Here is a 54,579-nt window from a genome sequence, read left to right as displayed (position 1 = left end):
TCGGGGATCATGAGGCTGCTGCACACGTCCGACTGGCACCTGGGCCGCTCGTTCCACCGCGTGAACATGCTCGACGCCCAGGCCGCGTTCATCGCGCACCTGGTGGCGACCGTGCGCGAGCGCGAGGTCGACGCCGTCCTGGTGGCCGGTGACGTCTACGACAGGGCGGTGCCGCCGCTCGCCGCGGTCGAACTCTTCGACGACGCCCTGCACCGGCTCGCGGACCTCGGCGTGCCCACGGTGATGATCTCCGGCAACCACGACTCGGCGCGCCGCCTCGGCGTCGGCGCGGGCCTCATCGACCGCGCCGGCATCCACCTGCGCACCGCCCCCGCCGCCTGCGCGGACCCCGTCATCCTCGCCGACGACCACGGGGACGTGGCGTTCTACGGCCTGCCCTACCTCGAACCCGCCCTGGTCAAGGACGAGTTCGGGGTGGACAAGGCGGGCCACGAGGCCGTCGTCGCGGCCGCCATGGACCGCGTACGGGCCGACCTCGCCACCCGCGCGCCGGGCACCCGCTCCGTCGTGCTCGCCCACGCCTTCGTCAGCGGTGGCCAGGCCAGCGACAGCGAGCGGGACATCACCGTCGGCGGGGTCGCGTCGGTGCCCGCCGCGCTCTTCGACGGCGTCGACTACGCCGCGCTCGGTCACCTGCACGGCAGCCAGACGCTCGGCCCGCGCGTGCGCTACTCCGGCTCGCCGCTGCCGTACTCCTTCTCCGAAGCGGACCACCGCAAGAGCATGTGGCTGATCGACCTCGGCCCCGGAGGGGAGATCGGGGCCGAGCGCCTCGACTGCCCGGTGCCGCGCGCACTGGCCCGCATCCGGGGCACCCTGGACGAGCTGCTCGACGACCCCGCCCTCACCCGGCACGAGGAGGCGTGGATCGAGGCCACCCTCACCGACGCCGTGCGCCCCGACGACCCCATGGCCCGGCTCTGCGCGCGCTTCCCGCACACCCTCAGCCTCCTCTTCGACCCGGACCGGGCCCCCGACGACCCGGACCTCTCCTACGCCCGGCGCCTCGAGGGCCGCAGCGACCAGCAGATCGCCGAGGACTTCGTGGCCCATGTGCGCGGCGCCGGGCCCGACCCGCACGAGCGGGCGGTCCTGCGGTCCGCCTTCGACGACGTCCGCACGGACGACACCGTGCACGAGGTCGCCCGATGAGACTCCACCGGCTGCGCCTCACCGCGTTCGGGCCCTTCGGCACTGCCCAGGACATCGACTTCGACAAGCTCTCCGCCGCCGGCCTCTTCCTGCTGCACGGGCCGACCGGCGCCGGCAAGACCTCCGTCCTGGACGCCGTGTGCTACGCCCTGTACGGCTCGGTGCCGGGCCCCCGCCAGGGCGGCGGACAGGGCATGACACTGCGCAGCGACCACGCCCGGCAGGACACCCGCACCGAGGTGTGCCTGGAGCTCAGCGTCGCCGGGCGCCGCCTGGAGATCACCCGCATGCCGCCCTGGGCGCGGCCCAAGAAACGCGGCACCGGCACCACCACCGACAAAGCCCAGAGCTGGCTGCGCGAGCGCGCTCCCGAGGGCGGCTGGAAGGACCTGAGCCGCTCCCACCAGGAGATAGGCGAGGAGATCACCCAGCTGCTCGGCATGAGCAAGGAGCAGTTCTGCCAGGTCGTGCTGCTGCCCCAGGGCGACTTCGCCCGCTTCCTGCGCGCGGACGCGGAAGCGCGCGGCAAGCTGCTCGGCCGCCTCTTCGACACCCGCAGGTTCGCCGCCGTCGAGCAGCGGCTCGCCGAGCAGCGGCGCACCACGGAGACCGAGGTCAAGGACGGCGACGCGGCGCTCCTCGCCGACGCGCACCGCATGCAGCAGGCCGCCGCCGACGACGGCGGGGAAGCCGAGCTGCCCCTGCCCGGCCTCGCGCCCGGCGACCCGGGCCTGGCCGCCGAGGTCCTCTCCTGGGCCGCTGTGGCCCGCGCGAGCGCCCGCGAACGCCTCACCATCGCGCGGTGCGCCCTCACCGCCGCCGAATCCGCGCAGGCCGCCGCCGAACGCCGACTCGGTGACGTACGCGAACTCGACCGGCTGCAGAACCGCTTCGCCGAGGCACGGGAGCGCGCGGCGCGGCTCCAGGCCCGCGAGGAGGAGCGGCGCGAGCACGAGCGGCGCCTGGAGCGGGCGCGCAAGGCCGAGACCGTGGCCCCCGCGCTCGCCCTGCGCGACGCCGCCGAGGCGGAACACCGCCGGGCCGCCCAAGAGGAGGCACACGCGCGTGGCCGCCTCCCCGAGACGTTCGCGGACTCCGGCGCGTCGGGGCTGGCCGCCGCCGCGCGCAAGGCGGCCGAGGAGCTGGGGGGCCTCGGAGCCGCCCGGCGCGCGGAGCAGCGGCTCGCCGACATCGCCGCCGAACGCGCGGCGCTGGAGCGGCAGGAGCGCGCCGACGACGACCTGCTGCGGGACGCGTCCGGCTGGCTCGACGGCTGGGAGGGGGCCCGGGCCGCCCTCCAGGAACGCGTCGAATCCGCGCGGGAGGCCGCGACGCACGCCGAGCGGCTGGCGGGCCGCCTCGAACCGGCCCAGGACCGCCTGGACGCCGCCCACCGCCGCGACCGCCTCGCCCGGGAAGCGGCGGCGGCCCACGAGCGCGCCCTGACCGCGCGCGAACACGCCGGGGCCACCCATGAGCACTGGCTCGCTCTCAAGGAACAGCGCCTGACGGGCATCGCCGCCGAGCTCGCCGCGCGTCTGACGGACGGCGAGCCGTGCGCCGTGTGCGGGGCCACGGAGCACCCCGCCCCGGCCGGCAAGAGCGCCGGACACGTGGACCGGCGCACCGAGGAGGAGGCGCTCACCGCCCACCGTGCCGCGCTGGAGGCCCGCACGGCCGCAGAGCGCGCGCTCGGCGACGTCCAGGCCTCCCTGACCGCGGCCACGGAGGCGGCACGCGGTGGCGTGGGACGCCGGACCACCGGCGAACCCGGGGAGGCGGAACCGACCGTCGAGGAACTCGACGGGATCGTGGGGGAGTTGCGGCGGGCGCACGCCGAGGCCCGCGACCGCGCTTCAGGGCTGCACGCCGCGCGGGAGGCGCTCGCGCGGGCCGAGCGCGAGTACGACCGCAGGACCGCCGAGCAGCAGGAGGCCGCCCGCCGCGCCGCGTCCCGCGCCACCCTGCGCGAAGCACTCGACCGCGAACAGGACGTGCTGGCAGCCGAGTTGACCCGGGTGCGCGGCGCCACCGGCAGCGTCGCCGACCGTGCCGCCCAGCTCGAACGGCAGACCGCGCTGCTCACCGAGGCGGCCGACGCCGCGCGCGTCGCCGCCGACACCGCCGAGCGCCTCAAGGCGGCGGACGCACGCCTGGCCGACGCCGCCTTCCGTGCCAAGTTCGACACCCCGCGGGCGGCGGCCGAGGCCCTCCTCGACGACGCCCGCCACCGCGAGCTGCAACACCGCATCGACGCCTGGCGCGACGAAGAGGCCGCAGTGCGCTCCGTCCTCGCCGAACCGGACACGGCCGCCGCCGACCGGCAGCCGCCCGCCGATCTGCCGGCGGCGCGGGCCGAGGCCGAGGCCGCGGGGCGGCGGCTGCGGACGGCGGCCTCCGCGCGCGACGCCGCGGCACGCCGCTGCGCCGAACTGGACCGGCTCTCCGCCCGCACGGCCGCGGCGACGCGCGCACTGGCGCCCCTGCGCGCCGCCCACGACCGCGTGGCCCGGCTGGCCGGCCTCGCCGCGGGCACCTCGGCGGACAACGAACGCCGGATGCGCCTGGAGTCGTACGTGCTGGCCGCCCGCCTGGAGCAGGTGGCCGCCGCCGCGACGGTCCGGCTGCGCCGGATGTCGTCCGGGCGCTACACCCTGGTGCACTCCGACGACCGTACGGGGCGCGGCCGTTCGGGCCTCGGCCTGCACGTGGTCGACGCGTGGACGGGCCGGGAGCGCGACACGGCGACCCTCTCGGGCGGCGAGACGTTCTTCGCCTCGCTGGCGCTGGCGCTGGGCCTCGCGGACGTCGTCACCGACGAGGCGGGCGGCGTACGCCTGGACACGCTCTTCATCGACGAGGGCTTCGGCAGCCTGGACGACCAGACCCTGGACGAGGTCCTGGACGTCCTGGACTCACTGCGCGAGCGGGACCGCAGCGTGGGCATCGTCAGCCACGTCGCCGACCTGCGCCGCCGGGTGCACGCGCAGCTGGAGGTGGTGAAGGGACGGGGCGGGTCGGTGGTGCGGCAGCGAGGGGTGGGATAGGCGAGCGGGCGGGCGGCCCCGCCGAGGGCGCGGTACGGGCAGGCGTTATCCTGACCCCGGTCGCCGACATACCCCGCAAGCAGCGGATTTTCGGGTCGAAACGGCCACCTCCGTACAGGCAGAAAGCGCAGGTTGTGGACTACCAGGCCGTTCTCGAGGAAGTCGCCGCCTTCGCCCGGCCGCTGGTGGGCCGCGGTCAGGTGGCCCGGTACATCCCGGCGCTCGCCGGCGTGGATGCCGAGCGGTTCGGCATCGCGGTCGCCGACGTCGACGGCGAGGTGCACGGGGTGGGGGACTGGCAGGAGCCGTTCTCCGTCCAGTCCATCTCCAAGGCCTTCAGCCTCGCGCTCGTCCTCGCGGAGGGCGGCGAGCGGATCTGGGACCGGGTCGGCACGGAACCGTCCGGCAACCCCTTCAACTCGCTGGTCCAGCTCGAGTACGAGAACGGCATCCCGCGCAATCCCTTCATCAACGCCGGCGCGCTGGTCGTCACGGACCGGCTGCAGAGCCTCACCGGGGACGCCGGCGCGACGATGCTGGAGTTCCTGCGCGCCGAGAGCGGCAACCCGGACGTCGCCTTCGATCCGGTGGTGGCCGCCTCCGAGGCCGAGCACGGCGACCGCAACGCGGCTCTGGCCCACTTCATGGCGAGCTACGGCAACCTCGACAATCCCGTCGGCATGGTGCTCGACCACTACTTCCGGCAGTGCGCGATCCGCATGAGCTGCCGCGACCTCGCCCTCGCGGCGGCCTTCCTCGCCCGGCACGGCCTGCGCAACGACGGCACGCGTCTGCTGCCCGCCCGCGAGGCGAAGCAGGTCAACGCGGTCATGCTCACCTGCGGCACCTACGACGCGGCGGGCAGTTTCGCCTACCGCGTCGGGCTGCCGGGCAAGAGCGGCGTCGGCGGCGGCATCGTCGCGGTGATCCCCGGACGCTGCACCCTGTGCGTCTGGAGCCCGGGCCTGGACTCGTACGGCAACTCGGTGGCGGGCGTGGCGGCGCTCGACCACTTCACCACCGTGACGGGCTGGTCGGTGTTCTAGCCGGCGTACCCGGCGCAGTCGCCGCACACCCGGCCTGCCCCGAGGTGACGGCGCCGTCAGCGTCCCAGCGGGCGCCTCGGCAGGGGAGAGGAGTAGACGACGCTCGTCGTCACCGAACCCAGGGCGCCGATCCGGCCCGAGACCTCTTCGAGGTGGTTCATCGACCGCGCGGCGACCTTGATGACGAAGCAGTCGTCGCCGGTGACGTGATGCGCCTCGAGGATCTCCGGGGTGGCCTCGACCAGGTCGTGGAAAGGCTTGTAATTCCCCGTCGGGTAGCGCAGCCGCACGAACGCGAGAATCGGCAGCCCCAGCCGCTCCGGGTCGACCACGGCCGCGTAGCCCTGGATGACGCCCGCCTCCTCCAGGCGCCGCACGCGCTCGGTGACGGCGCTCGCGGACATCGAGACGGCGCGCGCCAGCTCGGCGTAGCTGGCGCGGCCCTCGCGCTGGAGGACGTCGAGGATGCGCCAGTCGGTGGCGTCCGTGGAATAACCGGTCATGCCCGAGAGGAAACAGGGAAATCCCCGGCCGATCAAGGGGGGTGCCGGGGATCGCCGCTTCAGACTTCCGGTTGCGGCACCTAGATTTCTGCCATGGACACCACGAACGTGCAGGTCAGCTCCCCTTCCGCCGACTCGGCCGCCGCACTTCCCGCCGCCGTGAATTCCGTTCTGCGGATCCCGCCCGCCTCCCCGGCCGCGGCCGCCGCGTACTTCGGGGCGAGCCTCGCCTTCCACGCCGATGTCTCCGACGTGGCCGCCGCCCTCGCGGACGGCGGCGACCCCGGCTTCGTCGTGATCGACACCCGCAGCACCGCGTCGTGGGACCAGGGGCACATCCCGGGCGCACTCCACCTGCCCACCGCGCTCATCCCCGAGCAGGCCGAGGCGCTCCTCGACAAGTCGGTGCCGGTGATCACCTACTGCTGGGGCCCGGGCTGCAACGGCGCCACCCGGGCGGCCCTCGCCCTCGCCCGGCTCGGCTTCCCGGTCAAGGAGATGCTCGGCGGCTTCGAGTACTGGGCGCGGGAAGGCTTCGCGTACGAGACGTGGGAGGGCCGGGAGCGACGCGCCCCGGACGGCCTCACGGCGCCGCTCGACGCCGCCGACTGCGGCTGCTGACCCCAGAGGGGCGGTGGACGGGCCGCAGCCACGGCCGCCCACCGCCCCCTTGCTCACAGCCGGGACAGCTCGTCCACCAGGTCGTCCAGACCCAGCGAGCCCTGGGAGAGCGCCGCCATGTGCCATGCCTTCGCGTCGAACGCGTCGCCGTGGCGCCGGCGCGCGTTCTCGCGGCCGAGCAGCCACGCCCGCTCGCCCAGCTTGTAGCCGATGGCCTGGCCCGGGATCGTGAGGTAGCGCGTCAGCTCGCTCGCCACGTACTCCGCCGGGCGGCTGGAGTGCGCGTCGCAGAACTCCTGGGCCAGGTCCGGTGTCCAGCGCTCGCCCGGGTGGAAGGGGGAGTCCGCCGGGATCTCCAGCTCCAGGTGCATGCCGATGTCGACGATGACCCGCAGCGCGCGCATCATCTGGGCGTCCAGATAACCGAGCCTGCGCTCGGGGTCGGTGAGGAAGCCCAGCTCGTCCATGAGCCGCTCGGCGTAGAGCGCCCAGCCCTCCGCGTTCGCGCTGACGAGGCCGACGGTCGCCTGGTAGCGGGAGAGGTCCTGCGCCACGTGGGCCCACTGGGCGATCTGGAGGTGGTGGCCCGGCACGCCCTCGTGGTACCAGGTGGAGACGAGGTCGTAGACGGGGAAGCGGGTCTCACCCATGGTCGGCAGCCAGGTGCGGCCGGGGCGCGAGAAGTCCTCGGACGGGCCCGTGTAGTAGGGGGCCGCCGCGCCGCCGGGCGGGGCGATGTGGGACTCCACCGTGCGGACGCGCTCGGCGAGTTCGAAGTGCGTGCCGTCCAGCGCCTCGATCGCCTCGTCCATCAGCTCCTGGAGCCACACCCGCACCTCCTCGACGCCCTCGATGTGCGTGCCGTGCTCGTCCAGGTGCGCCAGCGCCACCCAGGGCGTGGCGGCCCCCGGCAGGACCTTCTCCGCCTCGGCGCGCATCTCCCCGAGCAGCCGGTGGAACTCCGACCAGCCGTACGCGTACGCCTCGTCGAGATTCAGATCCGTGCCGTTGAAGTAGCGGGACAGCAGGGCGTAGCGCTCGCGGCCCACGGTGTCGGGGGAGCCCTCGATCGTGGGCGCGTAGACGTCCCGCATCCAGTCCCGCAGCGAGACCACGGAGGCGGTGGCGGCCCGCGCCGCGTCGTCCAGCTCGGAGCGCAGCGCGTCCGGCCCCGCGGCGGCGAACTCCTCGAACCAGCCGCCCTTGCCCGCTCCGCCCGCCCACTCGGTGAGCTGCCCGATGAACGTGGCCGTGGGGCGCGGCGCCCCGAACAGCTTGCGGTCCAGGCCGAGTTCGAGCGAGGCGCGATAGCCCTCCAGCGCGGTCGGTACGGCCCGCAGCCGCTCGGCGATGACCGCCCAGTCCTCCCGCGTCTCCATGGGCGTCACGGTGAAGATCTCCCGCACCTGGTGCGGCATCGTGTCGAGATTGCCGACCCGGCGCAGGCCCTCCCCGGCGTCGTGCACGGCCAGCTCCGCGGTGAGCCGCTCGCGCAGCAGCCTGCCGCAGCGGCGCTCGATCTCCCGGTCCGCCCCGGGCCGGGTTTCCGCCTCGTCCAGCCGGACGAGGGTCGTCCGCGCCAGCCGGGCGAGCGCCTCCTGACCGGCGGGCGAGGTGTCGGGGAGCCTGCTGTCGCTCTCCCGTACGCCGAGGTAGGTGCCGGTGATGGGGTCGAGGGCGATGAGCTCGTCGACGTACGCGTCGGCGACCTCGCGGGGCAGGGGGCCGGCGTTCGGATGTGGGTTCTTCGTCACTGACATGCGGACATCCTCGTACGAGGGGACGGTGCGCGTCATCATGGTTCGGCGGGAATCTCGCGTGGTCCGGCGCCGGCGTCCTCGGCCGGCAGCAGGGGGCCGCACTCCCACTGCTGGAAGATCAACCTCGTCTCCACGCGGGCCACTTCGCGCCGCGCCGTGAACTCGTCGAGCACCAGCCGCTGGAGATCCGCCGGGCCGGCCACCGCCACATGCACCAGGAAGTCCTCCGGGCCCGTGAGATGGAACAGCGACAACGACTCGGGCAGGGCCCGGATCCGTTCCACGAAGGGCACCACGAGGTCGCGGCGGTGCGGCCGCACCTGCACCGAGAGCAGGGCCTGGAGGCCGCGCCCGAGTTTCGCCGGATCCAGGCGCAGCTGGTGGCCGAGGATCACCCCCGAGCGCCGCAGCCGCGCCACCCGGTCGAGGCAGGTGGACGGCGCCACACCGACCTGCGCCGCGAGGTCGCGGTAGGTGGTCCGGGCGTCGTTCTGCAACAGCCGCAGAATGTGGAGGTCCACCGGGTCCAGTGCGACAGAGTCGGCCATCGGGCGAACGTAGCACGGGATGTGCCGCCGTCGGCCCGGGTCCTGTTCAGTCTGTGGGGCATGGAAGCGAACACGGAGAAAGCCATGCGGGAGGCGCCGCGTGCACTGGCCACCGAGGCCGTGCACGCCGGGCGGGACGATCTGGCCGAACTGGGCCTGCACGCCCCGCCCATCGACCTCTCCACGACCTACCCCTCCCGCGACAGCCGCGGCGAGGCCGCCCGCATCGACGCCTTCGCCGCCGAGGGGGTCCTCGACGACGGGCCGCCCGTCTACGCCCGGCTCGGCAATCCGACGGTCGCCCGTTTCGAGACCGCGCTGGCCCGCCTCGAAGGCACCGAGAGCGCCGTCGCGTTCGCCAGCGGCATGGCCGCCCTCACCGCGGTCCTGCTGGTGCGCGCCGCCGCCGGCCTGCGGCACGTCGTGGCGGTGCGGCCGCTGTACGGCTGCAGCGACCACCTGCTCACTGCGGGGCTGCTCGGCACCGAGGTGACGTGGGTGGACCCGGCCGGCATCGCGGACGCCGTCCGTCCCGACACCGGTCTGGTGATGGTCGAGTCACCGGCCAACCCGACGCTCGCCGAACTAGACCTGGCCGCCGTGGCCCACTCCTGCGGCGAGGTGCCGCTGCTCGCCGACAACACCTTCGCCACTCCCGTCCTCCAGCGGCCCGTGGAGAGCGGCGCCCGCCTGGTGCTGCACAGCGCCACGAAGTACTTGGGCGGCCACGGTGACGTCCTCGCCGGAGTCGTCGCGTGCGACGAGGAGTTCGCGCGCCGGCTGCGCCAGGTGCGGTTCGCCACCGGAGGGGTGCTGCATCCGCTCGCCGGGTACCTGCTGCTGCGCGGCCTCGCCACGCTGCCGGTCCGGGTGCGGGCGGCGTCGGCGAACGCGGCGGAGCTGGCGCGGCGCCTCGCCGGGGACCCGCGTGTGGCGCGCGTCCACTACCCCCGGCTCGGCGGCGCCATGGTCGCCTTCGAGGTGTGCGGCGACCCGCACGAGGTGATCGCCGGGGTCCGGCTGATCACCCCGGCGGTCAGCCTCGGCAGCGTCGACTCGCTCATCCAGCACCCGGCGTCCATCAGCCACCGCGTGGTGGACGCCGCGGACCGGCACTCGTCCGGCGTGAGCGACCGCCTGCTGCGCATGTCGTGCGGTCTGGAGGACGTCGAGGACCTGTGGCGCGACCTGGACCAGGCCCTCGGCCCGGTCAGCGCTCCGCCCGCTGATGCCGCTCGACGCGACCGTCGTGCGACCGTGCCCCCTCGTGCGGGCGAGCCTCGCCGTGCGGCTGCCGCGCGCTGACGGACGGCGCGTCGAGGCGGGCGGTGATCACCAGCGTGCCCTCCTCGATCTGGTAGTCGAGCGGCAGGCCGAGACCCCGCATCGCGGCGACCATGCCCGTGTTGGAGGCCTGGGTCACCGCGTACACGCTCTCGCAGCCCGCCTCGGCCGCCATCGCCACGAGCCGGCCGAGCAGCTGACCGCCGATGCCGCGCCGCTGCCACTCGTCCTCCACGAGCAGCGCGATCTCGGTCTCGTCGCCGTCCCAGAGCAGATGGCCGACGCCGACGATGCGGCCGGAGGCCGTCTGCACCGCGAGGGTGCGGCCGAACCGCGGGCTGAGCAGGTGGCCCAGATAGCGGTCGGCGTCCCGCACCGGGCCGTGGTAGCGCATGCTCAGGGTGCGTTGCGAGCAGCGGTCGTGCATGGCTTTGGCGGCCTGGATGTCGGCCGTGTCGGCCCGGCGCACGGTGATGGAGTTGCCCTCGGGCAGGGTCAGCACGTCCTGGCTGCGCGGGACCCGCGGACCGAGCCGTGTGTCCAGTTCCACCAGGGCACGCGCGCGGGCGAACTCCGTGGGGGTGAACGGCAGATGGGGCCGCTCCACGGTGATCACCTCGCCGTCCGGGCCGTTCAGGCGCAGCACGGTCCCTTCGAGCGCGCCGTCCACCGGTGCCGCGGGCGGCGTCGGGGCCTGGCGGCCCACGGCTCGGGAGGCGGCGGGCAGCGAGCGGATGGTGCAGCGGCCGAGGAGCTGTCGCAGGGCGAGCGGCAGCTCGGCGGCGTCGAGCGCGGTGCGGGTGGCAAGGCCCAGGATGCGGGTGGGGGCGTCCACCAGGTCGTGGGTGTCGGCGCGTTCGATCCAGGTGCCCGCGCCGCCCGCGCGGGCGATCGACCGGGTGATCTCGGCGCCGGCCAGGGCTTCCGGGGCGCGCAGCAGGAACTCGTCGACCGTGCCCTCGGCCAGGGGATGTGCCTGCAGGCTCAGGATGTCCACCCCCAGCTCGGCGAGCGCCCCGCAGAGCGCGGCCAGGGAGCCCGGCTCGTCCCGTACGGTCGTACGCATCCGCCACAGCGTCGTCGCTCCGGGCGTGGCCGGGTGGCCGCTCCGTGCGGTGGTGGCGGGCCCGGCCTGCTCCGCCTCGGCGGGTGGCCGGGCGCCGATATCGGGTGCCGGCGGGGCATGGTTGTGGCGTCGTGCCCACCAGAGGTGGAACCCGGTCGTGGCGAGGAGCACCACGGCCGAGATCACGAGCAGGGCAGGCCCGTCGGGGCCGTGCCCGATCATGTTGGCCACGGCGTCCGCCACCGCGACGGCCGTGAAGAGAGCGGCCAGCTCGACCACGTCGCGCCGCCAGTGATGAACGGGGCGGCCGTGCTTGGCGCGGGTCACATCGGTCGGTTCAGTTCGCATGCGACCACTGTGGGCGAGCGGTGTTGCGTGATCACGAACGTCGTGTGACTGATGGGTTAAGAGGCCATCTGTCCTTTTCGTGCCCTTCGCCGGACTGTATCGCCGGGCCGGATCACTGCCCCACCCGGCCCGGCCGCAGCACCTTCGTGAACAGGACGCCACCGCCCTCCTGCCGCAGCCGGACGGTCAGGTCCCCGCTGCCCCCGTCGATGTCGACCTCGCCGAAGTACTGCGGTGTCTCGGCCGGCGAGGTGTTCGCGCGGCTCGGCGCCTTGACGAACTTCTGCTCGGGGCCGAACGTCGCGTCGAGCTTCGTCGCGGGGAAACCGCCGGCGGCCAGCGGCCCGGACACGAACTCCCAGAACGGCGCGAAGTCCTTGAACGCCGCCCGCGAGGGGTCGTAGTGCTGCGCCGAGGTGTAGTGCACGTCGGCGGTCAGCCACACCGTCCCGGTGATCCGCCGGTGCTTGATGTGCCGCAGCAGCTCGGCGATCTGCAGTTCGCGGCCGAGCGGTGCGCCGGGATCGCCCTGCGCGACGGCCTCGAAGTTCGCCCTGCCGTCCGGCACGACGAGCCCGAGGGGCATGTCGGAGGCGATGACCTTCCACACCGCCCGGGACCGCGACAGCTCCCGCTTCAGCCAGGCCAGCTGCCGGGCGCCGAGGATGCCGGTGGCGTCGTCGATCTGCCTGTTCGGCGAGTTGGCGTTGCGGTACGAGCGCATGTCCAGGACGAACACGTCCAGGAGCGGCCCGTGCCGCAGTACGCGGTACACCCGCCCCTCCTCGTCGCCCGGCGGCAGCGTCGAGACGGGGAAGTACTCGCTGAACGCCCGCAGGGAGCGGCCCGCCAGCACGTTCACGTCCTTCTCCGTGTAGCGGGCGTCGTCCAGGATCTGGCCCGGGTACCAGTTGTTGCGCACCTCGTGGTCGTCCCACTGCACGAGGGAGGGCACCTGCGCGTTGAACCGGCGCAGGTTCTCGTCGAGGAGGTTGTAGCGGAACGCGCCGCGGAACTCGTCGAGGGACTCGGCGACCTTCGACTTCTCCTCCGTCGTGACGTTCCGCCACACGGAGCCGTCGGGGAGGGTGACGCTCGGCTGGATCGGCCCGTCGGCGTAGATGTTGTCACCGCTGCACAGGAAGAAGTCGGGGTCGCGGCGGCGCATCTCCTCGAAGACGCGGTAGCCGCCCCGGTCCGGGTTGATGCCCCAGCCCTGGCCCGCGATATCGCCCGACCACAGGAAGCGCACCCCTTCCTTGCGGCTCTTGGGCGTCGTGCGGAAGGTGCCGGTGACCGGCCGCCCGGTGCGGCGCGGGTCGTCGGGGTCCGCGAGCAGCACCCGGTAGTGGATCTGCTCGCCGGCCGGCAGCCCCCGCAGCCGGGTCGTCCCCGTGAAGTCGGTGTCCGGCCCGAGCAGCGGGCCGTGCCGGCGCCGCGCGTCGCGGAACGACTCCGTGGCCGCCGTCTCCACGATCATCCGGGCCGGGCGGTCGGACCGGACCCAGACGAGCCCCGCGTGCGCGGTCACGTCCCCCGCCCGCACGCCCCACCCGGCCTCCGGGCGGCCGGACCGGGCGAACGCGGGAGCGGCCCCGGCGAGCCCCGGCACGGCGAGCGCCGCCGGTGCGGCCAGCGATCCGAGCAGCAGGCTGCGGCGGCGGGGGGACGGGCTCGGCTGACGTCGTGACATGAATGCGCCTCCAGTTGACGGGGTGCGACCAGTGTGCGCGCCGCTGACCAGGGGCGCGCCACAGCGCCCGCACGAACCACAAGTGAACAACTCCCCGCCCGCCCGGGGGAACCGGCGCGCACGCAACACCTGGGCCCGGCCTGTGGGTCGCGGGTCTTCGTGCGGACGCGGTCCCACCGAGGAGGACCTGCTCCGCGTCTGCCCCGGCCCCCGTACACCCGCTCGCGGCGGCGGGCCCCGAGCCCGTCAGCGGCAGGTGTCGCGGATGACCCGGGCGACCAGGGCCGGGTCGTCGTTCATCGGGACGTGCCCGCAGCCGGGCAGCCGGACGAGCCGCGCATCGGGGATGACCTGCTTGGCCCGTATCCCCTGGCGGCGCAGGAGCACCCGGTCCCGGGTGCCCCAGGCGACGGTGACCGGCAGCCCCCGCACGTCGTCGCGGAAGAGGACGTCCCGGCCGGCCGTGAGCGTCGCCTCGAAGCCCGGGGCATGGCGCAGGGCGAGCGTCTCGGCGACGACCGCCTCCGGTGAACGGCGCCCCGGACGGGCGTAGATGGCACCGGTGAGCACCGCGCGACCGGCCGCGCTGCCGGACAGCCTCTCGACCACCGAAAGCGGCAGCAGCCGCGCGCCCCGCCGCAGTGCGAGCAGGGTGCTGAAGGCGTACCGGCGTTCGGCCGCCGACCAGAAGCCGCCGGGCGACAGGGCGGTGACGGAGCGCACGAGCCGCTCCCGGCCCAGCTCCAGGGCGAGCAGCCCGCCCAGGGAGTTGCCCGCCACATGGGGACGCTCGATCTTCAGGGCCGCACACAGCGCGCCGAGCGCCGAGACGACCGTGGGGAGGCCGTACGTCAGCCCGTCCGGCAGCGCGGGCGACTCCCCGAAGCCCGGCAGGTCCACCGCGATCACGTCGTACTCGGCGGCCAGGATCCGCGTCACCGGTTCCCAGGCCTGGCGGTGGTGGCCTATGCCGTGCAGCAGGAGCAACGGTTCACCCGCGCCCGACCGTTCGTAGGCGATCGTCATGGTGCGGGGGCCGCCGGGCGACGCGACCTCGAAGGACACCTCTGCGGACATGGCTGCTCCTGTTCCCGTCGCGGGACGACGGCTCCTCAACTGCGTTAGACACGTTGTCAGCAACAATTACCGCCCAGTAGGCACCACTTCAAGAGGCAGCCCCACTTCAAGAGGCAGCCCACTTCAAAAGGTGGCCCACGCCTCACGGGGCCGCCCCGATTCCTCCTGGACAGCGGATCTTCAGTGAGCTGGGATGGAGAGGTGGCTACCGACAGCGCGACCGACCTCTTCGAACAGCACCGCCCCGTCCTGATGGGTGTCGCCTACCGCATGCTCGGCCGGGTGGCCGACGCGGAGGACGTCGTCCAGGAGGCCTGGCTCCGCTGGTCCGCCGCCGACCACGGCCAAGTCCGCGACCCGCGCGCCTACTTGGTGCGTGTCACCACCCGCCTCGCCATCGACCGGCTGCGCCACGTCCAGTCCCGGCGCGAGGCGTACGTGGGACCGTGGCTCCCCGAGCCCTACGTCACCGACTTCGGCCCCACCGTCCCCGACACCGCCGAGCGGGCCGTCCTCGCCGAGTCCGTCTCCCTGGCGGTCCTCGTCGTCATGGAGTCCCTCTCGCCCCTGGAGCGCGCCGTCTTCGTGCTGCGGGAGGCCTTCGGATTCCCCTACGCCGAGATCGCGCACACGCTGGACCGCGGCGAGGCCGCGGTGCGCCAGCTCGCGGGGCGCGCCCGCAAGCACGTCGAGGCGGGCCGCCCCCGCTACGAGGTGGACCCGGCCGAGCGCCGCGACCTCACCGAGCGGTTCCTGGCGGCGGCCGCCGAGGGCGACCTGGAGGGCCTGATGGCGCTGCTCGCCCCGGACGTCCGACTCGTCGGTGACAGCGGCGGCAAGGCCAAGGCGCCGCTGCGCGTCGTCGAGACCGCCGAAAAGGTGGGCCGCTTCCTGCACGGCGTCGCCGCCAAGGGCCTCGCTCCCGGGTCCGAGCTGGAATTGCGGTTCCTCGAACTCAATGGAGCCGAATCGGTGCTCCTTCTGGCCGACGGGAAGCCGGACAGTGTCCTCCAGGTGGACACCGCCGACGGCCGCATTCAACGCGTCTACATCATCCGCAATCCGGACAAGCTCCTGCTGCTCGCCCACCACGGGCACGGCGAATAACCGCCCGGGACGGCCCACGACCCCCCGGAACCAAGCCCCCACCCGGCGGTGGGGGCTTCTTTCCGAGGAATCCGCGCGCCCCTCTCCACGGGCATGGCCGATTACGCCCGCTTGGCCCCGTGCGAACTCCGCATGAATGCTCTGTGGCATCAACCCTGTGCGGGCTGTAACGGATCCAGGATTGGTCTTGACCAAGGGTGGGCGCAGGCCTATGGTCGCAGGGATAGTGCAGGAACCTTTAATAAACAAGGGCGCTAAAAAGCCGCCGGTCAACGGCGATTGCGGAGGACAGGGTGGGGACCACGCAGCTCGAATCGGTGCCGGAGCCGAAGTACTGGCACCTGAAGACCGTGCTCAGTGAGGCGCTCGACTCCGAGTTCGCGGTGGGGGAGATCCTGCCGAACGAGCGTGAGCTGGCCGCCCGCTTCGGCGTCGCCCGCGCCACGCTCCGCCAGGCACTCGAACAGCTCGAACTGGAAGGGCGGCTGCAGCGCCGCCGCGGGGTCGGCACGACCGTGGCCCCGCCCCGGATGGGTGTGGCCGTCGGGTCCGCGCAGGGCACCTGGCCCGGCGCGGTCGGCGACGCCTGGCAGCCCGCCGACTGCGCTCCGGGCCTCCCGCCCGCGGCCGTCGCCCGCATGCTGGAGACCCTCCCCGACGAGCAGGTCCACATCGTGCGCCGCACCCGCGTCTCCCAGGGACAGCCCGTCGCCGCCGAACTGCTGTACGTCCCGATGTCCTCGGTCGCCGAACTGACCGGCATGGACGCGCCGTCCGGCGCCGCCCGCGCGCGCGTCGTCCTGCGCGAGCTGGCCCGGCTCGCCCTCGAAGGACAGGACAGGGCCGTCGAACTGGGCTCGGCCCGCGCGGACGACGCCAAGGCGCTCGACCGGCTGCCGGGCGCGCCGGTCCTCCTGGTGACGACCCGCTTCCTCGCCGAGGGCCGCACGGCCGCGGTCTCCGTGGCGACCTACCGCGCGGACACCTGCCGGCTCACCTTCGGCGACGCCGGCGGCGTCGAGATCCACCACGGCCCGGAGCGGCGCGCTTCCTGACCGCCGCCCGGCACCGCCCGCGCCTCACCGGCGGGCGGTGACCGTGCCCTCCACGGCGAACAGCTGCTCCTCGACGTGGTCGAGCGCCAGCCGCAGCGCGCCCGTCGCCACCGCCGCCTCGCCGAGCGCTGACAGCGCGACGCGGGGCGGCCGCAGGCAGTAGCGCGCCAGCTCCCGGCGCAGCGGCTCCAGTACGCCGTCCAGCCCCGCCGCCCAGCCGCCCACCACGACCAGTTCGGGGTCGAGGGCGAGCACGAGGGCCGCGACGTCGTGCACCAGGCGCTGGATGAAGCGGTCCACCGCCGCCCGCGCACGTTCGTCGCCCTCCTTGGCATGGGCGAAGACCTCGGCGACCGCCTGCTCGTCCAGCGGGTGCAGCGGCTCGTCCGTGGTGGAGAGCAGCGTCTCCGGGGTGACCTCGCGGCCCAGCAGATGCAGCGCGCCGATCTCGCCCGCCGCGCCGCCGTAACCGCGGTGCAGCCGGCCACCGATCAGCGAACCGGCCCCCGGGCTCAGCCCCGCGAGGACGAACACCACGTCGTCGGTGTCGGTCGCCGCGCCCTTCCAGTGCTCGGCCACGGCCGCCGCGTTGGCGTCGTTCTCCACCAGGACCGGGCACTTGAAGGAACGGCGCAGCCGCTCACCGAGCTGAAGCCCCGTCCACTCGGGCAGCGCCGTGCTCAGCCGTACCGTGCCGTCCGCCTCCAGGATGCCGGGACTGCCCACCCCGACCGCGCGCAGCGAGCTGCGGGCTATCCCCGCGCGGCGCAGCAGCTCGGCCACCGTGGTGCGCAGCCGTTCGAGCCGCTCGTCCGCGGGAGCCTCCTCGGAGACGTCCTTGGAGGCCGTGCCGAGGACCTTGCCGTGCAGGTCCGAAAGGACGGCCGCGACCCGGTGCGGGCCGATCTCCAGGCCCAGCAGATGGCCCGCCTCGGCCCGGAAGCGGAACTTCCGGGCGGGCCGCCCCTGGCGCCGGGCACCGCTGTCCTCGGCCGCGGACTCCACCACGAGCCCGGCCTCGATGAGCCCCTCGACGACCCCCTCGACGGTGGGCCGGGAGAGCCCGGTCACTCGGGTGATCTCCGTGAGCGTCGCCAGGTCCGCGGCGCGCAGCGCGTGCAGCACCACCGCGGAGTTGATCCGCCGCAACAGAGAGGGATCCCCGCCGGTCAGCTGCCCCAACGTACGTCCTCCCAGCTCGTGCGCGTGATGGCCGGATCGTACTCGGAACGGGGGACAGCGGCGAGCGCAGGGCCCGCTGACCCGTTGTCAGTGGTGCCCGCTTTACTGGGCGCCATGAGCACCGCACAGCATCTCGCCGCGATCGACCTGCTGCGCTCACGGGAGTTTCCCGAGGAGCACGGCAGGTCGGAGTGCGGCTGCGAGGGCCCCGGGTACCACGTGGCGGAGTTACTGACGAGCGACTCCTTCTGGGAGGACGACGGCACGCGTCGCCACCTCGCCGAGGAGCAGTACGAGGCCGAGCGGGACGGGCTGACGGTCCTGCTCACCGACCGCTGGGGCCCGCCCCAGTGGTTCAGCCTGGCCAGTGTCTTCGAGCGGACCCTGGACACGGCTGCGCCGGCCGGGGGCGACGCCGGGGCCGAGGAGATACCGGAGCCGTGGGCCGGGCTCAGCTCGTCCGTGCCGGACCTGCGCCTGTGGCATGTGGACGGCCGCTGGATCGCCCTCGGCGTCGCCCAGTGGGACAAGGAGCTGCCCTTCCAACTCCTCGCCGTCGTCACCGAGATCGACCCGCCCTGAGCTGCGGGGCCGCCGTGTCGACGTCCTCGAAGAAGCGGGCCACGTCCGCCGGCGTCACCTGGTCGAGTCCGGCGGGCGACCAGCGCGGCCTGCGGCTCTTGTCGATGACCTGGGCCCTGATGCCCTCTTGCAGGTCGGGCAGGGCGAGCGCCGCACAGGACACGCGGTACTCCTGGTCCAGTACGGCCTCCAGGGTGGGCAGTTCGCGGGCCCGGCGCAGCGAGGCCAGGGTGACCTTCAGCGCGGTCGGCGACCTCGTCAGGATCGTCTCGGCCGCCTCCTTCGCCTGCCGCTCACCACATGCGTACAGCCGTTCGATGATCTCCTCGACGGTGTCCGCCGCGTAGCAGTGGTCGATCCACTCCCGGCACGCGGCGAGTTCGCCCGCCGGAGCCGGCCGCCCGAAGCGCCGCAGGGCCTCGGACACCTCGGTGTCGCCGAGGGCCGTGGTGAACTCCGTCAGGAGCCGCGAGGGCACAAAGTGGTCGGCCAGCCCGCACAGCAGCGCGTCACCCGCGCCCACGGCCGTGCCGGTCAGCGCGAGATGCGTGCCCAGCTCGCCGGGGGTGCGCGTGAGCAGGTAGGTGCCGCCCACGTCGGGCACGAACCCGATGCCGGTCTCCGGCATGGCCACCCGCGAGCGCTCGGTGACCACCCGCACGTCGCCGTGGGCCGAGACGCCCACGCCGCCGCCCATCACGATCCCGTCCATGACGGCGACGTACGGCTTCGGGTAGCGGGCGATCCGGGCGTTCAGGCGGTACTCGTCCCGCCAGAACGCGGCCGACGCGCTCCCGTCGCCCGCCTTCACGTCGTCGTGGATGGAGCGGATGTCACCGCCCGCGCACAGCCCCCGCTCCCCGGCGCCGGTGAGGACCACCGTCGCCACCGACGCGTCGTCCTCCCAGGCGGTGAGGGCGTCGGCCAGCAGCCGCACCATGGCGTGGTCGAGGGCGTTGATGGCCCGCGGCCGGTTCAGGACGAGATGCCCGGCGCGGCCCGCACGGCGGACCAGGACGGGGGAGTCGGCGCGGGGGTCGTTCATGGTGCGGGTGGCTCCGATCGGTGGGGGGAGGGCGGCGGACCCCGTTCAGTCCGGCGGCGCCGGACGGCCGCCGCCCTGGAACGCGTCGAGGATCCGCTCGGCGGCCGACGTGGCCGTCAACGTACCCTCCCGCACGCGCTGCTCGAGCTCGGGGGCCACCCGGCGCACCTCCGCGTGCGCCAGGAGCCGGCCGAGCAGCTCGTCCCGCACCGTCGACCACGTCCAGTCGACCTGCTGGTCACGGCGCTTGGCCGCCAGCCTGCCGGTCGAGTCCAGGAGCGTGCGGTGCTGCTCGACGCGCTCCCACAGCGTGTCCAGGCCGCTGGACTCCCGGGCACTGCACGTGAGGACCGGAGGCGTCCACGCGGCGTCGGCCGGGTGCATCAGCCGCAGCGCGCCCGCCAGTTCCCGGGCCGCCGAGCGCGCGTCCCGCTCGTGCGGGCCGTCCGCCTTGTTCACGGCGATCACGTCCGCGAGTTCGAGGACGCCCTTCTTGATGCCCTGCAGCTGATCGCCCGTACGGGCCAGGGTCAGCAGCAGGAACGTGTCGACCATGTTCGCGACCGTCGTCTCCGACTGTCCGACACCCACGGTCTCCACCAGGACCACGTCGTAGCCCGCCGCCTCCATCACCACGATCGACTCCCGCGTCGCCTTGGCGACCCCGCCGAGCGTCCCGGCGGAGGGGGAGGGACGCACGAACGCGGCGGGATCCAGCGAGAGCCGCTCCATCCGCGTCTTGTCACCCAGGATGGAACCGCCCGTGCGCGTGGACGACGGGTCGACGGCGAGCACCGCGACCCGGTGGCCGAGCGAGGTGAGCATCGTGCCGAGCGCGTCGATGAACGTGGACTTGCCGACGCCCGGCACCCCGCTGATGCCGACCCGCCGGGCCCGCCCGCTGTGCGGCAGCAGCGCGGTCAGCAACTGCTGGGCCAGCGCGCGGTGCTGCGGCCGGGTCGACTCGACGAGGGTGATGGCACGCGCGACATACGCGCGCTTCCCGTCGAGGACGCCCTTCACGTACGCGTCGATGTCGATCGTCACAGGCATGGGTCGGCGCTCACCGGCTCACAGGTCGTGGCCGAGATCGGCCGCCAGTCGGTTCACCAGGTCGTACGCCGCGTCCGGGATCACCGTGCCGGGCGGGAACACCGCGGTGGCACCCGCCGCGTGCAGCGCCTCGACGTCCTGCGGGGGGATCACCCCGCCCACCACGATCATGATGTCCTCGCGGCCCTCGGCGGCCAGTTCCTCGCGCAGCGCCGGTACGAGAGTAAGGTGCCCGGCGGCCAGCGACGAGACGCCCACGATGTGCACGTCCGCCTCGACCGCCTGCCGGGCGACCTCGGCCGGGGTCTGGAAGAGCGGGCCGACGTCCACGTCGAAGCCGAGGTCGGCGAAGGCGCTGGCGATCACCTTCTGGCCGCGGTCGTGGCCGTCCTGGCCCATCTTGGCGACCAGGATGCGCGGCCGGCGCCCCTCGGCCTCGTCGAAGGCGTCCACCAGCGCGCGGGTGCGCTCGACGGAGGGGGACTGGCCTGCTTCGGTGCGGTACACACCGGAGATCGTACGGATCTGGCCCGCGTGCCGCCCGTACACGCTCTCCAACGCGTCGGAGATCTCACCGACCGTCGCCTTCGCGCGGGCCGCGTCGACCGCGAGCGCCAGCAGGTTGCCCTCCAGGCCGGCGCCGGCTCCCGGGCCGCGCTCGGCCGCCGCGGTGAGCGCCCGCAGCGCGTCCTGGCAGGCCGCCTCGTCGCGCTCCGCGCGCAGGCGCCGCAGCTTGTCGATCTGCTGGGCACGCACCGAGGAGTTGTCGACCGCCCGGACGTCGATCCGCTCGTCGGTCTCCACCCGGTACTTGTTGACGCCGATGACGGGCTGGCGCCCCGAGTCGATGCGGGCCTGGGTGCGCGCGGCGGCCTCCTCGACGCGCAGCTTCGGGATGCCGGCGTCGATGGCCTGCGCCATGCCGCCCGCCGCCTCCACCTCCTCGATGTGCTGCCAGGCACGGCGGGCCAGGTCGTACGTCAGCTTCTCCACGTACGCGCTGCCGCCCCACGGGTCGATCGTCCGCGTCGTCCCCGACTCCTGCTGGATCAGCAGCTGGGTGTTGCGGGCGATCCGCGCGGAGAAGTCGGTCGGCAGGGCGAGCGCCTCGTCGAGGGCGTTCGTGTGCAGGGACTGGGTGTGCCCCTGCGTCGCCGCCATCGCCTCGACACAGGTGCGGGTGACGTTGTTGAACACGTCCTGCGCGGTCAGCGACCAGCCCGACGTCTGCGAATGGGTGCGCAGCGAGAGGGACTTGGCGTTCTTCGGGTCGAACTGCCTGACCAGCTTCGCCCACAGCAGGCGCGCCGCGCGGAGCTTGGCGACCTCCATGAAGAAGTTCATGCCGATCGCCCAGAAGAAGGAGAGCCGGGGCGCGAACGCGTCGACGTCGAGGCCCGCCTCCTGCCCGGCCCGCAGGTACTCCACGCCGTCGGCGAGCGTGTACGCCAGCTCCAGATCGGCCGTCGCACCCGCTTCCTGGATGTGGTAGCCGGAGATGGAGATGGAGTTGTAGCGCGGCATCTTCTGCGAGGTGTACGCGAAGATGTCGGAGATGATCCGCATCGAGGGCTTCGGCGGATAGATGTAGGTGTTGCGGACCATGAACTCCTTGAGGATGTCGTTCTGGATGGTCCCGGCCAGCTTCTCCGGCGGCACACCCTGTTCCTCGGCCGCCACGATGTACAGCGCGAGCACGGGCAGCACGGCGCCGTTCATCGTCATCGACACGGTCATCTTGTCCAGCGGAATGCCGTCGAAGAGCTGACGCATGTCATAGATGGAGTCGATCGCCACGCCGGCCATGCCCACGTCACCGGTGACGCGCGGGTGATCGCTGTCGTACCCCCGGTGCGTCGGCAGGTCGAAGGCGACCGACAGGCCCTTCTGCCCCGCCGCGAGATTGCGGCGGTAGAAGGCGTTGGACTCCTCGGCGGTGGAGAACCCCGCGTACTGCCGGATCGTCCAGGGCTGGTTCACGTACATCGTCGGATAGGGCCCGCGCAGATACGGGGCGACACCGGGATAGGTGTCCAGGAAGTCCAGGCCCTCCAGGTCGGCGCCCGTGTACAGCGGCTTGACCGCGATGCCCTCGGGCGTCTCCCACAAGAGGTCGCTCTCGGACCTGCCCGTGAACTCCTTCACGGCGGAGCGCCACTGGTCGTCGGAGCCCTTCGCGCCCGAACCGGGCCCGAGGTCGACGGAGGAGAAGTCGGGGATGCGCATTACGCCACTCCCATGCGGTCGAGGGTGGAGGAGAGCACGGCCACGGCGTCACAGCCGGCGAAGACCTGCGTGTCGACGCCTGCGTGGTCACCGCGTCCCGCGAGGAACACCTGGTCCGCGCCCGCTTCCCGGAGCTCCAGGGCGACGGCCTCGGCCTGTTCGGCGTAGAGCGCGTCGCTGGAACACAGGCACGCCACGGAAGCGCCGCTCGACTTGAAGGCTTCGGCGGCCGTCGCCGCGTCCACGGTGGCCGGTTCGTGCACGGCCTCGATGCCGCCCGCCTGGAAGAGATTGGCGGCGAACGTGGCCCGCGCGGTATGCGCGGCGGCCGGGCCGAGCGCGGCGAGGAAGACCCTCGGGCGCGCGCCGGTCGCCGCCAGGTGCGCGTCCGAGCGGGCACGCAGCTCCTCGAACGCCTCGTCACGGCGCACCCGCGGCAGACCGCCGGCCGGCGCGGCCGGGGCGGCCTCGCGCTCCACGGGCCGCTCCGCGAGGTGCGGGAACTCGCTGACACCGGTGATCGGTTCACGGCGCCGGGCGAGCTTCGCGCGGCGCTCGGCCCAGGTGGCGGCCAGACGCTCACCGATCATCCCGGAGCGCAGGGCCGCCGGCTGCCCGCCCGCGCGCTCGATCTCCTGGAAGAACTCCCAGGCGCTGTGCGCGAGTTCGTCGGTGAGCCGCTCCACGTACCAGGAGCCGCCCGCCGGGTCGATCACCCGGGCCAGATGCGACTCCTCGATCAGGATCGTGGACGTGTTGCGCGCGATGCGGCGCGCGAACGCGTCGGGCAGACCCAGCGAGTGGTCGAACGGCAGCACGGTGACGGCGTCCGCGCCACCGACGCCCGCGCCCAGACACGCCACCGTGGTGCGCAGCATGTTCACCCACGGGTCGCGGCGCGTCATCATCACCGGGGAGGTCACGGCGTGCTGCCGCTGCGCCCCGGCGGAGGGCGCCCCGCACACCTCGGCGACCCGCGCCCAAAGGCGCCTGGCCGCCCGGAACTTGGCGATGGTCAGGAACTGGTCGGCGGTGGCCGCGTAGCGGAACTCCAGCTGCCCGCAGGCCTCGTCGACCGACAGGCCGGCGCCGGTCAGCTCCCGCAGGTAGGCGACACCCGTGGCGAGGGAGGCGGCCAGCTCCTGCGCGGCCGAACCGCCCGCCTCATGGTACGGCAGCGCGTCCACGGTCAGGGCGCGCAGACCCGGGTACTCCCGCCCGCACAGCCGCGCCAGCTCGATGGCCTCGGCCGGCTCCACCGCCTCGCCGGTACGGGCCTCGTGGCCGAGCACGTCCGCCCCGAGCGTGCCGCGCGTCGACTCCTTGGGGACGCCCGCCGCCTCGTACAGGCGCAGCAGCTCGCGCGCGGCGGGCCCGAACGCGGCGCCGGCGTCGAGCGCGATCGGCGCCAGGTCGAGATAGACGCCGTCCAGCGCCCGGGCCAGCCCGGACACCGGCACGCCGCCGGCGCCCACGCCGAGCCACAGCGAGGTGACGCCGTTCTCCAGGTCGCCGAGCACGGCTTCGTTCATCCGGACGGGATCGGCGCTCGCGTGCCGCTGGCGCACGTCCCAGCCCGTGGCGGCGTTGCCGCCGGGGGTGCCGCCCCGTACGAAGGGGGCGAAACCGGGATGGCCGGCGGCGGGCGCGGCGTCGCGGGAGGTGTACAGGGGGCGGGTGGTGAGCCCGTCCTCCAGGGAGGTGGACAGCGCTTCCTCGGCCGCCGCTCCCGATGCTTCCTTACCCGACTTGCGCAGCACGCCCTCCACCAGGCGCTGCCACTGCTCATGGGTCGCATCAGGGAACTCGGCGGCCAGGGAAAGCCCGTCGTCAGGCAGGACCGTCATGCCCTGATGCTAGGGCGCAATCCATGGCACGCGGTGCCACCACGGGCTGTGACCTTGCCCTCTTCTGATCGCTCTTGATCTCGAACGAGCGGACGGCTATTACCGGCCATCTGTGCGGCGGGCGTGGATCCGTGCGGCGGGCAGGGACACGTTGGGGCACCCCTCACGCGGAAGCGCGCGGCGAGGACTGCGGCCGGGCGGCGGGTTCTCCCGTCACGTACCGGACGTACTCGTGGTGCAGTCGGAAACCCGCGGTCCAGGCCAGCAGCCGGCTCGGCCGGTCGTGGCGCCCGCACGACCAGCTCGCGAGGCGGCCGCGCTCGGCGATGTCCGCGCACAGAGCGGTGACACAGGCCAGCGCCAGATGCTCGCGGCGCCGCTCGGGGGCGGTGAGCACGGCCACGTCCTCGTACGCCTCGCCCACGAAGTACCCGCAGGCGACGGCGGCGAGCCGGCCGCCCCGGTCGAACGCGGCCCACCCGTGCCCGGAGGCGGCAAGACCGGCCGGACCGCCCCAACTGGCGTGGATCCAGGCGGCGTCGGGGGAGAGGCCGGCGAGCGCGGGGGCGTCGTCGGGCACCAGCCGGCGGACGCCCAGACCGCGTGGCGGACGGGGCGCGGCCACCGGTTCCCGGTGCACGTACACCATGCGCTCGGCCGGCAGGACCCGGTCGAAGGCGGCGCCGAGCACCGGCAGGAAGCGGACGGGCGCCTCGACATGGCTGTGCGCGAACGGGGCCAGGAACGCGGGGTCGACGCTCCCCGGGTCGCCGTCCAGCAGGACGTGGCCCGCGCACGAGACGGCCATGGCGCGCGGTCTCGGCGCGCGGTCGCCCCACCAGGCGCCCACCCCGGTCGCGGCGACGTGCTCGGGCAGACACGCGGGCCCGGGAGCCCCGGCGGGGAACCAGCGGGGCGCGGTGGTCAGGCGGTGCGAGGGAAGCCGAATCATGAGCCGCTCCTCCGTAGTGAGACGTTCGAGCTGACCTTCGGGTGACTTTGCGCGAGACCTTCGGGTGACCTTTGAGCAAGACCTCCGGGTGAGGCCTTCGGGTGAAAAATTCGAGCGGGCGGAGCGAGCGCCGCAGGTCCGCGCCGCTAACCCCTGGGATCAAGCCCCTCCACGTGGCTGCCCCCTCCAGCGCCGGGTTCCCACCCCGGCGGCTCCGCAACGGAACCGGTGCGCGCGCTGCACGGCCGGGCCGCGCACCGCACCCTCGCCATCCAACTGGCTCGTGTAAGCGCGTTCAAGAGGGCCTGGTCACGGTTGACACGTCCCTGATGCGGGTGGTGCCCGCGGTGCCGGTGGTGTTGGCGCGCCAGGATCGCGTCAGCGCGCGGCACCGCCGCGTCAACGACGCGTTATCGACGGTCGGTTGGCACTCAGTGCCGGGCATAACGTCTCCGTACGCCTTCTCTCTCCACCTTGCTTCTCTCTCCACTGGAGGAACCCATGGCAGAGCTTCTGTGCGGCGAGGACCCCGAGCCCTGTGAAACCGGCCCGGCCGGGCCGCTGTACGTCCCCGCCTGGCCGGGGCCCGCGGGCCGCGTGGCCCGTCTGTTCCGCACGCCCGTCGGCGAGCGCACCGCCGTCGCCTTCACCAGCGTGGTGCGCCTGAGCGAGGCCCTCGGTCCCCGGCAGGCGTGGATCAGGCTCTCCGAACCCGCGCTGCGTGCCCTGGTCGTGCCCTTGGGCGTGCGCGGCATCCTCATCGACCCGCCCCTGGCCGCGCAGCCCGTCGGACCGGCGCCCGCGGTGCGGACCCATGCGGCGGGCACGGCGGCACCGGCCGGTGCGCGACCCCTCCGGATCGGCTGAGACAAGGTGAAAGGGACCCCTGCCATGAAGACCCTCCCCGGACTGCCGTCCCCGCCGCTGACGGCCACCCTGCCTCAGGCCCCCGAAACCCAGGCCCCCGAAGCCCCGCCCGACAGGGGCCAGGCCGACGGGGACCTGGCCGTATGGCCCACGACCAGCGCACCGCTCGCGCACGGCGACGTCGCCGTCGGCGGAGTCGCGCTCACCGACGTCGCCGAGCGCTTCGGCACCCCCGTCTACCTCCTCGACGAGGCCGACGTACGGGCCCGCTGCCGCCGCTATCTGCGGGCCTTCGAGGGCGCCGAAGTGCTCTACGCCGCCAAGGCGTTCCTGTGCCGTGCCATGGCGCACTGGATCGACGAGGAGGGCCTCGGCCTCGACGTCTGCTCGGCGGGGGAGCTGGAGCTGGCCGTCACCACGGGCTTCCCACCGGAGCGCATCGTGCTGCACGGCAACGCCAAGAGCCCGCACGACCTGCGGGCCGCGCTGCGGCTGGGCGTCGGCCGTATCGTCATCGACAGCGCGTCAGAGATCGCACGCCTGGCCGCCGCCGTGCCGCCGGACGGTCGCCAGAAGGTGATGGTGCGGGTGGTGCCGGGCATCGCGGCCGGCGGGCACGTGAAGATCCGGACGGGGACGGACGATCAGAAGTTCGGCCTGTCCCTCACCGACGGCTCGGCGCAGCACGCCATCGCCCGCATAGTCGGCCAGCCCACGCTGGACCTGGTCGGCCTGCACTGCCATCTCGGCTCGCAGATCACCACGGAGAAGCCCTACCTGTGCGCGGTCCGCCGGCTGGTCGGGCTGATGGCGCGGATCAAGGACCAGCACGGCCTGACCCTCCCCGAACTGGACCTCGGCGGCGGCCACGGCATCGCCTACCGCCCGGGGGAGGAGTCGCTCGACATCGCCTCCCTCGCCCGCAAGGTCCGCGCCGAGCTGGTGGAGAGCTGCGCGGCGGCGGGCCTGCCCGTGCCGCGGCTCGTCGTGGAACCGGGGCGGGCGATCGCCGGGCCCGCCGGGGTGGTGCTCTACCGGGTGCTCGCGGTCAAGCGGACCGGCGGGCAGACCTTCGTCGCCGTCGACGGCGGCATGAGCGACAACCCGCGGCCCGCGCTGTACGGGGTGCGGTACGCGCCCCGCCTGGTCGGCCGGCGCGCCGCGGCCGGGCCGGAGGCGATGACGGTGGTCGGGCGGCACTGCGAGGCGGGCGACATCCTCGCCTCGGGCGTACCGCTCCCGGGTGACACGCGGCCCGGGGACCTGCTCGCCCTGCCGGTGGCCGGGGCGTACCACCTGTCGATGGCGTCCGGCTACAACCTCGTCGGCCGGCCGCCCGTGGTCGCGGTGGCCGACGGCCACGCCCGGCTGCTCGTCCGCCGCGAATCACTGGAGGATTTCCGCAGGAGGGACGTGGGGCTGTAGCTCCCGCGAACGCGGGCGGCCCCGGGGCAGCACACCCCGGGGCCGCCCGCGACGGTACGAGCCTCAGAGAATCGCGCCCGGCGTGTACGCCGCCGCCTCCGGGTGCTCCTTGAGCAGCGCCTCGATCTGCGCGAGGACCGCGGCGACCTGGTCGCTCGCCGCCCCCGTGAAGGACAGCTTGTCGGCCATCAGCTCGTCGAGCCGCGCGCGGTCCAGCGGGATGCGGGAGTCCGCGGCGAGCTTGTCGAGCAGTTCGTTGCGCTCGGCGCCCTGCTCGCGCATGGCGAGCGCGGCGGCGACCGCGTTCTCCTTGATGGCCTCGTGGGCCTCCTCGCGGCCGACGCCGGCGCGCACCGAGGCCATCAGGACCTTGGTGGTGGCGAGGAAGGGGAGGTAGCGGTCCAGCTCACGCGCGACGACCGCCGGGAAGGCACCGAACTCGTCGAGCACGGTCAGGAAGGTCTCCAGGAGGCCGTCGAGCGCGAAGAACGCGTCGGGCAGCGCGACCCGGCGCACGACGGAACAGGAGACGTCGCCCTCGTTCCACTGGTCGCCCGCCAGCTCGCCGGTCATCGAGGCGTAGCCGCGCAGGATGACGGTGAGGCCGTTGACGCGCTCGCAGGAGCGGGTGTTCATCTTGTGCGGCATCGCGGACGAGCCGACCTGGCCCGGCTTGAAGCCCTCGGTGACCAGCTCGTGCCCGGCCATCAGCCGGATCGTCTTGGCGAGCGAGGACGGCGCCGAGGCGACCTGCACCAGGGCGGTGACGACCTCGTAGTCCAGGGACCGCGGGTAGACCTGGCCCACCGAGGTGAACGCGCGCTCGAAGCCGAGGTGCCCGGCGATGCGGTCCTCCAGCTCGGTCAGCTTGCCCGCGTCGCCGCCGAGCAGGTCCAGCATGTCCTGGGCGGTGCCGACCGGGCCCTTGATGCCGCGCAGCGGGTAGCGGCCGAGCAGGTCGTCGAGGCGGCGGTAGGCGACGAGCAGTTCGTCGGCGCCGGTCGCGAAGCGCTTGCCCAGCGTGGTCGCCTGCGCGGCGACATTGTGGGAGCGGCCGGCCATGACCAGCTCGGCGTACTCGCCGGCGAGCTTGCCGAGCCGCGCGAGGACGGCGACGGTGCGCGAGCGGATCAGCTCCAGGGAGAGCCGGATCTGGAGCTGCTCGACGTTCTCTGTGAGGTCGCGCGAGGTCATGCCCTTGTGCACGTGCTCGTGCCCGGCGAGGGCGTTGAACTCCTCGATGCGGGCCTTCACGTCGTGGCGCGTGACCTTCTCGCGCTCGGCGATGGAGGCCAGGTCGACCTGGTCGAGGACGCGCTCGTAGTCGGCGATGGCGGCGTCCGGGACGTCGATCCCGAGGTCCTTCTGCGCCCGCAGCACGGCGAGCCAGAGCTGACGCTCCAGCCTCACCTTCTGCTCGGGCGACCAGAGGATGGCGAGCTCGGCGGAGGCATAACGTCCCGCGAGGACGTTCGGGATACGGGGCTTTGCAGGCGCGGCAGTCACGTGTACGGATTCTACTGGGCGTTCGTGCAGGCCAGCGCCACGCCCCCGTTCGTCGGAAGCTACGAGAGCCGACGGGGGAGGGCCGAGATGCGACGGGATGCGCTAGAAGAGCGGGCCGTCGTAGGGGAGCAGCTCGGGACGCTTGGGCGGGCGGCCGTCGCCGGAGGAGCGGCCGGTGAGGCGGCGGCCGATCCACGGCACGAGGTGCTGCTTGGCGAACCGCGCGTCGGCGATGCGGCGCCTGGCCCAGGTGAGCGGCACGGCGGCCGCCAGCGGCGTACGCCAGTCCTCCTCGGGCGGGTGGCCGAGCGCCTGCCACACGGCCTCGGCGACCCTGCGGTGCCCCTCCGCCGTCAGGTGCAGCCGGTCCACGTCCCACATGCGCTGGTCGCCGAGGGCCGGGGCGCCGTAGAGATCGACGACCAGCGCGTCGTGGCGGGAGGCCAGGTCGTCGATGTGGGCGAACAGCTCCTCCATGCGCGGACGGAACCGCTCCATCACGGGGCCGTTCCGGCCGGGGCTGCGCATCAGGACGAGCTGCTTGCACGACGGGGCGAGGCGTTCGACGGCCTCCTCCAGGAGGTCGCGCACGCGGTGCATGTCGCACTTGGGGCGCAGCGTGTCGTTGAGCCCGCCCACCAGGGTCACCACGTCGGCCCGCATCGCGGCCGCCACGTCCACCTGCTCGGCGACGATCTGGCCGATCAGCTTGCCGCGCACCGCGAGGTTCGCGTACCGGAAGCCGGGGCTGTGCGCCGCCATCCGGCCGGCGAGGAGATCGGCCCAGCCGCGGTAGGTGCCGTCGGGCTGCAGGTCCGACATGCCCTCGGTGAAGGAGTCGCCGACCGCGACAAGACTGGTGTAGTTGGCATTCATCTGCATGGCGAGAGAGATCGTATCCCGCCTCCGCGGGCCGGGGCCCCGGAGGCGGGAGCGGATCAGACGGGCTGGCCGAACAGCTCCCGCAGGACGTCCTCCATGGTGACCATCCCGGCGAGCCTGCCGTCCGAGCCGAGCACCGCGGCGACATGCGTACGGCTGCCCCGCATCGCGGTCAGCACGTCGTCGAGCGGCGTCGTCTCACGGACCTGGGCGATCTTCCGCATGTCGGGCACCCGGAACGGCAGATCCCGCGGCGCCCGGTCCAGGGCGTCCTTGACGTGCAGATAGCCGACGATGCGCCGGCCCTCGTCGACGACCGGGAAGCGGGAGAAGCCGGACTCGGCCGACAGGCTCTCCAGCTTCTCCGGAGTGACGCCCACGCGCGCGTAGACGACGTCCTCCAGCGGCAGGACCACGTCCTTGACCGGGCGGCGGCCCAGCTCCAGCGCGTCGTGCAGGCGCTCCTGCGCGCGGCCGTCGATCAGACCCGCGTCACCGGAGTCCTTGACCATGCGGGCCAGGTCGTCGTCCGAGAAGCTCGCCGAGACCTCGTCCTTCGCCTCGACCCGCAACAGCTTCAGCAGACCGTTGGCGAACGCGTTGATCGCGAAGATCACCGGGCGCAGCGCCCGGGCGAGCGCCACGAGCGGCGGACCGAGCAGCAGCGCGGTGCGCACCGGCTCGGCGAGCGCGATGTTCTTCGGGATCATCTCGCCGAGCAGCATGTGCAGGTACGTCGCCAGTGCCAGCGCGATGACGAACGAGATGGGGTGCACCAGGCCGTGCGGCACGCCGACCGCGTTGAACACGGGCTCCAGGAGGTGGGCGATCGCCGGCTCCGCGACGACGCCGAGGACGAGCGTGCACAGCGTGATGCCCAGCTGGGCCGCGGCCAGCAGCGCCGAGACGTGCTGAAGGCCCCACATCACGCTCTTGGCGCGCCGGTCGCCCTCCTCGGCGTGCGGTTCGATCTGACTGCGGCGTACGGAGATCAGGGCGAACTCGGCGCCCACGAAGAAGGCGTTGACGACGAGTGTCGCGAAGCCGATCAGCAGTTGGATGACGGTCATCGGGCGTCCTCCGCCTCGTCCTCGGTCAGCGGGGCGTGCAGCAGCACGCGGGCGGCGCGGTGTCCGGCGGCGTCCGTGACGTCGAGCCGCCAGCCGCCGACCTCCACGCTGTCGCCGACGGCCGGGATGCGGCCCAGCTCCGTCGCGACGAGTCCGGCGAGCGTCTCGTAGGGCCCGTCGGGCGCCCGCAGGCCGACGCGCGCGAGCTGGTCGGTGCGGGCGGCGCCGTCCGCGGAGTAGAGCGTCCTGCCGTCCTCGTCGGCTCCCGCGGTGGCGATGTCGGGCGTCTCGTGCGGATCGTGCTCGTCCCGCACCTCGCCGACGACCTCCTCGACGATGTCCTCCAGGGTGGCGACGCCGGCGGTGCCGCCGTACTCGTCGATGACCACGGCCATCGTCCGCTTGCCCGAGAGCCGGTCGAGGAGCCGGTCCACGGTCAGCGACTCCGGCACCAGCAGGGGCTCGCGCATCAGTTCGGCGACCGATACCCGCGGCCTGCGTTCGGCGGGCACGGCGAGCACGTCCTTGATGTGCGCGACGCCCACGACCGAGTCGAGGTTGCCGCGGTAGACGGGGAAGCGGGACAGGCCGGTCGCCCGGGTGGCGTTCGCGACGTCCTCGCAGGTGGCGTGGACGTCGAGGGCCATGACCTGCACGCGCGGCGTCATCACGTTCTCCGCGCTGAGGTCGGCGAGGTTCAGCGTGCGCACGAACAGCTCGGCGGTGTCCGCCTCCAGCGCGCCCTCCCGCGCCGAGTGCCGGGCCAGGGCCACCAGCTCCTTGGGGCCGCGCGCGGAGGCCAGCTCCTCGGCGGGCTCGATGCCGAAGCGGCGTACGGAACGGTTCGCCGTGTTGTTCAGATGCGCGATGAACGGCCGGAAGGCGGCGCTGAACAGCCGCTGCGGCGTCGCCACGCGCTTGGCGACGGCGAGCGGCGAGGAGATCGCCCAGTTCTTGGGGACCAGCTCGCCGATGACCATCAAGAAGACCGTCGACAGCGCCGTACCGATGACGAGGGCCACCGAGGACGCGGCCGAGGCGGGCAGGCCGAGATCGCGCAGCGGGCCCGCGATCAGCTTGGCGATCGAGGGCTCGGAGAGCATGCCGACCACGAGATTGGTGACGGTGATGCCGAGCTGGGCGCCGGAGAGCTGGAACGTCAGGTTCTTGACGGCCTTGAGCGCGCCGGCGGCGCCGCGCTCACCACGCTCGGCGGCCCGTTCGAGTTCGCTGCGCTCGACCGTGGTGAGGGAGAACTCCGCCGCGACGAAGACACCGCATGCCACACAGAGCAGCACCGCCACGAGGAGCAGGAGCACTTCGGTCATCGGGTCACCTCCGTCCCATGATCGGGCAGGGGCGGGAGGAATGCGCGATGTCGGGTACTGGGAGGCTCGCCCATGGGCGGACGCTCACACCTTTCAGTGGGATACGAGTGATGCGCCCATGGTAAAGGATCAGCAAAGGCGCTTGCGAACGCCGGGAGAGGCGCCGGGGGTGCCGCATGGCGGTGCTCAGTCCGTGAGGGGCTTCACCCAGCGGCTCCACTGCGGCTCGGGGGCGTAGCCGGCCGCGCGCCAGGTGTGGTGGGCGAGTGCGTTGCCGTCCAGGACCATCGCGTCGCCGCGCCGCCCACCGAGGCGCACGAACCGCTCCTCGGCGGCGGCCAGCAGCGCCGAGCCCACGCCTTGGCGGCGGTGCTCCGGGTGCACGGCGAGGCGATAGAGGTGGCAGCGCCAGCCGTCGAAGCCCGCGATGACCGTGCCCGCGAGCTCCCCGCCGCGTTCGGCCAGGATCAGTGCCTCGGGGTCACGGGCCACGAGGCGCTCCACTCCGGTGCTGTCGTCACTGATGCTCGTGCCCTCGGCGGCCACCTTCCAGAAGGCGAGCACCGCGTCCAGGTCCTCGGGCGCGGCAGCCCGTGTGCGCAGATCGTTCATGGCTCCATCTCATCATCGGCCCCGGGACGGCGGGCACGGCTTTTCAGGATGCGGACCGAGGCGTGCTCGGTGGCGTCCTGGTACCCCCTCGACCCCGGAACTCACGCGAGACAGACCCGCGCCCGCCCCCTCGCCCCTCACTCGTGCGCGATGGCCGCCAGCACGTTCATGCGGGAGGCCCGCAGCGCGGGCAGCAGCGCCGCCACCAGGCCCACGACCACGGAGCCGACCACCACCGCGACGATCGTCGTCCACGGGAAGGCGAGTTCCGCCATGCCCTGGAGGGCGAGCACCTGCTGCGCGGCGACGCCCCAGACGAGGCCCAGCGCGAGACCGAGCAGGGCGCCGAACACCGCGATCACCACCGACTCCAGGCGGATCATCCGGCGCAGCTGGCGCCGCCCGAGCCCGATGGCGCGCAGCAGCCCGATCTCGCGGGTGCGCTCCACGACCGACAGCGCGAGGGTGTTGACCACGCCCAGCACCGCGATGACGATCGCGAGGCCCAGCAGCGCGTAGACGAGGTAGAGCATGACGGCGATCTGCTGGCGGACCAGCTCCTTGTAGTCGGCCTGGTCACGCACCTGGACCTGCGGATACGGGTCGAGGGTCTTCTGCAGGCGTGCGCGCAGGGTGCCGGCGTCCGTGCCGGCGGACGCGTTGACGTACACCGCGGAGTCCTGCCCGTCGGGCACGTACTTCTCGAGCGTGCCGAGCCCGAGGAACAGTCCTCCCTCCACGCCGAACCCCTCGGGCGAGCCCTGGTCGGTGAACGCCCCCACGGTCAGCTTCGCCTCGCGCCCGCCGGGGAACGTCGCCGTCAGCACGTCACCGACGCGCACCCGGTGTTTGTGCGCGAATTCCCTGTCCATGCCGAGGTGTCCGGACGCCAGCGCGGCCCGCGAGTTCCCCGTCGTGTAGGTGACGTGGGCGATGTCGTCGAGCCGTCGGTCGTAGCCCGCCGCGGTCGACTCGACGTGCCTGCCGTCGGGCAGCGCCAGTTCCAGGGGGCTGAAGCGCTGGCGTACGACGAGGCCCGCGCCGTCGGTGTCCTCGATCTTCCCCGTGACCTCCGGCGAGAACGGCATGAAGTTGCTGTTCTGCACCACGAAGTCCGCGCCGAGCGTCTCGTCGATCCGCCGGTCGAACGACGCGGTCATCGACGCGCTCGCCACCGAGAGGCCGCCGACCAGCGCCAGCCCCACCATCAGGGCGGCCGCCGTGGCCCCCGTTCGCCGCGGATTGCGCAGCGCGTTGCGCTGGCTCATCCGGCCGACCGAACCGAACACGGCGGGGAAGGCGCCGCCCAGCACCCGGATCACCGGGCGCACCAGGAGAGGGCCCGCGACGACGGTCGCGACCAGGGTCAAGACGATGCCGAGCCCGAGGAAGGACGCCGCCGAGGACGTCTCGTCGGCGGCCGCGCAGCCGGCCAGCGCGGCGGCCCCGGCCACCCCGACCACGCAACCGGCCACCGCCCGCACCTTCAGCGGCCGCCCCACCCCGGCGATCTCGGCGTCCGCGAGCGCCGCCATCGGCGAGACGTGGGCGGCCCGGCGCGCCGGGAGGTACGCCGCGACGAAGGTGACGCCGACCCCGACGACGTACGAGGCCACAGGGGTCGCCCAGGTGACGACCATCTCCGTCGACTTGAGGTTCATCCCGAGCAGGCCCATCAGCTCGATGAGGCCGAGGGCCAGGCCGATGCCGGCGGCCAGCCCCAGTGTCGAGCCGAGCAGTCCGAGCAGCAGCGCCTCGATGAGCACGGAACGCCGCACCTGCCTGCGGTCGGCGCCCAGCGCGCGCAGCAGGCCCAGCTCCCGGGTGCGCTGCGCGATCAGCATCGAGAAGGTGTTGACGATGAGGAAGACGCCCACGAGCACCGCGACCCCGGCGAAGCCGAGCATCACGTACTTGACGACGTCCAGGAAGCCGCCCAGCGAGGCGGCGGCGGAGTCGGCGTGCTCGTCGGCGGTCTCCAGCTCATAGCCCGAGCCGATCTCGGCGGCGATCCTGCGCTTGAGGACGTCGTCGTCGACGCCCTCGGCGGCGGTCACCGAGACGCTCGTCGCCGTGTCCGCCGTGCCGAGGAGCCGGCGCTGGGCCGTCGGGGTGTCCAGGAAGACGAGGGCGGCGCCCGGGTTGGTGGTGGTGAAGGTGGCGATGCCGACGACCTCGACCTCGAACGAGCCGGGGCGGGCGAGGATCGTGAGGGTGTCGCCGATCCCGACGTCCTTCCGGTCGGCCGTGTCCGCGTCGAGCATCGCCTGGCCGGCGCCGCGCGGGGCATGGCCCGAGGTCAGCTCCACGGGGCTGCGGTCGGTGGGATACCAGTTGGTGGCGACGGTCGGCGCGCCGGTGGTCGAGCCCACCGATTCGTTGTCGCGGTCGACGACGGTGACGTTCTGGACGGACACGTCGATGTGGGCGTCCGCGACACCAATGACCTTCGCGACCTTCTCCTTCAGGCCGGCCGGGACGGTCGGCGTGCGCCCGGAGGGCAGCGCCTCTTCGAGTTCGTCCTTCGGCGCGACCATCACGTCCGCCGACGTGGAGGCGAACAGCCGGTCGAAGGTACGGCTCACCGTGTCCGAGAAGATCAGGCTGCCCGCCACGAACGCGACCGACAGGATCACGGCCAGCGCGGACAGCACGAGCCGGCCCTTGTGCGCGAGGAAGCTTCTGAGCGTCGCCTTCAGCATCGCGTCCCCCGCCTCAACTCGGCCCGGACGAACCGTCGGTGGGCGCCTGCCGGGCGGCTCTGTCGTGCGCCGCGCGACTTCGCCGGCCGCCGAGGGGATCGGGCGCCTTCGCGTGCAGGGTGTCGAACCGCTTCATGCGTTCGAGCACGGCGTCGGCCGTCGGCCGCTCCATGTCGTCCACGATCCGCCCGTCACCGAGGAAGAGCACCAGATCGGAGTGGGCCGCGGCGCCCGGGTCGTGCGTCACCATGACGACGGTCTGCCCGAGCTGGTCGACCGCCTCGCGCAGGAAGCCGAGGACCTCCAGACCGGCCCGCGAGTCGAGGTTGCCCGTCGGCTCGTCGGCGAAGATCAGCTCGGGCTTCGACGCCAGCGCCCGCGCGCAGGCCACCCGCTGCTGCTGCCCCCCGGACAGCTGCGCGGGGCGGTGCCGCAGCCGATCGCGAAGACCCAGCGTGTCGATCACGTGCTCCAGCCACTGACGGTCGGGCCGCTGCCCCGCGATGTCCATCGGGAGCGTCATGTTCTCCAGCGCGTCGAGCGTGGGAATCAGGTTGAACGACTGGAACATGAAGCCGACGCGGTCGCGCCGCAGCCGCGTCAGCTCCCGCTCCTTGAGCCCGGTGATCTCCGTGTCGCCGAGCCAGACCTGGCCCGCCGAGACGCTGTCGAGCCCGGCCAGGCAGTGCATCAGCGTGGACTTGCCCGAACCCGAGGGGCCCATGACGGCGGTGAAACGCTCGCGCGCGATGTCCACGTCGACCGAGTCGAGAGCGAGCACGGTCGTCTCGCCCGAGCCGTACGCCTTCGTCAGACCGCGGGCGCGCGCGGCGGTCCCGGCAGGGCCCGAGCGGCCGGTGGACGGTGCCGAAGCAGGTGTGGACAAGGCCGCCTCCTGGGTTGTGCCCGTGCCAACTCCCTTGATTTCGCAGAGAGTAGTGGGACGGACCGGCCTCGCGGTATCCCTCCGGGGTCGGGGCCCGAGACGGTTGTAGGGAGCATGGTCCCGGCGCCCTTGTCGCGCTAGCACCCCGGCGCTAGCGTGAAGGCATGGCGAAGACTCAGCTGAACGTGCGGGTGGACGAGGACACCGCCCGGGCCGCGCGCGAGCGCGCCCTGGCCCGAGGCATGAGCGTGAACCGCTACATAGAGGAACTCGTGAAACAGGACGCCGGTGAGATCGGGCACACGTTCGTCGAGGCGGCGGCCGATTTCATGAAGCAGTACGAATCCGTCTTCGCGGAGGAGTTCGGCGCCGAGCGTGAGGGCACCAGGCCGCTCCGCGAGCCCGTCCGCCCCGTGCGCACGCTCCAGGAGAGCGCGCGGCCGTTCGGTGAAGGTCGACGTTGAGCCGTTGAACGTCAGAATCGATCTTGCCTGGCTGCTGATGATCGCCGAACACAAGACGCCCGGAGACCCCCAGGTCACCGACTGGGGCGCCCTCGTCGCCGCCCTCAGCCGGTACGAGGCGGAGATATTCGGCACACCCGTCTACGAGACCCCGCACGACCGGGCCGCGGCACTCCTCCAAGTACTGCTCCACATCCCCGCGTTGGAACGCTCCAACGCCCTCTTCGCCTCCTCCGTCGCCTACGCCTACCTCGTCTCCAGCGGCCTGAAGGTCGTCACCTCGCCCGAGCAGGTGCGCGACCTCGCCCGGCTGGTGAAGGAGGAGGGCGCGAGCGTGCACGCGATCGCGGAGCGGCTGTGCCAGTGGAGCCTGTGACCCGCCCGCCCGCGGCTGCTCCGCCCCGCCCCGGACGTCAGGAGTCCGCCGGGCGGCGCGCCGTGCCGAGCACGCAGTACGAGGTGGGCAGGCGCGGCCCCTTCGCGGGCACCAGGACAGGGCGGTAGGCGCCCAGTTCGAAACCCGCCTCGCGCAGGGCCCCCATTCCCCTCCGCGACGGCGAGTCCCCGCGGACCTCAGGGCGCCCCCGGCCCCGCCCGGCCGACCGACACCGGCTCGACCAGGCCCGGGGCCGCCGACGTCTCAGTTCGCCGCCGCGCCCGCCCCCGGCCCCTCACGGCGGGTGAAGGACTCCGCGTCCCACGTGCCGCCCAGCGCGGGGCCGAGCCAGTTCGGTGCCGAGGTGCGGAAGGAGGGGCCGGTCAGGGAGCCGGCGCCCTCCGGGACCGCGCCCAGCAGCGGCACGGTCGCCGACGCGGGAAGGTCCGCGAGGTTGCAGCGGGACGCCAGGTCGGGGTCCGTCGGCCAGCTGCCGATGACGACACCCAGGCTCTCCACACCGCGCGCCCGCAGCGCCTCCGCCGTCAGCGTCGTCGTGTTCAGCGTGCCGAGGCCCGCCGTCGTGACCACCAGGACCGGCGCGCCGAGCAGCCTCGCCGCGTCGGCCAGCGTGCCGCCCTCGTCGTCGAGGCGGACGAGCAGCCCGCCCGCCCCCTCGACCAGGACCAGGTCGTACTCGGTGGCCAGTTTCGCCGCGGCGTCCGCCACGTCGTGCGGGCGCACCGGAGCCATCCCGGCCCGCCGCGCCGCGGTGTTCGGCGCCAAGGGCTCGGGGAAACGGGCGAGTTCGAGCGTGGTGACGCCCTCGCCCGCGAGCCGCGTCACCTCCTGGGCGTCGCCGGGCTCGCCGGGCCCGACCCCGGTCTGCGCGGGCTTGAGCACGGCGACTTGGCGCCCCGCTGCCAGCGCGACCGCGGCCACCGCCGCCGTCGTCACCGTCTTGCCGATCTCCGTGCCCGTCCCGGACACCACGATCACCGTCATGTCAGCCCTCCCTGGCCGCCGCGCACACCGCGCGGGCGATCCGTGCCACGTCGTCGTCGCCGGTGATGAACGGCGGCATCGTGTAGATCAGGTCGCGGAACGGCCGCAGCCACACGCCTTCGCGCACCGCGGCCCGTGTCGCCGCCCGCATGTCCACCGCGTGGTCCAGCTGGACGACACCGATCGCCCCGAGGACCCGTACGTCCGCCACCGAGGGGTGCTCGGCGACCTCGGCCAGGCCCTCTCGCAGGCCCGACTCGATGCGCTTGACCTCGCTCTGCCAGTCCTGCCCGAGGAGCAGGTCGATCGAGGCCCCCGCCACCGCGGCGGCCAGCGGGTTGCCCATGAACGTCGGCCCGTGCGCCAGGACCGGCACCTCGCCCCGCGAGATGCCGTCCGCCACCCGCGGGGTGCACAGCGTCGCCGCCAACGACAGATAGCCGCCGGTCAGCGCCTTGCCCACGCACATCACATCGGGCGTGACACTGGCGTGGTCCGCCGCGAACAGCGCGCCCGTACGGCCGAAGCCCGTCGCGATCTCGTCGAACACCAGCAGCACGTCGTGCGCGTCGCACGCCTCGCGCAGCACCCGCAGATAGGCCGGGGAGTGGAACCGCATCCCGCCCGCGCCCTGCACCACGGGCTCGACGATCACGGCCGCCAGCTCATGGGCGTGCCGCCCGATCATGTCGTGCAGGTGCGCCGCGTACGTCTCCTCGTACGCCGACGGCGGCGCGTCCGCGAACACCTGGCGGGGCAGGACGCCCTGCCAGAGCTCGTGCATGCCGCCCTCGGGGTCGCAGACGGCCATCGGCTGCCAGGTGTCCCCGTGGTAGCCGCCGCGCCAGGTCAGCACGCGCTGCTTCGCCGGCCGGCCGAGGGAACGCCAGTGCTGGAGGCACATCTTCAGGGCGACCTCGACCGCGACGGAGCCGGAGTCGCAGAGGAAGACGTGCTCCAGGCCCTCGGGAGACATGTCGACAAGGCGCTTGGCGAGCAGGACGGCGGGCTCGTGCGTGAGCCCGCCGAACATGACGTGGCTCATGCGCTCCAGCTGGCCGCGCACCGCGTCGTTGAGCACGGGGTGGTTGTAGCCGTGGATCGCCGACCACCAGGACGACATGCCGTCGACCAGCTCGGTCCCGCCGTCCGCGAGGCGCAGGCGGATGCCGCTCGCGGACTCGACGACCAGGGGCTCCTGACGGCCCGGCATCGGCCCGTACGGGTGCCAGACGTGCTGCCGGTCGAGGGCGAGCAGCCCCGACGTGGTCAGGTCAGGCATTGGGCGCCAGGTCCGTCCCCGCGCCCCGGCGGCGTACCGCCACCAGGTCCGTGCGCACCCCGCCCGGCTCGGCGACCGGCTCGGGAGCCGGCTGCGCCACCTCACCGGTCGCGGGCTCGGCCGACCCGCAGGGACCGCAGCCGCCCCCATGGGAACCGCAGCCGCCGCCCTCGTGGGACCCGCACCCCGCCGCGTCCGCGACGGCGTCCGACCGGTGCTTCGGCAACGTCACTTCGCCCGCGCCCTCGACCTCGAAACCGGCGTCCGCGATCATGTCCAGGTCCGTCTTGCCCGCCTGCCCCTCGCTGGTGAGGTAGTCGCCCAGGAAGATCGAATTGGCGAGGTGCAGGGCGAGCGGCTGCATCGAGCGCAGATGGACCTCGCGGCCGCCCGCGATGCGCACCTCCACGTCCGGGCACACGAAGCGGACCATCGCGAGGATGCGCAGACAGCGCTGCGGCGTCAGGTGCCACTCCTTGGCCAGCGGGGTGCCCTCCATCGGGATCAGGAAGTTCACCGGCACCGAGTCCGGGTCCAGCTCGCGCAGCGAGAAGACCACGTCCACCAGGTCCTCGTCGCTCTCGCCCATGCCCGCGATCAGCCCCGAGCAGGCGGACAGGCCCGCCGCGTGCGCCTTGCGCACGGTGTCCACGCGGTCGGCGTAGGTGTGCGTCTTCGTGATGCCCGCGTACGTCGCCTCGGACGTGTTGAGGTTGTGGTTGTAGGCGTCCGCCCCCGCGCCCCGCAGCCGCTCGGCCTGACCGTCCGAGAGCAGGCCGAGGCACGCGCACACCTCGACGCCCTCGTTCTCTTCCTTGACGGCCGCGATGGTCTGCGCCACCCGGTCCACGTCCCGGTCGGTGGGCCCGCGCCCGCTGGCCACCAGGCAGACCCGCTTGGCGCCGCCCGCGACCCCGGCCGCCGCGGCCCGCGAGGCCTCGTCCGGCTTCAGCCAGGTGTACTTGAGGATCTCGGCCTTCGACCCGAGCCGCTGCGAGCAGTACGAGCAGTCCTCGGGGCACAGCCCCGACTTGAGGTTGACCAGATAGTTGAGTTTCACCCGTCGCCCGAACCACTGCCGGCGCACCTTGCCGGCGGCGGCCACTACGTCCAGGAGATCGTCGTCGGAGGTGGCCAGCACGGCCAGCGCCTCTTCGCGGGTCGGCAGTTCGCGCCGAAGCCCCTTGTCCACCAGCGTGTTCAGCAGATCCATGGCGCTGATCCTTACCCACGGCAGGCTCCCCGGCCAAGGAGAGTTCACACAACAGAACCGGTTTGAGGTGTGGGTATTGCCACATACTGGCCAGGTGGCAGGACGGCTAGGGTCTGTGCAATGTCTACAAACAGGCACTCCGTGCCGGGCCCGTCGAGTTCGCCCGGACCCGTCCGCCCGCCGCACTCCGGGCCCCCGCCGCGCTCGCCGTTCGACTGGCTCGACGAGCAGGCCAGGCTGCGCGCCGAGGCCGGGCTCGTGCGCGCCTTGCGGCCGCGCGCCGCCGACGCCGGCGACCTGCTCGACCTGGCGAGCAACGACTATCTGGGCCTGACCCGGCACCCCGAGATCATCGAGGGCGCCGCGGCGGCGGCCAGGCGGTGGGGCGGCGGCGCGACCGGCTCCCGGCTCGTCACCGGCTCCACGCAGCTCCACGCCGAGCTGGAGCGGGAACTCGCCGCGTTCTGCGGCTTCGAGGCGGCGCTCGTGCTCTCCTCGGGCTACGCGGCGAACCTCGCGGCGGTCACCGCGCTCGCCCCGCACGGCTCCCTCATCGTCTCCGACGCGAGCAACCACGCATCCTTGATCGACGGCTGCCGGCTCGCGCGCGGCGTGACGCAGGTGGTGCCGCACGCCGATCCGGCGGCGGTGCGCAAGGCCCTGGGCACCCACGACGGACCCGCCGTCATGGTGTCGGACTCGGTGTTCTCGGTGGACGGCGACGCCGCGCCGCTGGCCGAACTGGCCGCCGTGTGCCGGCAGGCGGGCGCGGGGCTCATCGTCGACGACGCCCACGGACTCGGTGTCCTCGGCGACGGCGGCCGGGGCGCCCCGCACGCCGCGGGCCTCGCGGGGGCCGCCGACACGGTGGTCACCCTCACCCTCTCGAAGTCCTTCGGCAGCCAGGGCGGCGCCGTGCTCGGCCCCGCCAAGGTCATCGAGCACCTGGTGAACGCCGCGCGGACGTTCATCTTCGACACGGGGCTCGCACCGGCCGCGGCGGGCGCGGCGCTCGCGGCCCTGCGGCTGCTGCGCCGGGAGCCCGAACGCGCGGCGCGGGCCCGACACGTCGCCGCGGAGCTGCACGCGCGCCTCACGGCGGAAGGGCTGTCGGCGGTACGTCCCGACGCCGCCGTCGTCTCCGTGCGCGCGCCGTCCCCCGAGTCGGCCGTGCGCTGGGCCGCCGACTGCCGGGCGGCGGGTCTGGCGGTCGGCTGCTTCCGGCCGCCGTCGGTGCCGGACGGTGTCTCCCGGCTGCGGCTGACCGCCCGCGCGGACCTCACCGACGCACAGATCGCCGAGGCCGTACGAGTGATCAGCCGCACCGCTCCCAGGTGAGCGGAAGCCGGCCCCCGGCGGGGCCGGCCCCTTCTCACCGGAGGCTGTCGACGAACGTCTCCCAGGGGCCGGGGGAGAAGAGCAGGGCGGGCCCCGCGGTGTTCTTCGAGTCGCGCACGGCCAGCAGGGCGGCCGGTGTGCCGGAGTCGAGCGTGGCCGTCTCGACGCAGTTGTTCGTTCCGTTGCTGCGGCTGCTGCGCCGCCACCGCGCGCCCTTGAGGGTCGTGCTTGAAGGTACGTACCGAGGCAGTGCGGTCATGGTGCCTCCTTACGCGCCGTCGCTTAGCCCGGCGATGAATTCCTTTGAGTCCTCGGGTGAAAGCGCCTGTTCCTGAAGGGAGTTGAAGGCCTCCGTGTACGCCTGGAGGTCGTCCTTCCCCTCCAGATAGAGGCTACTCGTCAAGTGGTCGAGAACGACCACATCCAGATCAGCAACGCTCGGAAATGACAAAATAACGAAAGGTCCGATGAGCCCCGCATGCTCGCCGCGACCGAACGGCAGCACCTGGAGACGCACCTGGGGCAACAGCGCCACCTCCCGTAACCGTGCGAGCTGTTGTGCGAAGACCAGCGGCCCGCCCACCGGACGGCGCAAAACCGCCTCGTCCATGATCGCGCTCAGGCGCAGCGGCGGCTGGGCGCGCAGCACCTCCTGACGGGTCAGGCGCACCTCCACCAGAGCGTCGACCTGCGGCTCGGAGAGCTTGCCGAGTGCGGCCCGGGTCACCGCGCGCGCGTACGCGGGGGTCTGCAGCAGCCCGGGCACCACGGAGGTCTCCAGCGTGCGCACCCAGCCCGCCTGGGCCTCGAGGCTGATGAAGTCGCGGTAGGCCGCCGGCAGCAGGTCACGATAGGCCCGCCACCAGTGGTGACGTCCGGCCGTGCCCTGGTCGTCGGTCCCGGCCAGCGCCACGAGCAGCTCGCACAGACGGCGGTCCGCCACCTCGTAGGCCTCCAGCAGGAGGCGCACGTCCCCGGCCTTCACACCGCTGCGGCCCGTCTCGATCCGGCTCACCTTCGACTGGTGCCAGCCGACCTTGGCGGCGGCCTGGCTGCTGGTCAGTCCCGCGGCGGCGCGCAGTGTACGCAGTTCGGCGCCGAGCCGGCGGCGGCGCACCGCGGGGCCGTACTGCATGTCCGTCTCCTTCGGGACCGGGCCGTCGGATTCCCGGCGGCGGAGCGGGGGACAGGGGCGACAGTAGAGGAAGCACGGTCCCGGCGGCCAAATACGGTCGGCCGTAGCAGAGTTCACCGCTTCGAGCGACAGATATATGCACATCTCGGTGGATCGCCACCCGGGACCGGTCAAGGAGTGGGAGGCTGGCGCGAAGCACCGGTCCGGGGCCGTCCTCGAGTCATCCGCTCCGAGTCGTAGGACCGACCCCGGTGGGAAAGGGACAGCGTCGCCATGGCAGACCATCAGGAAGCATCCGTCACTCTGCCGAGCGATCCCGCCTCGGTCTCCGCCGCCCGCACCTACGTGGCGAAGGTCCTCACGGAATGGGGCCTGCCGGAGGGTGCCGAGGTGGGGGACACCATCAGGCTCATCGTCTCCGAACTCGCCACCAACGCCGTGCAGCACACCCTCGGCCAGTCGCCGACCTTCACCGTGGACGTCCGGCTCGACCGGGACGAGCAGCTGCGGATCGGTGTCACCGACAGCCATCCGCGCCATCCGCGGCGGCTGCCCGCGGCCGTCCAGCAGGACAACGGCCGGGGCATGGTCATCATTCGCTGGCTGACCGCCGAGTGCGGCGGCAGGCTCTCGGTCAGCCCCACCGAGGAGGGCGGCAAGACCGTGTGGATCGCCCTGCCCTGGACCCTCCCCGCCCAGCACCGGCACCGCGACGCGGCGCACTGAGCGCGCGAGCCGGCCCGACGCCGCGCGAAGGACTCAGCCCGTGCCCGCCGACCGCCCGAAGGCGCCCCGCAGCAGCGCCCGGAAGGAGTCCGCCGCGGCGTTCGACTCGTCGGCCCGGTGGACGACGGAGATGGTCCGCCGCAGATCACCCGGGTCGAGCAGCCGCATGCCGACGGGCGTCGCGGCGGTGCGCGCCACCATCTCCGGCACCACGGCCACCCCGAGCCCCGCGCTGACCAGGGCGCAGACCAGGGCGTAGCCCGGCGTCCCGACCACCACGGCGGGCGTCGCCCCGGCCCGGGCGAGGGCCCGCTCCACGGCCCGTCGCGGCGGATGGTCGGGGGCCATGCTGATCAACGGCTGCCCGGCCAGTGCCGACGGCGGCAGGCGGGACGTGCCGCTCGTCAGGGCGTGCCCCGGCTGGGTCACCAGGACCAGCTCCTCCACGAGCACCGGCTCGGCCGACACGGCGGCGGGCAGCGGCACCGGGTCGGCGGGCTCGTACGCGTGGGTGAGGGCCAGATCGACCTCACCCGACGCGACCGCCTCGACGCCGGAGGGCGGTTCGTGCGCCGTCACCGTCAGTTCCACCGCCGGGTGGGCCCTGCGGAAGGCAGTCAGGACCGGCGGCAGCAGATGGATGCCCGCCGTCTGGAAGGTGCCCACGCGCAGCCGCCCGCCGGACAGCCCGGCGAGCCGGGCCAGTTCGTGCCGGGCCCGCTCCAACTCGTCGAGCACCCGTCGGGCGTGCCCCACCAGCAGCTCGCCGGCGCCGGTCAGCCGGGCCCCGCGGTGATGGCGTACGAGCAGCGCGCTGCCCGTCTCCCGCTCCAGCTTGGCCAGCTGCTGGGAGAGCGCGGGCACGGTGTAGCCGAGGCGCTCGGCGGCCCGGGTGATCGAACCCGCCTCGGAGACCGCGACGAGCGCGGCGAGTCGCGTGGGGTCGTACACGGGACACCCTCTCTGCGCCGCGCGTCGAACGCGCCCACGGGGTAAACGTCTGCTTAAGGCAGATCCAGGATATTGCACATACCCGTTGAAGGCCCGCGCACGGCAGGCTGGCCGGCATGGACGCACAACTGGTCGCCTTCACGGGAGTCGCCGCGGGCATGGTCGCCGTGCCGGGTGCCGACTTCACCGTCGTCGTACGCAATGCCCTCGTCTCGCGGCGTACGGGGGTGGCCTGCGCGATGGGGGTCGCCGCGGGCCTCTTGGTGCACACGGCGCTTGCGGTCACGGGCGTGGCGGCGGTGCTCGCAGCGGCGCCCGCGCTCTTCAGGGCGCTCCAGCTCATCGGCGCCTGCTACGTGCTGTACCTCGCCGCGCGCGCCCTGCGGTCGGCCTTGCGGGCGCGCATCGGGGTGGGCGACGAGCCGGTGGTGCGGGGCGGTGGTCTGCGCGAGGGGTTCCTCACCAACGCGCTGAACCCGAAGGCGGCCATCACCTTCCTGAGCGTGCTGCCGCAGTTCGTGCCCGACGGAAGTCCGGTGCTGCCGAGAACGCTGCTGCTCGGGGCCGTCGTCGTGGTGTTCGCCCTGCTGTGGTTCCCCGTCGTGGCGCTCCTGGTGGACCGGCTCGGCCCGTGGCTGCGCAGGCCGCGGGTCTCCCGTGCGGTCGAGGGCGTCACCGGCGCCGCTCTCGGCGCCCTGGGGCTCGTGCTCCTCCTCGAACCGCTCCTCGCGTGAGGACCGCGGCGTGCGCACCGAGCACCGGGGGAGTGCTCGGGGCGCGTGCGGACGTGCCGGCCGGGTGAGGTCAGCGCACCCGGCCGTACCAGACGCTGCCGGACCAGATCTTCTCCAGGCGCACCACGGCCCCCTTCTTCGGCGCGTGCCAGATACGGCCGTTACCGGCGTAGATCCCGACGTGGTAGACGTTGCGGCCCGAGTGGAAGAACACGAGGTCGCCCCGCGTGCGCTGGGACTTCGCGATGTGCCGGGTCTTGTTGTACTGCGCGGCGGCGGTGCGCGGCAGCTTCTTGCCCGTGCGCTTGAACGAGTACAGCGTCAGGCCCGAGCAGTCGAACCGGTGCGGCCCCACGGCCCCGTAGCTGTACGGGGCGCCCTTCTTGGACGCCGCGATCTTGAGCGCCTTCGTCCCATGAGTGGCGGCCTCGGCCTCGGATGTGAGCCCAGGGGCCACGACGGTGCCGCCCACGACGGCGAGCGTGAGAGCCGAAGCGGCTCCCGCCCGACTGAGCAGCGGCGGAACGTGATTCAGCGCGGTCATGCGTAACCCTTCGTCAGCCGCCTGTGAAGGATGACCTGTCGGGTTCGGGCAGGCGAAGATGCCCGGCCGCGTCGTGCTCTGCGGCTTCACCCCAAGGGCGTCGTCCGGACCTTCCGGACGGGCCCGCCATGCTTGGGTCCTCCACTCCTGCCGGTGCACCGATGTCGACCGGTCATCCGGGCGGCGGCAGGACTCGGCGTCCGCCCGGATCGCCCCGCCGCTGTGGCGGGGGCTTGTCGTCGGAAGGGATCTTGACCCGAAAAGGGTTCGAAAACCGAGCCGAAACGGTGTTTTGTGAACCTACTCACGACTGACCTGTTCGAGTGGACACGGTGAAAATCACCCCCTGGCCGCCGGGTCCGAGGACGGTTCGACCAGCAGCGGAAGGGTTCATTCCGCCCTCTTGGCGCGCGTCGGGCGCAACTCCCGACCGCACGACAAAGGACGCCCGCGTACGCCGACCGGGGTAGCCCGTCTGGTCCGTTTCGAAAGGGAGCGGGACGCTCCGAAGAGCGGAAGGGCTCATTCGCCCTGACGCGGGGCCGGCGGCAGGCCCACTCGGCCGGCCCGCCGCTCGCCGTCGAGGACGCGTAACGCCTGGGCGAGCGTGGCGGCGTGCACCTCGCTCTCCCCGCGCTGGTGCATGAGCGTCAGCGCCTCCAGCAGAGCGTTCGCCCGGCCGACCAGCGCCTGGGCGGCGCGCAGCCCGCCGTAGGTGTGTTCCGCGCGGGCGGGATTGATCTTGCCGAGCAGGTCGACGACTTCGAGGTAACGGTCGACCAGGTCCGCCTCGGCCCGGGTCAGTGCGGGCAGCGGGGGGAGTTCGGGGGGAAGCATCCTCGGATCACCTCGCGTCGCGCGCGGCGAGCGAGGACTTGCGGGACGGGATGATCCGGTCCACGAGTCCGTACTCCACTGCGGCCGGGGCGTCGAGGATCTTGTCCCGCTCGATGTCCGCGGCGATCCGCTCCTTGCTCTGTCCCGTGTGCCGCGCCAGCAGGTCCTCGAGGAGCTCCCGGGTGCGCAGCATCTCGTCGGCCTGGATCACCAGATCGCTGGCCTGGCCCCGCACCGGCTCCGTCATGGCGGGCTGGCGGATCAGCAATCGCGCCCCCGGCAGCATGTACCGCTTGCCGGGCGTGCCCGCCGCCAGGAGTACGGCGGCGGCTGAGGAGGCCTGCCCCAGACAGGTGGTCTCCACGTCGCAGGTGACGAACTGCATCGTGTCGTAGATCGCGGTCATCGCGGTCAGCGAGCCGCCCGGGGAGTTGATGTACAGCGAGATGTCACGGTCCGGCGCCACGTGTTCCAGGTGCATGAACTGCGCCATGACGTCGTTCGCCGAGGTGTCGTCCACGGGAGTGCCGAGGAAGACGATGCGCTCGTCGAGGAGTCGTGAGTACGGATCCATGGTCCGCGTCCCCGAGCTGGTGCGCTCGGTGAACTGGGGCAGGACGTAACGGGCGGACGGACGGTTCATGGCGCGCCTCTCTTCTTCCGGTCGGCGGGGCGACCCTCGGATCTGTACAGAAAGTACAGGACGTACGTGCCCTGCGGGAGGCTTTCCGGAGCATGGGCCGGGGCGGGCCGTGACACCGATAGGGCCCATAGGGGATCGCTCACGCCCGGGGCCCGTGCGGGCCGGGCGTCTAAGCTGGGGGGCATGGCCTACGAGATTCCGGTGACGCAAGCCCGCGCAGAGCTCGCCGAACTGATCAACCGTGTCGTCTACGGCGGCGAGCGCGTCGTCGTCACGCGGCACGGCAAACCGCTCGTGGCACTGGTCTCCGCCGCCGACCTGGAGCGCCTGGAGGCGCTCGCGGAGGCCTCGCAGGAGCGGGCGGTCAGCTCCGTCACCTCGATCGGCCCCGCGCCGGCGGCCACCGCCGGGCCGGAGCGCCACCGATTCGGCATCGCGGCCGAGCACCGGGGACCCAACCCCACGTAGCGCGGGGACCGTTGCCGCCCGTATGGCACCGCCCGGCCGGGGCGTCGCCCACGCGCGCCCGGCGGCCCGCCGAGCGCCGCGCCCAGGAGGCGCGGGCCGTCGGCGCGAGGGGTCTTGTGGCAAGGATCGGTATGGCGCGGCCCAGCTGTCGGTCATGCGCCGGTCAACGTCTGGTTAACCTCGTTGAAACTCCTCCCAACTACCCTCCCGTGCCACGCCACCAGGGGTTTTGGTAACCGGAGTGCGCAAGATCGCGCGCATTCGTTGTGTGTTACATCTATGCCCGCCGCGGTGGTCGCGGCAGCCGGACCCCGCACGGTTCGGAGCGAGACGTGAGGTGGGACCGGTGCGACTGACCCCGCACGAGCAGGAGAGACTGCTCATCCATGTGGCCGCGGATGTGGCCGAGAAGCGAAGGGCGCGAGGGCTGCGGCTCAACCACCCCGAGTCGATCGCCCTCATCACCTCCCACATCCTCGAAGGCGCCCGGGGCGGCCGCACCGTCGCCGAGCTGATGTCGTCGGGCCGCAGGGTCCTCACCCGGGACGACGTCATGGAGGGCATCCCCGAGATGATCCACGACGTCCAGGTCGAGGCCACCTTCCCGGACGGCACCAAGCTCGTCACCGTCCACGACCCGATCGTCTGACGGGAGTCACGCGCCTCATGCACGCCGCGACGCACGGTACGGCCCACGGCCCGGTCCCCGGTGAGATCCTCTTCGCCGACGAGCCCGTCCCCTACAACGAGGGCCGGGACGTCACCCGCCTCACCGTCCTCAACGCCGCCGACCGCCCCGTGCAGGTCGGCTCCCACTACCACTTCGCCGAGGCCAACCCGGGGCTCGACTTCGACCGCGGCGCCGCGCACGGCCTGCGGCTCAACATCCCCGCCGGAACCGCCGTGCGCTTCGAGCCCGGCATCCCCGTCGACGTCGAACTCGTACCCCTCGCCGGCCGGCGCGTCGTGCCCGGCCTGCGCGGTGAGACCGGAGGTGCCCTCGATGCCTGAACTGTCCCGTGCCGCGTACGCCGACCTGTTCGGCCCCACCACCGGCGACCGGATCCGGCTCGCCGACACCGACCTCCTCGTCGAGATCGAGGAGGACCGCTCCGGCGGCCCCGGACGCTCCGGGGACGAGGCGGTGTTCGGCGGCGGCAAGGTCATCCGCGAGTCGATGGGCCAGTCCCGCACGACCCGCGCCGAGGGCGCCCCCGACACCGTGATCACCGGCGCGGTGATCATCGACCACTGGGGGATCGTCAAGGCCGACGTCGGAATCCGCGACGGCCGTCTCACCGGCATCGGCAAGTCCGGCAACCCCGACACCATGGACGGGGTCCACCCCGACCTCGTCATCGGCCCCGAGACCGAGGTCATCGCCGGCAACGGCAAGATCCTCACCGCGGGCGGCATCGACACCCACATCCACTTCATCTCGCCGACCATCGTCGACGAGGCCCTCGCCTCGGGCGTCACCACGCTCTTCGGCGGCGGCACGGGGCCCGCCGAGGGCAGCAAGGCGACCACGATCACCCCGGGCGCCTGGCACCTGGCCCGGATGTTCGCGGCCCTGGAGGCGAGCCCGGTCAACATCGGCCTCCTCGGCAAGGGCAACACCGTCAACGCCGAGTCGATGCACGCCCAGCTCCGCGCCGGCGCCGTCAGCTTCAAGATCCATGAGGACTGGGGCGCGACCCCCGCCGCCATCGACGCCTGCCTGAACGTGTGCGAGGAGACCGGCGCCCAACTCGCCGTGCACACCGACACGTTGAACGAAGCGGGCTTCATCGACGCCACGTTCGACGCCGTCGCGGGCCGCACCCTGCACGCCTTCCACGTCGAGGGCGCGGGCGGCGGGCACGCCCCCGACATGATCACGGCGGTGTCGCTGCCCAACATGCTGCCCAGCTCGACCAACCCGACCCGGCCGCACACCGTCAACACCGTCGAGGAGCACCTCGACATGCTGATGGTCTGCCACCACCTCAACCCCGCCGTCCCCGAGGACCTCGCCTTCGCCGAGTCCCGCATCCGCCCCACCACCATCGGGGCGGAGGACATCCTCCACGACCTCGGCGCCATCTCGATCATGTCGTCGGACTCCCAGGCGATGGGGCGCGTCGGCGAGGTGATCATGCGTACGTGGCAGACCGCCCACGTCATGAAGCGACGCCGCGGCTTCCTGCCGGGCGACACCCGCGCGGACAACCACCGCGCCCGTCGCTATGTCGCCAAATACACGATCAACGCGGCCGTCGCCCAGGGCATCGACCACGAGGTCGGCTCGGTCGAGCCCGGCAAACTCGCCGACCTGGTGCTGTGGGAACCGGCGTTCTTCGGCGTCAAGCCGCAGCTCGTCCTCAAGGGCGGACAGATCGCCTACGCGCAGATGGGCGACGCCAACGCCTCCATCCCCACCCCGCAGCCGGTGCTGCCGCGCCGCATGTTCGGCGCCCACGGCAGGGCGCCGGGCCTCAACTCGATCAACTTCGTCACCCAGTCGGCCCTGGACGACGCACTGCCCGAACGCCTCGGCCTGGCCAAGCCGTTCCTGCCCATCCGCTCCACCCGCGGGCGCTCCAAGGCGGACATGCGGCAGAACGACGCGCTGCCCCGCGTGGAGGTCGCCGCCGACAGTTTCGCCGTCACCATCGACGGCGAACTCGTCGAGCCGTCCCCCGCGGCGGAACTGCCGCTCGCCCAGCGGTACTTCCTCTTCTGACGGCCCTCACGACACCACTGGCGACGATCACATGTCACGCGCAGCACTTCTCGTCCTCGCCGACGGCCGCTTCCCCGCCGGTGGGCACGCCCACTCCGGCGGGGCCGAAGCGGCCGTCAAGGCGGGCCGCGTCACCGGGGCCGAGAGCCTGGAGGCCTTCTGCCGGGGGCGACTGCACACCAGCGGTCTGGTGGCGGCCGCCCTCGCGGCGGCCGCCGCCCTCGGCGTCGACCCGGCCGCCCTGGACGAAGCGGCCGATGCCCGCACGCCCTCGCCCGCCCTGCGCACGGCGGCGCGACGGCTCGGGCGGCAGCTGATGCGGGCCGCCCGCGCCACCTGGCCCCACCCCGAACTCGACGAGCTGGCGCGGCGGTTCCCCAAGGGCGCCCACCAGCCGGTCGTCCTCGGGCTCACCGCCCGCGCCGCCGGACTCGGGCCGCGGGACGCCGCGTACTGCTCCGCGTACGAAGGTGTCAGTGGTCCGGCGACCGCCACGGTGCGGCTGCTGAGCCTCGACCCCTTCGACGCCACGGCGGTCCTGGCGCGGCTCGCCCCCGACCTCGACCGTGTCGCCCAGGAGGCGGTCGAGGCGGCCGGGCGCGTCGCCGCCGACGGCGTGGAGGCGCTGCCCGCCGCGTCGGCTCCGCTGCTGGAGATCGGGGCGGAGGCGCATGCGGGGTGGCCTGTGCGGTTGTTCGCGTCCTAGCTCGGCGCCGCCCCGGGGGCTGCGCCCCCGGACCCCCCTTATCGGCCTGGACGGCCTCGTCCTCAAACGCCGGACGGGCTGAGTTGTCCGGCCTCGTCCTCACGCTCGGGACGGGCCCTCAAACGCCGGGCGGGCTGGAGATGCTCGGCCTGTCCTCAAACGCCGGACGGGCTGGAGATGCCCGGCCTCGTCCTCGAACGCCGGGTGGGCCGGAGATTCGCGGCTCGCCTCGACCATTGGAGGAAATCATGCACCTCGACCACTCCCACGACGGGGCCGTCGCCGTCAGTGCCGACGCCGTGCGGCCCGACGGGCGGCGCCGTGCGCTGCGCATCGGGCTCGGTGGGCCCGTCGGCTCCGGCAAGACCGCGACCGTCGCCGCCCTGTGCCACGCGCTGCGCGACCAGCTGTCCCTGGCCGTCGTCACCAACGACATCTACACCCGCGAGGACGCGGAGTTCCTGCTCCGCGAGGCCGTCCTGCCGCCCGAGCGGATCACCGCCGTGGAGACCGGCGCCTGCCCGCACACCGCCATCCGCGACGACATCTCCGCCAACCTGGAGGCCGTCGAGGACCTGGAGGACGAGGTCGGCCCGCTCGACCTGATCCTCGTCGAGTCCGGCGGCGACAACCTCACCGCCACCTTCTCCAAGGGCCTCGTCGACGCCCAGATCTTCGTCATCGACGTCGCGGGCGGCGACGACATCCCGCGCAAGGGCGGCCCCGGCGTCACCACGGCCGACCTGCTCGTGGTCAACAAGACCGACCTCGCCCCGCACGTCGGCTCCGACCTCGCCCGGATGGCGGCCGACGCCAAGACGCAGCGCGCCGAACTCCCCGTCATATTCCAGTCGTTGCGCTCCGCGGAGGGCGTCGGCCCGGTCGCCGCCTGGGTGCGCGCGCAGTACGCCGCATGGACCGCGTCGGCGTGAGGGCCGACCTCGCCCCGGCGGGCGGCGCCCGTGCGCGCGGCGGCGCGGGCCTGCGGGCCACCGCCCGCGTCGTGGCCCGCGCCGACGGCCGGGGCGGCACCGCGCTGCCCGTGCTCGACGGCGAAGGACCGCTGGCGTTGCGCCGCACCCGCTCGACCGGGCCGGCCGCACGCGTCACGCTGGTCGGTGCGATGAGCGGCCCCCTCGGCGGCGACCACCTCACCGTGGAGGCCACCGCGGGCGAGGGGGCGAGGCTGCACATCGGCTCCGCGGCGGCGACCCTTGCCCTGCCCGGCCAGACCCGGGAGGCGGCGCGCTACGACGTACGCCTCACCGTCGCCGACGACGCCGAACTGCACTGGCTGCCCGAGCAGTTGATCTCGGTGCGCGAGAGCGACCTGCGGATCACCACGCGCGCGGAGCTGGCCCGCGGCGCCCGGCTGGTCCTGCGCGAGGAACAGGTGCTCGGCCGCACCGGCGAATCCTGCGGCCGCCTGACCAGCCGGCTCACCGTGCGCCGCGCGGGGGCGACCCTGCTCGACCAGGAACTCTCCTGCGGCCCGGGCGCCCCCGGCGGCTGGGACGGCCCCGCCGTCCTCGCCGGCCACCGCGCCGTCGGCCAGCTCGTCGTCGTCACCCCGGAGTACGAGCGGCACAAGCCGCCCGCGACGACCCTGGGGGAGTGGGCCGCGCTCACCCCCCTGGCCGGACCCGGAGTCCTCGTCACCGCCGTCGCACCGGACGCCCTGCGGGTGCGCCGCGTACTGGACCACGCCTTGCGCGACCTGGGCTGACCGTCGGCCGCGGCGTGCGGCCTACTGGGAGATCGCCTCGATCCGAGGGGCGGCGATCTCCCGGTAGTCCGCCGTCCGCAGCGCCAGCGACCGGTCGAGGCGCGCCGCGTTGAAGAAGATCTCCTCGTGGTCCAACAGCGCCGGATCCACGACCAGTTCCAGCTCCGGGTCGAACGAGAACGGCAGGATGGTCCCGCTGACGCTCCCCGAGAGCCGCTCCGCCACCTCCTGCGTCGCGAACCCGGCATAGGTGCCGCCGAGCAGCGCCTTCAGCGCGTTCAGGTCGACGCGCCGGTCACCCGGCACCACGGCGAGGGCATACCGCTTCGTCTTCTTGCCGGTCTTCACCATCACCACGATGCACTTGGCCGCCTGCTCCAGGGTGTTGCCCCGCAGCGCGCTCACCGCCTCCGTGGCGCCCTCCGGCTCGTGCTCGATGACCCGGTACGCCGCCCCCCGCTCGTCCAGCAGTCCCACCAGCTTGGTGTACTGGGCGTGCTGCTCGCTCACTTGGCCTCCCCGCCGCGCCCCTCGGGCGCCTTCCGCCGTGCAGTCGAAGCATTCGACTCCGGGATCATAGTTCGCGGGCGCCGGCCCAGCGGCGTCCGCGGCAGCCCGCGCGGCTCCTTGCCGCGCGTCGCGGCGCGTTCGGCCTCCTCCGCCTTCACGACCGCCGCGTACTTGTCGACGTACTCCTGACCGGAGAGGCCGAGGATCGCGTACATGATCTCGTCGGTGACGGCCCGCAGGACCGCCTTCTCGTTGTCCATGCCGGCGTACCGGGAGAAGTCGAGCGGCTCACCGAAGCGGATCGTCACCCGCCGGACGCGCGGCACCTTCTTCCCCGGCGGCTGCGCCTCGAAGGTGCCGATCATCGCGCAGGGGATGACCGGCGCCTCCCCCTTGAGCGCCATCGCGGCCACCCCGACCTTGCCCTTGTACAGCCGCCCGTCATGTGAGCGCGTGCCCTCGGGATAGATGCCGAGCAGCTCCCCCTTGCGCAGCACCCCGAGCCCCTCCCGGATCGCGGCCTGGCCCGCCTCCTTGCCGGAGCGGTCGACCGGGATCTGCCCCGCGCTGCGGAAGAACGCGGCCGTCAGCCGGCCCTTGACGCCGGGCCCCGTGAAGTACTCGGCCTTGGCGAGGAAGGTGATGCGCCGCTTGATGATCGCCGGCATCAGGAAGTGGTCGGAGAACGACAGATGATTTCCGG

At 73.2% G+C, this 54,579-nt stretch carries 53 protein-coding genes and 1 riboswitch (1 of these 54 only partly in view); of the genes, 22 read left to right on the top strand and 31 right to left on the bottom strand.

The genetic code is table 11. The annotated features are described in order from the left end of the window. Nucleotides 1-9 precede the first annotated feature (9 nt). The 3 genes from ACZ516_RS12655 to ACZ516_RS12645 all read left to right on the top strand — a co-directional run bounded on the left by ACZ516_RS12655 (nucleotide 10) and on the right by ACZ516_RS12645 (nucleotide 5,266). Nucleotides 10-1,173: an exonuclease SbcCD subunit D gene (locus ACZ516_RS12655; RefSeq protein WP_361082152.1), complete on the top strand. Its 1,164-nt coding sequence runs from the start codon at nucleotides 10-12 to the stop codon at nucleotides 1,171-1,173. Beyond that, a complete protein-coding gene (locus ACZ516_RS12650; RefSeq protein ID WP_469009989.1) occupies nucleotides 1,170-4,220 on the top strand; it encodes an AAA family ATPase in 3,051 nt (1,016 codons plus the stop codon). Before ACZ516_RS12655 ends, ACZ516_RS12650 begins: the two co-directional genes overlap by 4 nt. Before the next feature lie 134 nt (nucleotides 4,221-4,354). Beyond that, complete coding sequence (locus tag ACZ516_RS12645; RefSeq protein ID WP_469009988.1) at nucleotides 4,355-5,266, top strand: glutaminase; 912 nt, start codon at nucleotides 4,355-4,357, stop codon at nucleotides 5,264-5,266. 56 nt (nucleotides 5,267-5,322) lie between these two features. Here the strand turns inward: ACZ516_RS12645 and ACZ516_RS12640 are convergent, their stop codons facing one another. Further along, entirely contained in the window at nucleotides 5,323-5,769 is a 447-nt protein-coding gene (locus tag ACZ516_RS12640) for an Lrp/AsnC family transcriptional regulator (RefSeq protein WP_125510884.1), read from the bottom strand. A gap of 93 nt (nucleotides 5,770-5,862) precedes the next feature. Between ACZ516_RS12640 and ACZ516_RS12635 the strand changes: the two genes are divergently transcribed. After that, nucleotides 5,863-6,390, top strand: a complete 528-nt coding sequence (locus tag ACZ516_RS12635) for a rhodanese-like domain-containing protein (RefSeq protein ID WP_358698928.1) — start codon at nucleotides 5,863-5,865, stop codon at nucleotides 6,388-6,390. A gap of 53 nt (nucleotides 6,391-6,443) precedes the next feature. Here ACZ516_RS12635 and ACZ516_RS12630 read toward each other — a convergent pair whose 3' ends face one another. Both ACZ516_RS12630 and ACZ516_RS12625 read right to left on the bottom strand, forming a co-directional pair. Then, the gene (locus tag ACZ516_RS12630) at nucleotides 6,444-8,150 is read right to left on the bottom strand and encodes a DUF885 domain-containing protein (RefSeq protein ID WP_358590239.1); all 1,707 of its coding nucleotides are present in this window, start codon (nucleotides 8,148-8,150) and stop codon (nucleotides 6,444-6,446) included. 35 nt (nucleotides 8,151-8,185) lie between these two features. Then, on the bottom strand, nucleotides 8,186-8,698 hold the full coding sequence (locus tag ACZ516_RS12625) for an Lrp/AsnC family transcriptional regulator (RefSeq protein ID WP_361082159.1): 513 nt from the start codon (nucleotides 8,696-8,698) through the stop codon (nucleotides 8,186-8,188). Between the two features lie 60 nt (nucleotides 8,699-8,758). On the opposite strand from ACZ516_RS12625, the gene ACZ516_RS12620 reads away from it, so the two are divergent. Next, a complete protein-coding gene (locus tag ACZ516_RS12620; RefSeq protein ID WP_469009986.1) occupies nucleotides 8,759-10,003 on the top strand; it encodes a trans-sulfuration enzyme family protein in 1,245 nt (414 codons plus the stop codon). Here ACZ516_RS12620 and ACZ516_RS12615 read toward each other — a convergent pair. From ACZ516_RS12615 to ACZ516_RS12605, 3 genes are all read right to left on the bottom strand, one after another. Further along, nucleotides 9,909-11,396 carry a GNAT family N-acetyltransferase gene (locus ACZ516_RS12615; RefSeq protein WP_361082163.1) on the bottom strand — a complete coding sequence of 496 codons (1,488 nt, stop codon included), beginning with the start codon at nucleotides 11,394-11,396 and terminating at the stop codon, nucleotides 9,909-9,911. The genes ACZ516_RS12620 and ACZ516_RS12615 overlap by 95 nt on opposite strands. Nucleotides 11,397-11,508: 112 nt before the next feature. Then, nucleotides 11,509-13,089, bottom strand: a complete 1,581-nt coding sequence (locus ACZ516_RS12610) for an alkaline phosphatase D family protein (RefSeq protein ID WP_361082165.1) — start codon at nucleotides 13,087-13,089, stop codon at nucleotides 11,509-11,511. Nucleotides 13,090-13,335: 246 nt separating this feature from the next. Continuing rightward, entirely contained in the window at nucleotides 13,336-14,166 is an 831-nt protein-coding gene (locus ACZ516_RS12605; protein ID WP_361082167.1) for an alpha/beta fold hydrolase, read from the bottom strand. A gap of 201 nt (nucleotides 14,167-14,367) precedes the next feature. On the opposite strand from ACZ516_RS12605, the gene ACZ516_RS12600 reads away from it, so the two are divergent. Together ACZ516_RS12600 and ACZ516_RS12595 are read left to right on the top strand one after the other, a co-directional pair. Further along, nucleotides 14,368-15,273, top strand: coding sequence for an RNA polymerase sigma-70 factor (locus ACZ516_RS12600; RefSeq protein ID WP_469009985.1), 906 nt, complete (start codon nucleotides 14,368-14,370; stop codon nucleotides 15,271-15,273). Between the two features lie 293 nt (nucleotides 15,274-15,566). Continuing rightward, nucleotides 15,567-16,328, top strand: coding sequence for a GntR family transcriptional regulator (locus tag ACZ516_RS12595; protein ID WP_361082170.1), 762 nt, complete (start codon nucleotides 15,567-15,569; stop codon nucleotides 16,326-16,328). A gap of 24 nt (nucleotides 16,329-16,352) precedes the next feature. On the opposite strand, the gene ACZ516_RS12590 is transcribed toward ACZ516_RS12595, so the two are convergent. Next, nucleotides 16,353-17,510: an ROK family transcriptional regulator gene (locus tag ACZ516_RS12590; RefSeq protein WP_358909970.1), complete on the bottom strand. Its 1,158-nt coding sequence runs from the start codon at nucleotides 17,508-17,510 to the stop codon at nucleotides 16,353-16,355. 114 nt (nucleotides 17,511-17,624) lie between these two features. Between ACZ516_RS12590 and ACZ516_RS12585 the strand changes: the two genes are divergently transcribed. Further along, a complete protein-coding gene (locus tag ACZ516_RS12585) occupies nucleotides 17,625-18,092 on the top strand; it encodes a hypothetical protein (RefSeq protein ID WP_361082173.1) in 468 nt (155 codons plus the stop codon). Here ACZ516_RS12585 and ACZ516_RS12580 read toward each other — a convergent pair. From ACZ516_RS12580 to ACZ516_RS12560, 5 genes are all read right to left on the bottom strand, one after another. After that, complete coding sequence (locus ACZ516_RS12580) at nucleotides 18,070-19,137, bottom strand: enoyl-CoA hydratase/isomerase family protein (RefSeq protein ID WP_469009983.1); 1,068 nt, start codon at nucleotides 19,135-19,137, stop codon at nucleotides 18,070-18,072. The two genes, ACZ516_RS12585 and ACZ516_RS12580, sit on opposite strands and share 23 nt — an antisense overlap. A gap of 45 nt (nucleotides 19,138-19,182) precedes the next feature. Further along, entirely contained in the window at nucleotides 19,183-20,190 is a 1,008-nt protein-coding gene (gene meaB, locus ACZ516_RS12575; RefSeq protein WP_469009981.1) for a methylmalonyl Co-A mutase-associated GTPase MeaB, read from the bottom strand. An 18-nt stretch (nucleotides 20,191-20,208) separates the two neighbouring features. Next, nucleotides 20,209-22,416: a methylmalonyl-CoA mutase gene (gene scpA, locus ACZ516_RS12570; protein WP_469009980.1), complete on the bottom strand. Its 2,208-nt coding sequence runs from the start codon at nucleotides 22,414-22,416 to the stop codon at nucleotides 20,209-20,211. After that, nucleotides 22,416-24,263, bottom strand: a complete 1,848-nt coding sequence (locus tag ACZ516_RS12565) for a methylmalonyl-CoA mutase family protein (protein WP_469009978.1) — start codon at nucleotides 24,261-24,263, stop codon at nucleotides 22,416-22,418. The genes scpA and ACZ516_RS12565 overlap by 1 nt, the downstream gene beginning before the upstream one ends. A 163-nt stretch (nucleotides 24,264-24,426) precedes the next feature. After that, entirely contained in the window at nucleotides 24,427-25,215 is a 789-nt protein-coding gene (locus ACZ516_RS12560) for a GNAT family N-acetyltransferase (protein ID WP_469009976.1), read from the bottom strand. Nucleotides 25,216-25,716: 501 nt separating this feature from the next. On the opposite strand from ACZ516_RS12560, the gene ACZ516_RS12555 reads away from it, so the two are divergent. Together ACZ516_RS12555 and lysA are read left to right on the top strand one after the other, a co-directional pair. After that, a complete protein-coding gene (locus ACZ516_RS12555) occupies nucleotides 25,717-26,082 on the top strand; it encodes an SAV_915 family protein (RefSeq protein WP_358584656.1) in 366 nt (121 codons plus the stop codon). A gap of 24 nt (nucleotides 26,083-26,106) precedes the next feature. Then, nucleotides 26,107-27,507, top strand: a complete 1,401-nt coding sequence (lysA, locus tag ACZ516_RS12550) for a diaminopimelate decarboxylase (protein WP_469009974.1) — start codon at nucleotides 26,107-26,109, stop codon at nucleotides 27,505-27,507. A 63-nt stretch (nucleotides 27,508-27,570) separates the two neighbouring features. On the opposite strand, the gene purB is transcribed toward lysA, so the two are convergent. The 7 genes from purB to ACZ516_RS12515 all read right to left on the bottom strand — a co-directional run bounded on the left by purB (nucleotide 27,571) and on the right by ACZ516_RS12515 (nucleotide 36,493). After that, nucleotides 27,571-29,013 (bottom strand): adenylosuccinate lyase, encoded by a 1,443-nt coding sequence (purB, locus tag ACZ516_RS12545; protein ID WP_358584660.1) that lies wholly within the window; start codon nucleotides 29,011-29,013, stop codon nucleotides 27,571-27,573. A 102-nt stretch (nucleotides 29,014-29,115) separates the two neighbouring features. After that, a complete protein-coding gene (locus tag ACZ516_RS12540; RefSeq protein WP_468750506.1) occupies nucleotides 29,116-29,895 on the bottom strand; it encodes an SGNH/GDSL hydrolase family protein in 780 nt (259 codons plus the stop codon). A gap of 56 nt (nucleotides 29,896-29,951) precedes the next feature. Then, a complete protein-coding gene (locus tag ACZ516_RS12535; RefSeq protein WP_358584664.1) occupies nucleotides 29,952-30,965 on the bottom strand; it encodes a hemolysin family protein in 1,014 nt (337 codons plus the stop codon). Continuing rightward, a complete protein-coding gene (locus tag ACZ516_RS12530) occupies nucleotides 30,962-32,293 on the bottom strand; it encodes a hemolysin family protein (RefSeq protein WP_358584666.1) in 1,332 nt (443 codons plus the stop codon). The genes ACZ516_RS12535 and ACZ516_RS12530 overlap by 4 nt, the downstream gene beginning before the upstream one ends. A gap of 186 nt (nucleotides 32,294-32,479) precedes the next feature. Continuing rightward, on the bottom strand, nucleotides 32,480-32,905 hold the full coding sequence (locus tag ACZ516_RS12525) for a GNAT family N-acetyltransferase (protein ID WP_361082195.1): 426 nt from the start codon (nucleotides 32,903-32,905) through the stop codon (nucleotides 32,480-32,482). Between the two features lie 137 nt (nucleotides 32,906-33,042). Further along, a complete protein-coding gene (locus ACZ516_RS12520) occupies nucleotides 33,043-35,607 on the bottom strand; it encodes an ABC transporter permease (RefSeq protein WP_469009971.1) in 2,565 nt (854 codons plus the stop codon). 13 nt (nucleotides 35,608-35,620) lie between these two features. Beyond that, nucleotides 35,621-36,493, bottom strand: coding sequence for an ABC transporter ATP-binding protein (locus ACZ516_RS12515; RefSeq protein WP_361082199.1), 873 nt, complete (start codon nucleotides 36,491-36,493; stop codon nucleotides 35,621-35,623). A gap of 164 nt (nucleotides 36,494-36,657) precedes the next feature. Here ACZ516_RS12515 and ACZ516_RS12510 point away from each other — a divergent pair, with 164 nt between their 5' ends. Both ACZ516_RS12510 and ACZ516_RS12505 read left to right on the top strand, forming a co-directional pair. After that, nucleotides 36,658-36,957 (top strand): antitoxin, encoded by a 300-nt coding sequence (locus ACZ516_RS12510; RefSeq protein ID WP_358584674.1) that lies wholly within the window; start codon nucleotides 36,658-36,660, stop codon nucleotides 36,955-36,957. A 4-nt stretch (nucleotides 36,958-36,961) separates the two neighbouring features. Further along, entirely contained in the window at nucleotides 36,962-37,333 is a 372-nt protein-coding gene (locus ACZ516_RS12505; protein ID WP_469009969.1) for a fic family toxin-antitoxin system, toxin component, read from the top strand. Between the two features lie 37 nt (nucleotides 37,334-37,370). Here the strand turns inward: ACZ516_RS12505 and ACZ516_RS12500 are convergent, their stop codons facing one another. From ACZ516_RS12500 to bioB, 4 genes are all read right to left on the bottom strand, one after another. Continuing rightward, nucleotides 37,371-37,499 (bottom strand): hypothetical protein, encoded by a 129-nt coding sequence (locus ACZ516_RS12500; RefSeq protein WP_469009968.1) that lies wholly within the window; start codon nucleotides 37,497-37,499, stop codon nucleotides 37,371-37,373. A 98-nt stretch (nucleotides 37,500-37,597) separates the two neighbouring features. Then, nucleotides 37,598-38,338, bottom strand: a complete 741-nt coding sequence (bioD, locus tag ACZ516_RS12495; RefSeq protein WP_361082202.1) for a dethiobiotin synthase — start codon at nucleotides 38,336-38,338, stop codon at nucleotides 37,598-37,600. A 1-nt stretch (nucleotide 38,339) separates the two neighbouring features. After that, on the bottom strand, nucleotides 38,340-39,620 hold the full coding sequence (locus ACZ516_RS12490) for an adenosylmethionine--8-amino-7-oxononanoate transaminase (RefSeq protein ID WP_469009966.1): 1,281 nt from the start codon (nucleotides 39,618-39,620) through the stop codon (nucleotides 38,340-38,342). Beyond that, the gene (gene bioB, locus ACZ516_RS12485) at nucleotides 39,613-40,833 is read right to left on the bottom strand and encodes a biotin synthase BioB (protein ID WP_469009965.1); all 1,221 of its coding nucleotides are present in this window, start codon (nucleotides 40,831-40,833) and stop codon (nucleotides 39,613-39,615) included. The genes ACZ516_RS12490 and bioB overlap by 8 nt, the downstream gene beginning before the upstream one ends. Before the next feature lie 120 nt (nucleotides 40,834-40,953). On the opposite strand from bioB, the gene ACZ516_RS12480 reads away from it, so the two are divergent. Then, complete coding sequence (locus ACZ516_RS12480) at nucleotides 40,954-42,171, top strand: 8-amino-7-oxononanoate synthase (protein ID WP_469009963.1); 1,218 nt, start codon at nucleotides 40,954-40,956, stop codon at nucleotides 42,169-42,171. Between the two features lie 34 nt (nucleotides 42,172-42,205). Here the strand turns inward: ACZ516_RS12480 and ACZ516_RS12475 are convergent, their stop codons facing one another. Both ACZ516_RS12475 and ACZ516_RS12470 read right to left on the bottom strand, forming a co-directional pair. Next, on the bottom strand, nucleotides 42,206-42,430 hold the full coding sequence (locus ACZ516_RS12475) for a DUF397 domain-containing protein (RefSeq protein WP_358589419.1): 225 nt from the start codon (nucleotides 42,428-42,430) through the stop codon (nucleotides 42,206-42,208). 9 nt (nucleotides 42,431-42,439) lie between these two features. Next, entirely contained in the window at nucleotides 42,440-43,306 is an 867-nt protein-coding gene (locus ACZ516_RS12470; RefSeq protein ID WP_469009962.1) for a helix-turn-helix domain-containing protein, read from the bottom strand. A gap of 273 nt (nucleotides 43,307-43,579) precedes the next feature. On the opposite strand from ACZ516_RS12470, the gene ACZ516_RS12465 reads away from it, so the two are divergent. Beyond that, nucleotides 43,580-44,032 (top strand): ATP-binding protein, encoded by a 453-nt coding sequence (locus ACZ516_RS12465; protein WP_358589417.1) that lies wholly within the window; start codon nucleotides 43,580-43,582, stop codon nucleotides 44,030-44,032. A gap of 33 nt (nucleotides 44,033-44,065) precedes the next feature. Here the strand turns inward: ACZ516_RS12465 and ACZ516_RS12460 are convergent, their stop codons facing one another. Then, nucleotides 44,066-44,983 (bottom strand): LysR family transcriptional regulator, encoded by a 918-nt coding sequence (locus tag ACZ516_RS12460; protein WP_358909946.1) that lies wholly within the window; start codon nucleotides 44,981-44,983, stop codon nucleotides 44,066-44,068. A gap of 116 nt (nucleotides 44,984-45,099) precedes the next feature. Here ACZ516_RS12460 and ACZ516_RS12455 point away from each other — a divergent pair, with 116 nt between their 5' ends. Then, nucleotides 45,100-45,717 carry a LysE family translocator gene (locus ACZ516_RS12455; protein ID WP_361082212.1) on the top strand — a complete coding sequence of 206 codons (618 nt, stop codon included), beginning with the start codon at nucleotides 45,100-45,102 and terminating at the stop codon, nucleotides 45,715-45,717. Nucleotides 45,718-45,787: 70 nt separating this feature from the next. Here the strand turns inward: ACZ516_RS12455 and ACZ516_RS12450 are convergent, their stop codons facing one another. From ACZ516_RS12450 to ACZ516_RS12440, 3 genes are all read right to left on the bottom strand, one after another. After that, nucleotides 45,788-46,261: a C40 family peptidase gene (locus tag ACZ516_RS12450; RefSeq protein ID WP_358589410.1), complete on the bottom strand. Its 474-nt coding sequence runs from the start codon at nucleotides 46,259-46,261 to the stop codon at nucleotides 45,788-45,790. Nucleotides 46,262-46,264: 3 nt separating this feature from the next. Beyond that, nucleotides 46,265-46,432: riboswitch (cyclic di-AMP (ydaO/yuaA leader) on the bottom strand. Between the two features lie 351 nt (nucleotides 46,433-46,783). Beyond that, nucleotides 46,784-47,098: a hypothetical protein gene (locus ACZ516_RS12445; RefSeq protein WP_358589408.1), complete on the bottom strand. Its 315-nt coding sequence runs from the start codon at nucleotides 47,096-47,098 to the stop codon at nucleotides 46,784-46,786. Nucleotides 47,099-47,105: 7 nt separating this feature from the next. Further along, on the bottom strand, nucleotides 47,106-47,741 hold the full coding sequence (locus ACZ516_RS12440) for an ATP-dependent Clp protease proteolytic subunit (protein ID WP_358589406.1): 636 nt from the start codon (nucleotides 47,739-47,741) through the stop codon (nucleotides 47,106-47,108). A gap of 183 nt (nucleotides 47,742-47,924) precedes the next feature. On the opposite strand from ACZ516_RS12440, the gene ACZ516_RS12435 reads away from it, so the two are divergent. From ACZ516_RS12435 to ACZ516_RS12405, 7 genes are all read left to right on the top strand, one after another. Continuing rightward, on the top strand, nucleotides 47,925-48,209 hold the full coding sequence (locus ACZ516_RS12435; protein WP_358589404.1) for a type II toxin-antitoxin system Phd/YefM family antitoxin: 285 nt from the start codon (nucleotides 47,925-47,927) through the stop codon (nucleotides 48,207-48,209). Between the two features lie 346 nt (nucleotides 48,210-48,555). Next, nucleotides 48,556-48,858: an urease subunit gamma gene (locus ACZ516_RS12430; protein ID WP_469009959.1), complete on the top strand. Its 303-nt coding sequence runs from the start codon at nucleotides 48,556-48,558 to the stop codon at nucleotides 48,856-48,858. Between the two features lie 17 nt (nucleotides 48,859-48,875). Next, on the top strand, nucleotides 48,876-49,220 hold the full coding sequence (locus tag ACZ516_RS12425) for an urease subunit beta (protein WP_469009958.1): 345 nt from the start codon (nucleotides 48,876-48,878) through the stop codon (nucleotides 49,218-49,220). Next, nucleotides 49,213-50,934: an urease subunit alpha gene (locus ACZ516_RS12420; protein ID WP_469009957.1), complete on the top strand. Its 1,722-nt coding sequence runs from the start codon at nucleotides 49,213-49,215 to the stop codon at nucleotides 50,932-50,934. The genes ACZ516_RS12425 and ACZ516_RS12420 overlap by 8 nt, the downstream gene beginning before the upstream one ends. 31 nt (nucleotides 50,935-50,965) lie before the next feature. Further along, the gene (locus ACZ516_RS12415; protein ID WP_469009955.1) at nucleotides 50,966-51,640 is read left to right on the top strand and encodes an urease accessory protein UreF; all 675 of its coding nucleotides are present in this window, start codon (nucleotides 50,966-50,968) and stop codon (nucleotides 51,638-51,640) included. A 248-nt stretch (nucleotides 51,641-51,888) separates the two neighbouring features. Next, a complete protein-coding gene (ureG, locus tag ACZ516_RS12410; RefSeq protein WP_358909941.1) occupies nucleotides 51,889-52,572 on the top strand; it encodes an urease accessory protein UreG in 684 nt (227 codons plus the stop codon). Further along, on the top strand, nucleotides 52,554-53,366 hold the full coding sequence (locus ACZ516_RS12405; RefSeq protein ID WP_469009953.1) for an urease accessory protein UreD: 813 nt from the start codon (nucleotides 52,554-52,556) through the stop codon (nucleotides 53,364-53,366). The genes ureG and ACZ516_RS12405 overlap by 19 nt, the downstream gene beginning before the upstream one ends. 21 nt (nucleotides 53,367-53,387) lie before the next feature. On the opposite strand, the gene ACZ516_RS12400 is transcribed toward ACZ516_RS12405, so the two are convergent. Next, nucleotides 53,388-53,876 carry a YbaK/EbsC family protein gene (locus ACZ516_RS12400; protein ID WP_358589879.1) on the bottom strand — a complete coding sequence of 163 codons (489 nt, stop codon included), beginning with the start codon at nucleotides 53,874-53,876 and terminating at the stop codon, nucleotides 53,388-53,390. Further along, nucleotides 53,873-54,579 carry the 3' portion of a lysophospholipid acyltransferase family protein gene (locus ACZ516_RS12395; RefSeq protein ID WP_469009952.1) on the bottom strand. The gene runs 112 nt beyond the window's last position, so only the last 707 of its 819 coding nucleotides appear in the window; its start codon lies beyond the right edge, outside the window; it ends in the stop codon at nucleotides 53,873-53,875. The genes ACZ516_RS12400 and ACZ516_RS12395 overlap by 4 nt, the downstream gene beginning before the upstream one ends.

The organism is Streptomyces sp. NPDC034037, from assembly GCF_055575715.1.
Note: the sequence above shows the minus strand (reverse complement) of the source record. Positions and strands in the feature narration are given on the sequence as shown.

What these genes read in the sequence shown, in the direction of transcription:
- bioB (WP_469009965.1), bottom strand. Translation starts at nt 40,833, where the DNA reads ATGGATCTGCTGAACACGCTGGTGGACAAGGGGCTTCGGCGCGAACTG.
- ACZ516_RS12640 (WP_125510884.1), bottom strand. Translation starts at nt 5,769, where the DNA reads ATGACCGGTTATTCCACGGACGCCACCGACTGGCGCATCCTCGACGTC.
- ureG (WP_358909941.1), top strand. Translation starts at nt 51,889, where the DNA reads ATGCACCTCGACCACTCCCACGACGGGGCCGTCGCCGTCAGTGCCGAC.
- ACZ516_RS12470 (WP_469009962.1), bottom strand. Translation starts at nt 43,306, where the DNA reads ATGCAGTACGGCCCCGCGGTGCGCCGCCGCCGGCTCGGCGCCGAACTG.
- ACZ516_RS12510 (WP_358584674.1), top strand. Translation starts at nt 36,658, where the DNA reads ATGGCGAAGACTCAGCTGAACGTGCGGGTGGACGAGGACACCGCCCGG.
- ACZ516_RS12500 (WP_469009968.1), bottom strand. Translation starts at nt 37,499, where the DNA reads ATGGGGGCCCTGCGCGAGGCGGGTTTCGAACTGGGCGCCTACCGCCCT.
- ACZ516_RS12610 (WP_361082165.1), bottom strand. Translation starts at nt 13,089, where the DNA reads ATGTCACGACGTCAGCCGAGCCCGTCCCCCCGCCGCCGCAGCCTGCTG.
- ACZ516_RS12530 (WP_358584666.1), bottom strand. Translation starts at nt 32,293, where the DNA reads ATGACCGAAGTGCTCCTGCTCCTCGTGGCGGTGCTGCTCTGTGTGGCA.
- ACZ516_RS12630 (WP_358590239.1), bottom strand. Translation starts at nt 8,150, where the DNA reads ATGTCAGTGACGAAGAACCCACATCCGAACGCCGGCCCCCTGCCCCGC.
- ACZ516_RS12650 (WP_469009989.1), top strand. Translation starts at nt 1,170, where the DNA reads ATGAGACTCCACCGGCTGCGCCTCACCGCGTTCGGGCCCTTCGGCACT.
- ACZ516_RS12620 (WP_469009986.1), top strand. Translation starts at nt 8,759, where the DNA reads ATGGAAGCGAACACGGAGAAAGCCATGCGGGAGGCGCCGCGTGCACTG.
- ACZ516_RS12455 (WP_361082212.1), top strand. Translation starts at nt 45,100, where the DNA reads ATGGACGCACAACTGGTCGCCTTCACGGGAGTCGCCGCGGGCATGGTC.
- ACZ516_RS12520 (WP_469009971.1), bottom strand. Translation starts at nt 35,607, where the DNA reads ATGCTGAAGGCGACGCTCAGAAGCTTCCTCGCGCACAAGGGCCGGCTC.
- scpA (WP_469009980.1), bottom strand. Translation starts at nt 22,416, where the DNA reads ATGCGCATCCCCGACTTCTCCTCCGTCGACCTCGGGCCCGGTTCGGGC.
- ACZ516_RS12445 (WP_358589408.1), bottom strand. Translation starts at nt 47,098, where the DNA reads ATGCTTCCCCCCGAACTCCCCCCGCTGCCCGCACTGACCCGGGCCGAG.
- ACZ516_RS12540 (WP_468750506.1), bottom strand. Translation starts at nt 29,895, where the DNA reads ATGCAGATGAATGCCAACTACACCAGTCTTGTCGCGGTCGGCGACTCC.
- ACZ516_RS12565 (WP_469009978.1), bottom strand. Translation starts at nt 24,263, where the DNA reads ATGACGGTCCTGCCTGACGACGGGCTTTCCCTGGCCGCCGAGTTCCCT.
- ACZ516_RS12435 (WP_358589404.1), top strand. Translation starts at nt 47,925, where the DNA reads ATGGCCTACGAGATTCCGGTGACGCAAGCCCGCGCAGAGCTCGCCGAA.
- ACZ516_RS12425 (WP_469009958.1), top strand. Translation starts at nt 48,876, where the DNA reads ATGCACGCCGCGACGCACGGTACGGCCCACGGCCCGGTCCCCGGTGAG.
- ACZ516_RS12405 (WP_469009953.1), top strand. Translation starts at nt 52,554, where the DNA reads ATGGACCGCGTCGGCGTGAGGGCCGACCTCGCCCCGGCGGGCGGCGCC.
- ACZ516_RS12415 (WP_469009955.1), top strand. Translation starts at nt 50,966, where the DNA reads ATGTCACGCGCAGCACTTCTCGTCCTCGCCGACGGCCGCTTCCCCGCC.
- ACZ516_RS12655 (WP_361082152.1), top strand. Translation starts at nt 10, where the DNA reads ATGAGGCTGCTGCACACGTCCGACTGGCACCTGGGCCGCTCGTTCCAC.
- ACZ516_RS12635 (WP_358698928.1), top strand. Translation starts at nt 5,863, where the DNA reads ATGGACACCACGAACGTGCAGGTCAGCTCCCCTTCCGCCGACTCGGCC.
- ACZ516_RS12480 (WP_469009963.1), top strand. Translation starts at nt 40,954, where the DNA reads ATGTCTACAAACAGGCACTCCGTGCCGGGCCCGTCGAGTTCGCCCGGA.
- ACZ516_RS12555 (WP_358584656.1), top strand. Translation starts at nt 25,717, where the DNA reads ATGGCAGAGCTTCTGTGCGGCGAGGACCCCGAGCCCTGTGAAACCGGC.
- ACZ516_RS12580 (WP_469009983.1), bottom strand. Translation starts at nt 19,137, where the DNA reads ATGAACGACCCCCGCGCCGACTCCCCCGTCCTGGTCCGCCGTGCGGGC.
- ACZ516_RS12490 (WP_469009966.1), bottom strand. Translation starts at nt 39,620, where the DNA reads ATGCCTGACCTGACCACGTCGGGGCTGCTCGCCCTCGACCGGCAGCAC.
- meaB (WP_469009981.1), bottom strand. Translation starts at nt 20,190, where the DNA reads ATGCCTGTGACGATCGACATCGACGCGTACGTGAAGGGCGTCCTCGAC.
- bioD (WP_361082202.1), bottom strand. Translation starts at nt 38,338, where the DNA reads ATGACGGTGATCGTGGTGTCCGGGACGGGCACGGAGATCGGCAAGACG.
- ACZ516_RS12450 (WP_358589410.1), bottom strand. Translation starts at nt 46,261, where the DNA reads ATGACCGCGCTGAATCACGTTCCGCCGCTGCTCAGTCGGGCGGGAGCC.
- ACZ516_RS12535 (WP_358584664.1), bottom strand. Translation starts at nt 30,965, where the DNA reads ATGACCGTCATCCAACTGCTGATCGGCTTCGCGACACTCGTCGTCAAC.
- lysA (WP_469009974.1), top strand. Translation starts at nt 26,107, where the DNA reads ATGAAGACCCTCCCCGGACTGCCGTCCCCGCCGCTGACGGCCACCCTG.
- ACZ516_RS12475 (WP_358589419.1), bottom strand. Translation starts at nt 42,430, where the DNA reads ATGACCGCACTGCCTCGGTACGTACCTTCAAGCACGACCCTCAAGGGC.
- ACZ516_RS12560 (WP_469009976.1), bottom strand. Translation starts at nt 25,215, where the DNA reads ATGATTCGGCTTCCCTCGCACCGCCTGACCACCGCGCCCCGCTGGTTC.
- ACZ516_RS12525 (WP_361082195.1), bottom strand. Translation starts at nt 32,905, where the DNA reads ATGAACGATCTGCGCACACGGGCTGCCGCGCCCGAGGACCTGGACGCG.
- ACZ516_RS12420 (WP_469009957.1), top strand. Translation starts at nt 49,213, where the DNA reads ATGCCTGAACTGTCCCGTGCCGCGTACGCCGACCTGTTCGGCCCCACC.
- ACZ516_RS12465 (WP_358589417.1), top strand. Translation starts at nt 43,580, where the DNA reads ATGGCAGACCATCAGGAAGCATCCGTCACTCTGCCGAGCGATCCCGCC.
- ACZ516_RS12625 (WP_361082159.1), bottom strand. Translation starts at nt 8,698, where the DNA reads ATGGCCGACTCTGTCGCACTGGACCCGGTGGACCTCCACATTCTGCGG.
- ACZ516_RS12585 (WP_361082173.1), top strand. Translation starts at nt 17,625, where the DNA reads ATGAGCACCGCACAGCATCTCGCCGCGATCGACCTGCTGCGCTCACGG.
- ACZ516_RS12605 (WP_361082167.1), bottom strand. Translation starts at nt 14,166, where the DNA reads ATGTCCGCAGAGGTGTCCTTCGAGGTCGCGTCGCCCGGCGGCCCCCGC.
- ACZ516_RS12440 (WP_358589406.1), bottom strand. Translation starts at nt 47,741, where the DNA reads ATGAACCGTCCGTCCGCCCGTTACGTCCTGCCCCAGTTCACCGAGCGC.
- ACZ516_RS12615 (WP_361082163.1), bottom strand. Translation starts at nt 11,396, where the DNA reads ATGCGAACTGAACCGACCGATGTGACCCGCGCCAAGCACGGCCGCCCC.